This is a genomic window from Leclercia sp. GLN_9 (assembly GCF_043105735.1).
In the GTDB taxonomy this organism is placed as follows: domain Bacteria; phylum Pseudomonadota; class Gammaproteobacteria; order Enterobacterales; family Enterobacteriaceae; genus Enterobacter; species Enterobacter adecarboxylatus.
Window position 1 is genome coordinate 170,572 of the sequence record NZ_JBICLV010000043.1, and the last position, 43,546, is coordinate 214,117.

The following is a 43,546-nucleotide window of genomic DNA, read 5'->3' on the forward strand; positions in this document are numbered from 1 at the left end:
TGACCGCATCACGCTGCTTGCCCGGCCCGAGCAGTTCGCACACCGGTACGTTCAGCGCTTTGCCCAGCAGATCCAGCAGCGTCGCTTCCAGCGCCGCCACGGCATTGACCCGCAGTTCAAATGTCCAGGCCCCTTTGCCGAAGGTATCGAAATCGGCAGACTGGTTGCCCTTGTGGACGCGCTGTACCACTTTGTTCAGCCGCGCCACCTCCTGACCCACCACCTGCGGAATGGCATCCACCAGGGTCTGATAGATCACCTCGCCGCCGGGGGCCTCCCCGACGCCGGTGTTCCCGGCGCTGTCGGTAAGCACCACGATATTGCGGGTAAACCAGGCGTTATGTGCGCCGCCGATATTCAGCAGCATGCTGTCCTGACCGGCAACCGGAATCACCTTCATTTCGGTGACGATTGGGCTTGATTGCGTACTCATCATGAACGCTCCGCGACAGGTTTCAGTTCGATACGTTTGATATCGCCCACCAGCACCAGGTAGCTCAGTACCGCCACCAGAGCGTGAATTCCGACGTAGATCAGCGCTCCGTTAAACGAACCCGTCGTGCCGACGATATAACCGATAGCGATTGGCGTGACGATCCCGGAGATGTTACCGAACATATTGAACAGACCGCCGCTCAGGCCGCTGATCTCTTTCGGCGCGGTATCTGCCATCACCGCCCAGCCCAGGGCTCCGATACCTTTACCGAAGAAGGCCATCGCCATAAAGCCGATAATCATCCACTCGGCATCAACGTAGTTACAGACTACCATCGACATGGAGAGCAACATGCCCAGCACGATTGGCGTTTTACGGGCGATATTCAGTGAACCGGTACGACGCATCAGCCAGTCGGAAATTACCCCGCCCAGTACGCCGCCAACAAAGCCGCAGATTGCCGGAACCGAGGCCACAAACCCGGCCTTCAGAATTGACATGCCGCGCGCCTGTACCAGATAGACCGGGAACCAGGTGATAAAGAAGTAGGTTAAGGCGTTGATGCAGTACTGACCAAGGTAGATCCCCACCATCATGCGGGAGCCAACCAGCTGTTTGATCTGTCCCCACTTGTGGCTGAACGGCACTTTCTCTTTGCTTTTCACCTGATCCATATTGATCAGCGCGCCGCCCGCGGCGATGTAATCCAGCTCTTTCTGGTTTACGCCCGGATGCTGGTTCGGCTCGTGGATCACTTTCAGCCAGACAAAGCTGATGACAATACCCAGACCGCCCATAAAGAAGAACACGTGTGACCAGCCCACCTCGTGGGTCAGCCAGCCCATGATAGGGGCGAAGATCACGGTAGCGAAGTATTGTGCGGAGTTAAAAATGGACACCGCCGTACCCCTCTCCTGTGCCGGGAACCAGGCTGCCACTATACGGCTGTTACCCGGGAAGGATGGCGCTTCTGCCAGCCCGACGAGGAAGCGCAGGGTAAAGAGCGCGACAATAATGCCAAAGCCGTTAAAGATATCGACAAAGCCCTGTAACAGGGTAAACATGGACCAGATAAAGATGGACCAGAAGTAGACGCGTTTTGAGCCGAAGCGGTCAAGCAGCCAACCGCCAGGAATTTGGCCGATAACATAGGCCCATGAAAATGCGGAGAAAACATAACCCATTCCGACCGGATCCAGACCGATATCTTTTGCCATTTCGGAACCGGCAATCGACAGGGTGGCACGGTCGCCATAGTTAAAGGATGTGACGATAAACAGCATCACCACTATCCAATAGCGAGCGTTGGTGCGCTTTTCAGCGCTGCTCGCCGCCTGGCTTAATGAACTCATTCTTGCACTCCTGAATCATAGCTTTTATCGCTACGTTCATTCTGAACAGCACAACCGGTAGGGTAATCAGAATGACGTGTATGTGTTTTTGCAGTTTTGAACGTTGAGGTCTTATGCCTTACTGACTGCATTTTTATTAACTGGCGGAAAAAGTATAAGTAAGGATCCAGGCCCCCCTCACCGTGCAACAACACAACATTGGTACAGCCCTGTGCGGTTGTTTGTGGCAAAAGCCCAGGCTAATGGAAGAGACTTCACGGAAATGAAAACTGCTTACCGGTAAACGGCGAGCTGAAGAGAGGGATTGACGGGAGTGTGAAACAGGTCGCTTGACGCAGTGAAAATGCCTGCTAATAGCCGCACTTTACGCAGGGATTTACAGGCAATTGCCCAGGGCTTAATCGATTCAATGGCCTTAAACTGGGTGTAAGGTCGCTTTGTTAACTGGCAACGAGTTTTTGCCCTCCGCTACAGGGAGGGCAGAAACTTATTTTAACAATGTGCCCCACTGTTCAACCCAGGGGTTAGATTCGCTTTCCGGCTCGGGGTGTTCAGAGGCATCGATCATCAGCATCTCACCCACGCGTTGAGCACTTTGCTCCTGTAACAGGGCATCGAACAGCTTGCCGCCACCGCAAAAATTGGCGTAGGTGCTGTCCCCAAGTGCAATAATGCCGTAGCGCATCTCAGGCTGGTAACCCAGCTTATCTTTAATGCCCTGGAACAGCGGTACGATACTGTCCGGCAGATCGCCTTGCCCGGTTGTCGAGGTGACCACCAGCGCATACTGGCCCTGGTATTTTTCCCAGTCGGCCAGCTCGGGATCTTCATAGACCGTGGCTTTATGGCCCATTCCCGAGAGGATTGCTTCAGCTTCTTCGGCCACCAACAGCGAATTGCCGTACATCGTACCGACAAAAATTCCGACCACAGCCATGGTTTACTCCCTCAATGAATGCAATTAACGTTCATCCTGAACGTTGGCGGGATCAAACTCAACCCTTTCATTTTCGTGGAGTTGCCCGCGCCAGCCAAAGTGTGACAGCGCCTGCATCCACACTGGATCAAGCCCAGCCCGAATGGTCAGCGGCTCGCCGGTAAAAGGATGAACCAGGTCCAACTGGCTGGCGTGCAGCATCAGACGGTTACAGCCGAAGTGCTCGGCGGCGCTGCGGTTCTGGCGCAGATCGCCGTGCTTACTGTCACCGATGATGGGATGGCGCAGATGCGAAAGATGGCGTCGTAGCTGGTGCTTACGCCCGGTTTTCGGCTCCAGCTCGACCAGGCTGTAGCGCGTGGTGGGGAACTTGCTGGTGGCAACAGGCATTTCGGTGGTCGCCAGGCCGCGATAATCCGTTACCGCAGGCTGCGGCTCTTTGTCATCCCGGGCATATTTGTCGGCGATTTTATCCAGCTCTTCGATCAGCGGATAATCGAGCGTCGCGGCCTCGGTCAGCCAGCCCCGGACAATCGCATGATAACGTTTCTGGATCTGATGCTGCTCAAACTGCTGCGACAGACGTCGTCCGGCTTCGCTGGATAATCCCATCAGCAGTACGCCGGAAGTGGGCCTGTCGAGACGGTGAGCGGTAAAGACATGCTGACCAATCTGGTCGCGCACCGTCTGCATCACCACCACTTTTTCATCGCGATCCAGCCAACTGCGGTGTACCAGCCAGCCGGAGGGTTTATTGACCGCAACCAGCCACTCATCCTGATAAAGGATCTCAATCATGCTTCGTCGCCAAAGAGCGTATCCAGCGCCAGCAATGCCGCCAGCACCGCCTCACGGGAGGGATGGGCCGCATCCAGCGCCATTTCATAGTAGGGCGCGACGGCAAAGCTTTGTGGCAGCGGATGCCCGCCCTCAATCAGGGCGTGCATGCGGGGGATGAGCACCCATTGCAGCCATTCAAACGGCTCCAGGGTATCCATGCAGAAAGGTTGCGTACTCTCAAACGCCTCAGGCTGCGGCGCCGTCTCCTGCCACAGTTGATGATCGCGCAATAAAGCTTCGATAGCGTGCAGCTGCGCACGCACGTGGTCATGTTGCGTCATGAAAACCTCAAGGGAAAATCTGAACGGCGGGCAGCATAGCAAAGACCACGCAGAAATAAAAAAAGGGAGCACTGTAAAAACAGTGCTCCCGGTTCGTTTCGCAGCAATCCAGCTACTTTTAGTGCTCCCTGCTCATCCATGACAACTTTTCCTCTGACCCGAAGGTCTGGTCTTCCTTTGACCGCTGCATCCTGCGCACATCATCCTGATGTGACTGTTTCATCCTGAAACGTCCGGGTCTCCCTGACCCACCGGACATCCGTACCGGCTCTCATTCTCCTTCCTGGAGGTGTCCTTCAACGCATCCTGCGTTATCCTCTTGCTTCGTCCTGAAGCCTTCCTTGTAACGCCTTCCTGACGTGTCCTGAGTAAGAAACGCCATCATCCTAATGTTCGTTTCTCGTGTCGGCTTCCTGTCGACGGACATAGAATCCTCTATTCCGCTTCGTCTTACAAGGTACTCCGTAAAGCAAATTAAACAGATGTTTCATCTTATTTCTGGCATATAAGCAGTCAACACACTGATAAACAATGGCTTCTTTGCCAGCATAATATATTGGGTTTAGCAGTAATAACGCCGATCTCTTACAAGCTTTGTAAGAGATCTCTCACACGCGCAGTGGTATTCAGGATTACACGACGGGATGTAGTAGGTTGAGAAAATCCGTAAGAGAGTCAGAGAGGACCTGGCGTTTCTGGGTACCCAGCGTCTCTTTTACCACGTTCCCTGTCAGGTTGCAGACAGAGAGGATGTCCATTTCGCTGTCGAGCGTGGCGATAAAGAGCGTTGGCGATAACTTCAGGCGCTTCTGGGTCACGAGGTGCCCAATCAGGTTCTCCTGCACGCGCAGCAAATCATCTTCACTCCAGGTCTGCAGCAGGGTCAGCATCTCGTTATTAAAGCGAGCGTACATATCCCCGGCGAACTGTGTGGTGTAGAACGCGTGGATCGCAGGTTGTACCACAATGTCCATTGCGCGTTCAATCGCCTTTACACTCTGCTCCGCGGTAAAGGGCTGGGGTTGCCAGAGTACCGTATCCCCGGAAGAGGTGATAATACAAGGTGATGGGATGCCATACAGCGCCTCGCTTTGAGGCCATGTGCCTTTTTGTTCATGCCAGGCGTCACAGTATCGCGCCGTAAACGCGGTTAAGGCAGCAGCAGTCTCTTTATCCACCGGTTTCTCTCTTCATATAAGTCAGGATACACTCAGCGCCATAGTTTACCTTTAAAGTGACAACGAAACATGTCTTACGAAAATCATGATGCCTTATCGGGTTTAACCCTGGGCAAAAGCACCGCCTACCGCGACACCTACGATGCCAGTCTGTTACAGGGCGTGCCGCGTAGTCTCAACCGCGATCCGCTGGGCCTGAAAGCGGACGCCCTGCCCTTTCATGGCGGCGATATCTGGACGCTGTACGAGCTTTCCTGGCTTAACGCTCGCGGTTTACCGCAGGTGGCGGTGGGTCACGTTGAACTGGATTACACCAGCGTGAATCTGGTGGAGTCTAAAAGCTTCAAGTTCTATCTCAACAGCTTCAACCAGACCCGCTTTGACAGCTGGGAAGCGGTGCAACACACGCTGGAACGCGACTTAAGCGCCTGTGCGCAGGGAAAAGTGACCGTTGCCCTCTACCGCATTGACGAGCTGGAAGGTCAGCCCATCGCCCACTTCCACGGCACCTGCATTGACGAGCAGGAGATAGAAATCGACAACTATCAGTTTGATACCGCCTGGCTGGAAAATGCCGCCAGCGGCAAAGTGGTAGAGGAAACGCTGGTCAGCCACCTGCTGAAATCCAACTGCCTCATCACCCACCAGCCTGACTGGGGTTCGGTACAAATCCAGTATCGCGGCGCTAAAATCGATCGTGAAAAGCTGCTGCGCTATCTGGTCTCCTTCCGTAACCACAATGAGTTTCATGAACAGTGCGTGGAGCGCATCTTTAACGATATTCTGCAGTTCTGCCAGCCAGAGACGCTGAGCGTCTATGCCCGCTATACCCGCCGCGGTGGGCTGGATATTAATCCGTGGCGCAGCAACAGCGATTTTGTCCCGGCGATCGGTCGTTTAGTCCGCCAGTAAGAGAAATAAATTCACAATATGCGCGGTTCGTTCCGCGCTTTGGGTTGTTAAAGGTCATAAGCCAGGGCTATTGTAATCAACAGGGAAAGACGATAAACGTCCCGTAAGGAGCTCACTTGATTACACATATAAGCCCGCTTGGCTCAATGGACATGTTATCGCAGCTGGAAGTGGACATGCTCAAGAGCACGGCCAGCAGCGATCTTTATCAACTGTTTCGCAACTGTTCACTTGCCGTTCTGAACTCCGGTAGTCTCACTGACAACAGCAAAGAGTTGCTGTCCCGCTTTGAAAGCTTTGATATTAACGTCTTGCGCCGTGAACGTGGCGTGAAGCTGGAGCTGATTAACCCGCCGGAAGATGCCTTTGTTGACGGGCGCATTATTCGTGCGTTGCAGGCCAACCTGTTTGCCGTGCTGCGCGACATTCTGTTTGTGAATGGCCAGATCAGTAACGCCGGTCGTTTCCAGCATCTGAACCTGGAAAGCTCGGCCCATATTACCAACCTGGTCTTCTCCATTCTGCGTAACGCCCGCGCCCTGCACGTAGGCGAAGCCCCAAGCATGGTCGTGTGCTGGGGTGGTCACTCCATTAATGAAACCGAATATCTCTATGCCCGTCGCGTGGGTACCCAACTGGGTCTGCGCGAGCTGAACATCTGCACCGGCTGCGGTCCAGGCGCGATGGAAGCGCCGATGAAGGGCGCAGCGGTGGGTCATGCCCAACAGCGCTACAAAGATGGCCGCTTCATCGGGATGACCGAGCCGTCGATCATTGCCGCTGAGCCGCCGAACCCGCTGGTCAACGAACTGATCATTATGCCGGACATCGAGAAGCGTCTTGAGGCGTTTGTCCGTATCGCGCACGGGATTATCATCTTCCCGGGCGGCGTAGGGACGGCTGAAGAGCTGCTCTATCTGCTGGGTATACTGATGCATCCGGCCAACCAGGATCAGGTGCTACCGCTGATCCTGACCGGCCCGAAAGAGAGCGCGGACTACTTCCGCGTACTGGATGAGTTCATCGTGCATACCCTGGGCGAGGCGGCGCGCCGACACTATCGCATCATTATTGATGATGCTGCAGAAGTCGCCCGCCTGATGAAAAAGGCCATGCCGCTGGTGAAAGAGAACCGCCGCGATACCGGGGATGCCTACAGCTTTAACTGGTCGATCCGCATTTCACCGGACCTGCAGATCCCGTTTGAGCCGTCGCACGAAAACATGGCCAACCTGAAACTCTATCCCGATCAGCCTGTTGAAGTACTGGCTGCCGATCTGCGTCGCGCCTTCTCAGGCATCGTTGCGGGTAACGTGAAAGAGGTGGGTATCCAGGCCATTGAAGAGTTTGGCCCGTATAAAATTCATGGTGACCGCGACATGATGCGCCGCATGGACGATCTGCTGCAGGGCTTTGTCGCCCAGCACCGTATGAAGCTTCCAGGCTCTGCCTATATCCCCTGTTACGAGATTTCTGCGTAACCCCCTGCCAGGCACCTATGCCAGGCACCTGCTCCCGCCGGGAATGGCCCTTTGCCTCCCGGCTTTTTTATTGCCTTCAGTCACATGGCTTCGCTTGCCGTATCACCGTAACTTATCTTTTGACGATTACGCCCCTTAACGCAAACGATTACTCACTTTTCTAAAGCGCGATTTATCAGCCCTAACTGCCCTAAAGCATGAAAAAATCCTCTAAACCACCGCTTTTACAGCGTATGCCTCCTATCTTTCAACGGGATCTATCTCGTTCCATATCGTTAATGGTAGCCTTCGCGCCCAGAAATTCGTCATGACGTTTTCTTAGCAGATAAATGGTCTAAAGATACCCACTTCATAAGTAGATTATCGCATTTGAGATCGGGATCACTGATAGATCCATTACTAAAATGTATCTTTCCGCCCGCCGATAGTTACGGAGAAAAATTATATAAAAACCGTCGCTGAGCGAATTTCATATTACGATTAGCCCTTTTTGCACCAAATTTGACCAGAAACCTGACATTAGCTACTTCCTGGAGACACAGATGGAAACCACTCAAACCAGCACCGTTGCTTCGATTGAAACCCGAAGTGGATGGCGTAAAACAGATACCATGTGGATGCTTGGCCTGTACGGCACAGCAATCGGCGCTGGTGTTCTTTTCCTTCCTATTAACGCAGGTGTGGGCGGCTTAATTCCGCTGATCATCATGGCAATCATCGCCTTCCCGATGACCTACTTTGCACACCGCGGCCTGACCCGTTTTGTGCTCTCTGGTAAGAATCCGGGCGAAGACATCACCGAAGTTGTTGAAGAACATTTCGGTGTGGGTGCCGGTAAACTGATTACCCTGCTCTACTTCTTTGCTATCTACCCAATCCTGTTAGTTTATAGCGTGGCGATTACCAACACCGTTGACAGCTTCATGACTCACCAGTTGGGCATGACCCCGCCACCGCGCGCCATTCTGTCGCTGATCCTGATCGTCGGCATGATGACCATCGTGCGCTTCGGTGAGCAGATGATTGTGAAGGCGATGAGCGTGCTGGTGTTCCCGTTCGTTATCGCTCTGATGGTGCTGGCCTGCTACCTGATCCCACAGTGGAACGGCGCAGCGCTGGAAACCCTGTCCCTGAGCAGCGCATCTGCTAGCGGCAACGACCTGTGGATGACTCTGTGGCTGGCTATTCCGGTGATGGTGTTCTCCTTCAACCACTCCCCGATCATCTCCTCCTTCGCCGTGGCGAAGCGTGAAGAGTACGGTCAGGGCGCCGAGAAGAAGTGTTCCAGCATCCTGGCTCGCGCTCACGTGATGATGGTTATCACCGTAATGTTCTTCGTTTTCAGCTGCGTACTTAGCCTCTCCCCGGCGGATCTGGTAGAAGCCAAAGCACAGAACATCTCGATTCTCTCTTACCTGGCAAACCACTTTAATGCACCGGTTATTGCCTGGATGGCACCTATCATCGCCATTATCGCGATTACTAAATCCTTCCTCGGCCACTACCTGGGCGCACGTGAAGGCTTTAACGGCATGGTGATTAAATCTCTGCGCGGTAAAGGCAAGAGCATTGAAATCAACAAACTGAACAAAATCACTGCGCTGTTCATGCTGCTGACCACCTGGGCGGTTGCGACCATGAACCCGAGCATCCTCGGCATGATCGAAACCCTGGGCGGCCCGGTTATCGCGATGATCCTGTTCCTGATGCCGATGTACGCGATTCAGAAAGTGCCAGCAATGCGTAAATACAGCGGCCAGATCAGCAACGTCTTCGTTGTGGTTATGGGTCTGATTGCTATTTCCGCTATCTTCTTCTCGCTGTTCGCTTAATTCCTCCCGCGCCGTCTTCGGACGGCGCACTCTTCTCCCAATACGTAAAACAACGGACGCATCATGATTAGCGTTTTCGATATTTTCAAAATTGGTATTGGCCCTTCCAGCTCGCACACCGTCGGGCCAATGAAAGCTGGTAAACAGTTTACGGACGATCTTATTGCGCGCGGTATGCTGCACGACACGACCCGTGTGGTGGTGGATGTTTACGGCTCCCTGTCGCTGACCGGCAAAGGTCACCATACCGATATCGCCATTATTATGGGTCTGGCGGGTAACCTGCCAGATAGCGTCGATATTGACGCCATTCCTGGGTTTATCCAGGACGTTAATACCCATAGTCGGTTGATGCTGGCAAAAGGTGAACACGAAGTTGAGTTCCCGGTTGATCGCTGCATGAATTTCCATGCCGACAACCTGTCGCTGCACGAAAACGGCATGCGCATCACCGCGCTGGCAGGCGACAAGGTAATTTACAGCCAAACCTATTACTCCATCGGCGGCGGTTTCATCGTCGACGAAGATCATTTTGGACAGAGCGACGACGCGCCTGTGGCAGTGCCTTATCCGTATAAATCGGCGGCCGATCTCCAGCGCCATTGCCAGGAAAGCGGTCTGTCACTCTCCGGCCTGATGATGCAAAACGAACTGGCGTTGCACAGCAAAGAAGAGCTGGAACAGCACTTTGCCAGCGTCTGGGAGGTCATGCGCGGCGGTATTGAACGCGGTATCACCACCGAGGGCGTTCTGCCAGGCAAACTGCGCGTTCCACGTCGTGCTGCAGCCCTGCGCCGTATGCTGGTCAGCAGTGATAAAACCACCAGCGATCCGATGGCGGTCGTGGACTGGATCAACATGTTCGCGCTGGCAGTGAACGAAGAGAACGCCGCGGGTGGCCGCGTGGTCACTGCGCCGACTAACGGTGCCTGCGGTATCGTTCCGGCGGTGCTGGCCTATTACGACAAATTCATCCGTGAAGTGAATGCTAACTCACTGGCTCGCTATCTGCTGGTGACCAGCGCCATTGGCTCGCTGTACAAGATGAATGCCTCCATCTCCGGCGCGGAAGTGGGCTGCCAGGGTGAAGTGGGCGTAGCCTGCTCTATGGCGGCTGCGGGTCTTGCCGAGTTGCTGGGCGGAAGCCCGGCGCAGGTCTGCATTGCAGCAGAGATCGGGATGGAGCATAACCTCGGTCTGACCTGCGATCCGGTGGCCGGCCAGGTGCAGGTGCCGTGTATCGAGCGTAACGCGATTGCCTCTGTGAAGGCGGTCAACGCCGCGCGTATGGCGCTGCGCCGTACCAGTGAACCGCGTGTCTGCCTCGATAAAGTGATCGAAACCATGTATGAAACCGGGAAAGACATGAACGCCAAATACCGCGAAACCTCCCGCGGTGGTCTGGCGATGAAGATTGTCACCTGCGATTAAGCCTAAAAAGGAGCCTTGTTTTGCGAGGCTCCTTCCCGAATGCCCCGCCACACGTAGTTTCCCCCTGCCGACAGTGTTACCCTTATTTGACTGAACAGAAGGGAGAAAATCTGTGGCCGTTCATTTGCTTATTGTCGACGCGCTGAACCTTATCCGGCGCATCCACGCGGTTCAGGGTACGCCCTGCAAGGATACCTGCCTGCATGCGCTGGAGCAGCTTATTCGCCACAGTCAGCCCAGCCACGTGGTCGCCGTATTTGACGATGAAGCGCGTAACAGCGGCTGGCGACATCAGCGTCTGCCGGATTACAAAGCCGGACGCGCACCTATGCCGGACGATCTGCACGCCGAAATGCCCACCATCCGCGCCGCCTTTGAGCAGCGCGGGGTTCCCTGCTGGGGTGCCCAGGGCAACGAAGCCGACGATCTGGCCGCCACGCTGGCGGTAAAAGTGGCCAGCGCTGGGCATCAGGCCACCATTGTCTCGACGGACAAGGGTTACTGTCAGTTGCTTTCCCCTACCATTCGCATCCGCGATTATTTCCAGAAACGCTGGCTCGATGCCCCTTTCATTGCCGGTGAGTTTGGCGTCTCGCCGCAGCAGCTACCGGACTACTGGGGGCTGGCGGGGATCAGCAGCTCAAAGGTGCCGGGTGTGGCAGGCATTGGCCCGAAAAGTGCGGCCCAGCTACTCACCGATTTTCAGGATTTGGAAGGAATTTACGCCCACCTGAATGAGGTGCCGGAGAAGTGGCGCAAAAAGCTGGAAGTGCATAAAGAGATGGCATTTATCTGCCGGGATGTGGCGCGGTTGCAGACGGATTTACAGCTGGACGGGAATTTGCAGCAGCTCAGGTTAGATCGCGTTTGAACTCATGCCCGGTGGCGCTACGCTTACCGGGCCTAGGGTCACGATCTCCTCTCCCGGTGGGAGAGGGGTAGAGTAAGGGAACCTGTATTACCTCTCGTCGCGACGCCCACCGACGGCAGCCCACCAGCGGCGGATATGCACGGTGACTTCTTCGCGATCGTGGTACAGCTGGCGCGCCTGAATAACCACGTTAATACCGTGCTCATCCATCTGCTCCTGAATGTAGGCCAGATTCTGCGAAACTTCCTCATAGCGCTTTTTCATTGGCAGCTTGAGGTTAAAAATGGTCTCACGACACCAGCCGTTCACTAACCAGGAGGCCATCAGGGCCGCCACTTTGGCCGGTTTCTCTACCATATCGCACACCATCCACGAGATGTTGTTGCGGGTTGGACGATAGCGGAAACCATCTTCACGCAGCCAGGTGACCTGCCCGGTATCCATCAGGCTTTGCGCCATCGGGCCGTTATCGACGGAGGAAACCCACATGTTGCGTTTCACCAGTTGATAGGTCCAGCCGCCCGGACAGGCACCGAGATCGACCGCATACATACCGTTTGCCAGGCGTTCGTCCCACTCATCAGCAGGAATAAAGACGTGAAACGCCTCTTCAAGCTTCAGCGTTGAACGGCTGGGTGCATCCGCCGGGAAACGCAGACGTGGGATGCCCATAAAGAACGGTGAGTTATTGGTGGTGTACGAATAACCGGTATAACAGCAGCCAGGGGCGATAAAGAAGATATGCACCACCGGACGTTTTGGTGTCTCGTAGTTGGTCAATACGCCCGCGTCACGTAATGCCGCGCGCAGCGGCACGGTGAACTTACGACAAAACTTCATCAGCTCTTTGCTTTCGTTGGTATCTGCAACTTCAACGCGCAGATCGCCCCCCTTCTCCACCACGCCTTGTAACATGCCAACAATCGGCGTAATGCGATCTTCAGGTGGAAGGTCTTTCAGAAGCTCACCCGCGACAAACATCTGGCGGGCAAAAATCAGCGAGGTGAACGGCAAGTCGCGAACCAGTTTTTCTGCATCATCTGCCTGGTAGCATTCAAAAACGACATAGCCCGAATTCTCTTTCACACGGGCAAAACCAAACACTTCGCGCTTCGCGGCTTTATCAGTGATCTCCGCGGCACACTCTTTTTCAAAGCCCGGGCGACAATATAAGACAACTTTATTCATGAACAACGCCCTTGCGTTTCAGACGGAACGAACCGATTAACATTAAAACCCACCCGACCAGGAAGCTGACGCCGCCGACCGGGGTAACAAACGCCCACAGGCGTAAATGCGACAGCGCAAGGCAGTACAGGCTACCGCTGAAAAGCACGGTGCCCAGCGCCATAAATACGCTGCTCCAGTAAAACCAGATACTGATACGACGCTGCATCGCCACGGCTAACCCGAAGATCGCCAGAGTATGAAACGCCTGATATTCCAGACCGGTGTGGATCCAGTCCATCTCCACCACACCCAATGATTTGCGTAAGACATGTGCGCCAAAAGCGCCCAGGGCAACAAAAATAAAGCCACTCACCGCGGCAAAAATCAGCATAAAACGGCTGGTCATGTTTCTGTCCTGAAGTTATGCGCGTCCTGCGCGCAAAAGAAAGTGTTACTCGTACCGAAAGCGGAATTTTTCTTGCTCATTGGCCGCCTTTGCCAGGATCCACTGGCGAAACGCGGCTATTTTACCCAGTTCTGCCTGACTGTCATGACAAACCAGATAAAAAGCGTTCTTGCTGACCAGAACATCATTAAAGGGGCAGACCAGGCGGCCGGCCTCAATTTCGGACTGCGCCATGACGTTGTTTGCCAACGCTACGCCCTGTCCGTGAATGGCAGCCTGTAACACCATTGCACTGTGGCTAAAGATGGGGCCTTGCTGCACGTTTATATGGTTTAGACCGAGCTGGCGGGTATAAGTTTGCCAGTCGCGGCGAGAAGCATCATGTAAAAGCGTGTGCTGCGCCAGATTGGCGGGTGCTTTTAACGCTTTTTCGCCTGTTAAGAGTAGAGGCGAGCAGACCGGCAGCAAATATTCTGCGTACAATTTTTCGACACGCAGGCCTGGCCAGTTGCCGCGACCATAGAAAATCGCCACGTCGACGTCATCTGCCAACTTGTCTTCCTGACGGTCGACGGCCTGGATTCGGACGTCGATTCCCGGATAAGCTGAGTTAAAGCTTGAGAGCCTCGGCACCAGCCACTGAATGGCAAAACTGGGCAATAAACTTACTGTTAGTGCGCCTTTAGCACTGCGCGCCTGCAACTTACGGGTAGCCTCCGTCAGTTGGGAAAAGATCTCTTTAATATCCTGAAAATAGCTCTGCCCCTCTTCGGTCAAAAGCAGGGAACGATTGCGGCGGCGGAACAGCTTGAGGCCCAGAAAATCCTCAAGAGACTTGATTTGATGACTTACTGCGGCTTGCGTCACAAAAAGCTCATCGGCCGCGCGCGTGAAACTTAAATGGCGGGCGGCTGCATCAAATACACGTAATGCATTCAGTGGTGGTAATCGCTTGGACATGGTTATCTGGCTTAGATGTTAACGGCTTTTAACAAACAGGAAACAACGTTTAACCTATTAGTTTTTTTTATCTGAGCCATTATAAATTGTCCGTTGAGGAACTACCAGCAAATACCTATAGTGGCGGCACTTCCTGAGCCGGAACGAAAAGCTTTTTTTGGAATGCGTGTTCTGAAGGGCTTTTGGCTTACGGTTGTGATGTTGTGTTGTTGTGTTTGCAATTGGTCTGCGATTCAGACCTCGGTAGCTACGCTACCAATTTTTCACTTCCTGTACATTTACCCTGTCTGTCCATAGTGATTAATGTAGCACCGCCCAATTGCGGTGCTTTTTTTTGTCTGCAATTCTGTTAGTGATCCAGCTCAACCATCTCTTTCACATCACTACGGTTGATTTGCTGTTTGTTCCCGTTTGCGTCCTTATACGAGATCATGCCGGTATCATTATCGGTTTGTGGCTTACCTTCCGACACGATTGAACGGCCATCATTGGTATGCATCACGTAGTTGTTACCGGAACAGGCGCTCAGGGCAAAAGTAAGCATACAAGCAGAGGCAATTGCGATAGTCTTTTTCATCTTTATCTCCTTTAGCAATTAATGCTATTAAAAGCATGTTTCATAACAGGCTAAAACATTCTCCTGACTCTATTTCAGCATAACCTGCTTCGTCTGTTACGCCAGGATAAACAGACAAATCCGATAGAGATCAACCTTCTTGCCCTTCCACTAAATTTGCGCGACGATCTATTCACGATGAAGAGGAATTCAATGAACGCATTCAGCCCTGCCCATTTCCGCGCACAGTTCCCGGCGCTGGCCGATGCCGGTGTCTATCTTGATAGCGCTGCGACAGCCCTCAAGCCACAAGCGGTGATCGATGCCACGCACCAATTTTACAGCCTGAGCGCAGGCAATGTGCATCGCAGCCAGTTTGCCGAGGCGCAACGCTTAACCGCGCGCTATGAAGCGGCCCGCGATCAGGTCGCACAACTTCTTAATGCCGAAAGCGGTAAAAACATTGTCTGGACGCGGGGCACCACCGAAGCCATCAACATGGTAGCGCAGTGTTATGCCCGACCACGCCTGCAACCGGGCGATGAGATTATCGTCAGCGAGGCAGAACATCATGCCAATCTGGTGCCATGGTTGATGGTGGCTGAACAGACCGGTGCGCGGGTGGTGAAGTTACCCCTCGGCGCAGATTTCTTAGCCGATGTTACCCGCCTCCCCGAATTGATCACCCCGCGCAGCCGCATTCTTGCCCTGGGGCAGATGTCCAACGTCACCGGCGGCTGCCCGGATCTGGCCCGCGCCATCCAGCTTGCCCATGCCAGCGGCATGGTGGTGATGGTCGATGGCGCACAGGGCGTCGTGCACTTCCCGGCAGACGTGCAGCAGCTGGACATCGATTTCTATGCCTTCTCCGGGCATAAACTGTATGGCCCAACCGGCATCGGCGCGCTGTACGGCAAAGCGGAGTTGCTGGAGCAAATGACGCCGTGGCTAGGCGGCGGCAAGATGATCACCGAAGTGACCTTCGACGGCTTTAAAACCCAGGCGGTACCGTATCGCCTGGAAGCCGGGACGCCAAACGTCGCCGGGGTGATTGGCCTGAGCGCAGCGCTGGAGTGGCTGGCGGATATCGATCTGCAGCAGGCCGAGAGCTGGAGCCGCGGGCTGGCGACGCTGGCGGAAGAAGCGCTGAAAAAGCGCCCCGGTTTTCGCTCTTTCCGCGTCCAGGACTCGAGCCTGCTGGCATTCGATTTTGCCGGGGTGCATCACAGCGACATGGTGACCCTGCTGGCGGGTTATGGCATTGCCCTGCGTGCCGGGCAGCACTGCGCCCAGCCGCTGCTGGCGGCGCTTGGTGTCAACGGTACGCTGCGCGTCTCGTTTGCTCCCTATAACACCCAAAGCGATGTCGAGGCACTGGTTGCCGCCGTCGATCGCGCCCTTGCTTTACTGGTGGATGAATGACAAGCCCAATCCTCGCCGGACACCCGTTCGGCACCGTTATCACGGAAGAGACGTTAAAACAGACCTTCGCCCCGCTGAGCCAGTGGGAAGACAAATATCGCCAGCTGATCCTGCTGGGCAAACAGCTGCCTGCGCTGTCTGATGAGCTAAAAGCACAGGCAAAAGAGATCCCCGGCTGTGAGAACCGCGTCTGGCTTGGGGTAACGCCCGTTGGAGAGAAGCTGCACTTTTATGGCGACAGCGAAGGCCGCATAGTGCGCGGCTTACTGGCCGTGCTGCTGACGGCAATTGAGGGAAAAAGCGCTGCGCAGATCCTTGGCGAAAGCCCGCTGGCGCTGTTTGATGAACTGGGTTTACGCGGACAACTGAGCGCCTCGCGCAGCCAGGGACTGAATGCGCTGAGCGAGGCGGTGCTGGAGGCGGCGCGTCAGGCCTGACGTTCCGCCTTCGCCATCATCTTTTTCAGGGCGTGAGACACGGCGATAAAACCAAAGGTCGCGGTCACCATGGTGGCCGCGCCAAACCCGGAGGCACAATCCATTCGTTTTGGCCCTTCGGCGGTGCTCTTCATGGCACACACCGAACCGTCTGCCTGCGGATAGACCAGGGCTTCCGTTGAGAAGACGCAGTCTATGCCCAGCTTCCCTTTGCTGTTCTTCACTACCCCAAAATCGCTTTTCAGACGTTCGCGCAACTTGGCCGCCAGAGGATCCTGGATAGTTTTTGCCAGATCGGTGACCTGAATCTGCGTCGGGTCGATCTGCCCGCCCGCTCCGCCGGTAGTGACCAGCGGCACTTTATTGCGACGACACCAGGCGATAAGCGCCGCTTTCGGGCGCACGCTGTCGATGGCGTCAATGACGTAGCTGTAACCCGCCCCCATGTACTGGGCGACGTTATCGGCCGTCACAAAATCATCAATCACCGTGACGCGGCACTCCGGGTTTATCTGGCGAATGCGATCCGCCATCACCTCGGATTTTGCCAGCCCGACGCTGTCGCGAAGGGCGTGGATCTGCCGGTTGGTGTTGGTAACGCAGACATCATCCATGTCGATAAGCGTAATGGCGCCGATCCCGGTTCGTGCCAGCGCTTCCGCCGCCCATGAGCCAACGCCGCCAATCCCGACCACGCAGACGTGCGCATCGGCAAACAGTTGCAGGGCTTTTTCACCATATAAACGCGCGGTGCCACCAAAACGCTGGCGCCAGGCTTCGCTCATTACCACAGACATAAGACCTCAGATGTAAAAAGGGTGAGAGTTACCCCTCACCCCGGAAAACATGGCGTCAATATTACCACACTCAGCCGCTAAACACGTTGCCCGCGCCTGCTGCGCTTTTCAGAACCCATACGCGCCCGTAGTGGTTATACCAGCCTGCGCGGTGACCGGCATCAGGTCCAATCCCCTGATAGATGTCGAAGTGCTGGCCTTTGATGGCCCCACCCACATCCAGCGCGACCATCAGACGTAGTTCATACTGGCCGGAGAATTTACCGTTGTTATCCAGCGTCGGCACTTCTGCTAACAGCGTCGTACCCGGCGGGATAACTGTCTTGTCAGAGGCCACCGATGCACGGCCAATCAGCGGGACCGCGCTCGCCCCTTTCACCGGAGCAAAGTTTTGCGGTTTAAAGAATACAAATGAAGGGTTTTGCTCAAGCAGTTCACGCACTTCGTATTCGCTGTGCTTCTCGCCCCACTCGCGGATCGCCTGCATCGACATATCTTCGCGTTTCACTTCCCCACGATCGATCAGCACCTTGCCGATGCTGCGGTAAGCATGGCCGTTCTTGCCGGAGTAGCTGAAGAAGTTAAGCGGGCTGCCGTCGCCAAAATCAATGTAGCCGCTGCCCTGCACATCCATGATGAAGTTATCCATCAGCGAGTTGCTGTAGGCCAGGATGTAGTTGTCGCTTAACGCCCCGGAATAGATCTCGGCGCGGGACGGCAGGCGGCCACGTTTTGGCGGCATGCGGTAAATCGGGTATTTGAACTCACCCTGGGCGGTATGGCGCGCCTGCACTACCGGGGTGTAGTAGCCAGTAAACTGGACGTTACCGTAGTTGTCGGTGCCTTCCATCTGCCAGGCATCGATACCGTACTGGCGCATGGTGCGCGTATCGCCCCCGGCGCGTAGCCAGTCCTGTACGGCGTTATACACGGCATTCTGCGAACCATACAGCCGCGGCGATGCGGTACGGATTTGGCTTACCTGTTCTGCGAAGTCACCGCCGTTGATGGGCGCGCCCACGGCATCCGGCTGATTCACTAAAGAGAAAGGCTGGGTCAGTTTCCCGTCTTTATATTGCTGACCGCGGTCGGTCGGTTTGGAGGAGCAGGCAGCCAGAATGGCTACCATCGCGCCCGTCATCAGATACTTCGCCCAACGTCCTTTCATTATATCCCGTCTTTAAGTTGCCCGATTCTGCGCAATGAAGATAACAAACCGGCAGGGGTAATGAAATGCGATTACCGCCCCTTACGCAAATTTTGCATAAAAAACAGTCAAATTGTCGCCAGAGCGTACAATCAACACCTAATTTGGTGATTTTTACGAAAAAGGGTTGCAACAAAAAGTCAGCAGAGTATAGTGCGCTTCCACGGACGCGGGGTGGAGCAGCCTGGTAGCTCGTCGGGCTCATAACCCGAAGGTCGTCGGTTCAAATCCGGCCCCCGCAACCAATTAAAATTTGATGAAGTATCTTCTACGACAGTAAAAATTTTTGCGAAGTAGTTCGAAACACAGCAAGGCGGCGACGCAGTGAAGCCTTAGAAACTTACTCAAGTAAGTGACTGAGGTGAACGAGGAAAGCCAACGCAGATGTGGTTTGAAATACGAAGCGAAAAGACGGACGCGGGGTGGAGCAGCCTGGTAGCTCGTCGGGCTCATAACCCGAAGGTCGTCGGTTCAAATCCGGCCCCCGCAACCAATCAAATTCAAAGAAGTAAGATTCTACAGAGTAGAATGACGGACGCGGGGTGGAGCAGCCTGGTAGCTCGTCGGGCTCATAACCCGAAGGTCGTCGGTTCAAATCCGGCCCCCGCAACCAACACTTCTAAAAACAATAAACACCCTTCCGGGTGTTTTTTTGTATCTGAAGTTTGTCATTTTGCCGGGCGTCAACCCGGCCTGGCTGATTAGCCTCGTCTGGCGAGTGTCGCCCCATCTGAGAAATAAGCTTTAATCCCCGCCAGTATCGACTCCGCCACTTCCTGCTGGAAGGCGGCCGTCTTGAGCTTGCGCTCCTCTTCCACGTTACTGATAAAGGCGGTTTCGACCAGTATCGACGGGATATCCGGCGCTTTTAGTACCGCAAACCCGGCCTGCTCGACGCTGTTTTTGTGCAGTTTATTAACCCTACCCAGTCTACCCAGCACGGCTTTACCGAACTTCAGGCTGTCGGTGATGGTCAGCGACTGCACCATATCAAACAGCGTGTGGTCGACATAGCGATCGCCGCTCTTGCTGACGCCACCGATAAGGTCAGAGGCGTTTTGCGAATCTGCCAGCAGTTTTGCCGCCGTACTGGTTGCCCCTTTGGTTGATAGCGCAAATACCGATGACCCGCTGGGCTGGCGGCTGGTAAAAGCATCAGCATGAATAGAGATGAACAGATCCGCGCGCTGCTTTTGCGCTTTCGCCACGCGCACTTTTAGCGGAATAAAGACATCTTCGTTGCGCGTCATATAGGCGCGCATGTTGCCTTCTCTGTCGATCAACGCCTTCAGGCGACGGGCGATCTGTAGCACCACGTCTTTTTCCCGGGTGCGGTATTTGCCCACCGCGCCGGAGTCTTCCCCGCCATGACCCGGATCGAGCATGATCACAATCGGACGATCCCGTCCGGCTTTGCCCGGTTGCGGACCACTTTGCGCAGGCGGAACCTGCTTTTCAAGATCGCCTTTGTTGTAATCTTCCAACAGCGCCAGCAAAGGATCCTGAATATCCGTCGCGTTGGCAGGATAGAGATCCATTACCAGACGCTCTTTAAAACCCGCCACGGGCGCCAGGGCAAACAGCTGCGGCTTAACGTTCTGCTTCAGTTCAAAGACCATGCGCACGGTGTTCGGATCAAACTGCCCGACCCGCGCTGACTTGATGTAGGGATCGTCGCCCCGGATCTGGGCGCTCATCCCTTTGAGGACAGAATTGAGGTTCACTCCTTCGATATCCACCACCACCCTCTCCGGGTTACTCAGGGCGAATTGCTTATATTTCAATATCCGGTTGGACTCTACCGTCACGCGTGTATAGGTTGAAGACGGCCAGACACGCACCGCGACGACCTGACTGACGGCGGCAAGCCCTACCTGACTTACGCTAAGCAACCACATTGCCCCGGCCCCTTGTAGCAGGCGGCGACGACTTAATGCTTTACTGGATCCCGACATGCTTCTCCCGAGCAAAGATATCGAATAACTTCTCATAACGTCCAAATTGACCGAAAACTTTAACGAATGATGCATAAACTGTCATCCCTAAAAGGGTAAACAATCATGCGTTAACGATTACTTCACTGAGGATTTTATTTGCCTCGCAGAAAAGTTTGGCTTGCACGCAGGTGCATATTCGAATAAAAATACAAAAATTACGAATAAACATTCATTGAGGGGTTGTGCCGTGGTGAAGGAACGTAGAATCGAACTGGTCCAGGGATTCCGCCATTCTGTTCCCTATATCAACACCCACAGGGGGAAGACGTTCGTCATTATGCTGGGTGGCGAAGCCATTGAGCATGAGAACTTCTCCAGCATTGTCAATGACATCGGCCTGCTGCACAGCCTTGGAATTCGCCTTGTCGTCGTTTATGGCGCTCGCCCGCAGATCGAAGCCAATCTGGCCGCACATCACCATGAGCCGATTTACCATAAACACACCCGCGTCACCGACGCCAAAACGCTGGAACTGGTTAAGCAGGCTGCCGGCCAGCTGCAGCTGGACATTACCGCGCGGCTGTCGATGAGTCTCAACAATACCCCGCTGCAAGGGGCACACATTAACGTGGTGAGCGGCAATTTCATTATCGCTCAGCCGCTGGGGGTGGACGACGGGGTGGATTATTGCCACAGCGGTCGAATCCGTCGTATCGATGAAGAGGCGATCCACCGCCAGCTCGACGGCGGCGCGATTGTGCTGACCGGCCCGGTTGCCGTCTCGGTGACCGGCGAAAGCTTCAACCTCACCTCGGAAGAGATTGCCACTCAGCTGGCGATTAAGCTGAAAGCAGAAAAAATGATCGGCTTCTGCTCCTCGCAGGGTGTCACTAACGAGCTGGGGAATATCGTCTCCGAGCTGTTCCCGAACGAAGCCCAGGCGCGCGTCGAGGCGCTTGAGGAGCAAGGCGACTACTACTCTGGTACCGTGCGTTTCCTGCGCGGCGCCATCAAAGCCTGCCGCAGCGGCGTGCGCCGCAGCCACCTGATCAGCTATCAGGAAGATGGCGCCCTTCTGCAGGAGTTGTTCTCCCGCGACGGGATCGGAACGCAGATCGTGATGGAAAGCGCCGAACAGATCCGCCGCGCCACGATCAACGACATCGGCGGCATTCTGGAACTGATTCGCCCGCTGGAGCAGCAGGGGATCCTGGTGCGTCGCTCCCGCGAACAGCTGGAGATGGAGATCGACAAGTTCACCATTATTCAGCGCGACAACCTCACCATCGCCTGTGCGGCGCTCTACCCCTTCCCGGAAGAGAAGATTGGCGAGATGGCCTGCGTGGCGGTACACCCTGACTACCGCAGTTCGTCGCGCGGCGAAGTGTTGCTGGAGCGTATCGCACTCCAGGCGCGGCAGCTGGGGTTGAGTAAGCTGTTTGTGCTGACTACCCGCAGCATTCACTGGTTCCAGGAGCGCGGCTTCACGCCGGTGGACATTGATTCCCTGCCGGAAACCAAGAAAGAGATGTACAACTATCAGCGTCGTTCGAAGGTGTTGATGGCGGATTTGGGATAAGCGTCAGGAACCCAGGCCGGGCGAGCACAAGCGCCGCCCGGCTTTTCACAGGTTTATAAGGCTTCGAAAATCGCACTCAGGCCGCTGCGCCGCTCCGTTCGGGTGGTAACCGCCTGCACCAGCACACCGTCATCCGCATACAGTGATAGCCGCCGCCGTGCGCGGGTAATGGCGGTATAGACCAGCTCGCGGGTGACCACCGGGGACATCTGAGTAGGCAAAATCAGCGCCGCATGATCGAACTCAGAACCCTGGGATTTATGCACCGTCATCGCCCATGCGGTTTCATGCTCCGGCAGGCGGCTCGGCTGCACGGACTTCAGGCTGCCATCCGGCATCTGGAACCAGACGCGCAGCCCCTGCCCCCGATCCAGCGCAATGCCGATATCACCGTTAAACAACCCCAGCGCACTGTCGTTACGCGAGATCATCACCGGGCGCCCTTCATACCAGCGTGAATGTGGCTGACGGCTGATGCGGCGTTTTTGCACCAGCACGTGCTCCAGCCTTTCGTTGAGTCCGGCCACGCCAAAAGGTCCGTCACGTAAGGCGCACAGCAACTGGTAGCTGCCAAATGCCGCCAGAATCTCCTCTTCGGAGGCCTGGTGTTGCACCCGGTCAAGGAAATGATGATAACCCTGCAGGGCATCCTCCAGCATCACGAGATACTCTTCTCCGCTCTGGAGCTGCTTTTTCTCGATATCACTGAACGTGCCGTCAAATACTGAGCGAATAGCGTGACGATCGCCGCGGTTGACCGCGGCTGCAAGCTGCCCGATGCCGGAGTCGCTGCCGAATCGGTAGCTTTTTTGCAGCAGGCAAAGGCTGTCGCGCAGCGCACCCGCGACCGGACTGATGTTGCCTTCCATCTGGCATCCCGTCATCCCGGCCAGCTCCTGGGCACGCTGCACAGTAAACCCGGCGCTGGCCCAGGTACAGATATCGCCCAGCACCGCACCCGCTTCGACAGAGGCCAGCTGATCGCGATCGCCGAGGAAGATGACCCTGGCATGAGGCGGCAAGGCGTCAATCAGACGAGACATCATGGTCAGGTCGATCATCGAGGCCTCATCCACCACCAGCACATCCAGATGTAACGGATTCCCGGCATGGTAGCGCAGACGCTGGCTGCCCGGCTGAGCACCAAGCAAACGGTGCAGGGTACTCGCTTCGGTCGGGAAACGCTTACGCTGGAGGTCGGACAGCGGGAGCTGTTGCAGCGCACCGCCCAGAGACTCGGTGAGGCGCGCGGCGGCTTTACCGGTTGGGGCGGCCAGCCGGATACGGCACTTCTCCTCTCCCGCCATCTGGATCAGCGCCGCCAGCAGGCGGGCGACGGTGGTGGTTTTACCGGTGCCCGGTCCGCCGGAAATTACCGAGATACGCCGCGTTAACGCCACGGCCGCCGCCACCTTTTGCCAGTTAACGGCTTCGTCAGAGGTGAACAGCGCGTTCAGGGTACGCTGAACGTCAGCACTGTCATGAGGCAACGGCTGGTTGGCTTCGCTAAAGAAACTGGCCACGGCCCGCTCATAGCGCCACATGCGGTTGAGGTAGAGCCGGTCCCCTGTCAGCACCAGCGGCGTTGGCTCGTCCCCTGCGCTCACAGCCCGGGAACGCATCAGCGTTGTGGGCCAGTCCAGCGTTTCATCATGCAGGGCAAAACAGGCCTGCAGGGCGGCGGTTTTCGCCTCCGCCTGCAGGCGTGACAGTGGCAGGCAGACATGCCCCTCGCCGGTATCCCGGCTCAAGATGGCTGTCGCCAGCATCACGGAGGGTTCATCATTCCCCGCCACCATCATCGCAAACTGCACATCCAGACGACGCAACACGCGCTGTTCTACGGCCTCCAGCAATAATTCCTGCATCGTCATGACACAAGCTCCTCTCGGCTTGCAGAAAACAAGCTATCCATTTGATTTATTAACATTTCATCCGGGCGGGTGGTAAAGCAACCGGCCCCCGGCGAGCTGCCGTCCACCCCGCGTAAAAACAGGTAGATTACCCCGCCGAAATGCCGCTGATAGTCATAATCAGCGATACGGTGGCGCAGATAACGGTGTAGCGCCAGCGTGTAGAGCTGATATTGCAGATCGTAGCGGTGGGACTGCATCGCGCGCGCCATCGCCTCCGGGGTATAGGCCTCGCCATTTTCGCCCAGCCAGTTGGACTTATAGTCCAGCAGGTAGTAACGGCCATTATGGCGAAACACCAGGTCGATAAAGCCTTTCAGCATACCGCGCACCTGGCGGAAATCGAGCGGCGGGCAGTCGCGTGACAGCGGATCGTACTCGCGGATCAATGCATCCAGCGCATCGGCGGTAAGCGGCCCGGCAACCGGCAGGTAAAACTCCATCTCAACCTGTTTATCGGTGGCTGATAGCTGGCTCAGCGAGACCCCCTCCTCATTGAGCGGTGTCTGCAGAACCTGGGTGATCCACTGGGTTAACACCGGCTGCCAGCGGGCGTCATAGCCGCCTTTCTGCAACATCTCCAGTACCCACTCCGGCGAGACGGGTTGGGTAAAATCGAGCGCTTCAAACAGACTGTGTAAAAAGGTGCCCGGCGAGGCGCCGCGCGGGAACTGATGTGGCGTCAGCTCCGGCTCTTGTACGACCTCGCCAGTGCCTGCGGCATCGATGTCGAGGCGCGGCATCAAATCCTGGGCGATACTGTGCCCGCGCTGTTGCAGCCCGGAATAACTGGTCACCCGCCAGTCATCGAACAGTACGCGAGCCACCTGCCGCGCCTGCAGATCCGGCATTGTTGACTCCGGCATGTTCCAGCGGGCGGTATCGGCCACCCCGGCAATCTGCAGCGCAAGAGGGCCAGTGCACAGGGTTTCCAGACACTGACGCAGCCCGGCGGCATCTTTCGGCTCACCGCGCTGGATCAGGCGACCCAGCGCACTGAGATGGAAATCGCTGTCACCAGACTTGTCGCCACGACGACGAAACAGCGGCGCGACGCCCAGACTGCAATGCCAGACCGAGCGGGTTAATGCCACATACAGCAGGCGCAAATCTTCCGCCAGCCGCTCGGCTTCGGCCAGCTCAACGCTGTCCTCCGCCTTGCTGAGATCGAGCACGGCTTCAAAGGTTTTGCGATCGTGGTAAAAGGCCTGATCCTGCACCCGATAGTTGGCAATGAAGGGCAGCCAGACCAGCGGGTACTCCAGACCTTTCGATTTGTGAATGGTGACAATTTTTACCAGATGTTTATCGCTTTCGAGGCGCATCTGCTGGCTGGAGGCATTGCTGTTAGGTTCGGCGATATGCTGCGCCAGCCAACGCACCAGTGCGTGCTCGCTTTCCAGCTGCGTTCCCGCTTCCTGAAGCAACTCGCTGATGTGCAAAATATCAGTCAGACGGCGTTCGCCGCCGGCGGTGGCCAGCATATTTTCCGCAATATTGCGCTGCGTCATGATGTCGCGCAGCATCGCCATCACGCCCCGCTTCTGCCAGCGTTCGCGGTAGTGGGTAAACTCTTCTACCGCCTCATCCCAGAGGGTTTCACTGTTATTCAGCATGTCGATGTCGCGAGCGGTAAGCCCGAGCATGGAACTTGCCAGCGCGCTGCGCAGGATGCTTTCACGCTCGGGTGCCAGCACCGCCTGCAGCAGCCAGAGCATCTCCTGGGCTTCGAGCGTTTCAAACACGCTGTCGCGGTTGGAGAGGTAGACCGAAGGGATGGTCAGCAGCGTCAGCGCATCGCGAACCAGCGCCGCTTCCTGACGACTGCGCACCAGCACCGTGATGTCCGAGGCTCTAACCGGACGAGCCTCGTCACCCCGATGCAGGATGGCTTCACCGCGAACACCCGCACTCAGCCAGTCGCGGATTTGTGCCGCGCAGTGCTGGGCCATAAAGGCCTGATAATCTCCGACGCCACATCCCTCGCCCTCCATCAGCCAGACGTTCATCGCTGGCTGAAAATCACCCCGCAGCTCAAAGCGCAGCCCGGCATTTTTCGGGGCCGATTTGACCGGCAGGAACGGGATTTCACGGAACATGAAGGCGTCGTTCATTTGTGAAAAGAGGGTATTCACGCTTTCTACCATTCCGGGCGCTGAGCGCCAGTTGGTATCCAGCGTATAGTGCGCAGCGACTTCTCCACGCGCTTTCATATAGGTAAAGATATCTGCCCCACGGAACGCATAGATCGCCTGTTTCGGGTCACCAATCAGTAGCAGGGCAGTGTCTGGCTGCTGACGCCAGATCCGGCGGAAAATCCGGTACTGCTGGGGGTCGGTATCCTGAAATTCATCGATCATCGCCACCGGGAAACGGCCACGAATAGCCGCAGCCAGCGCATCACCATTATCACTGTTCAGGGCCTCATCGAGACGACTGAGCATATCGTCAAAGCCCAGCTCGCCACGGCGGCGCTTTTCCCGCGCCACTGCGGCGCGGATCTCTGCCAGCGCGCGGGTGATCATCAGATCGTTCAGGGTCAGCGGCTCAGCCAACAGAATGTCGATGGCGGCAAACAGAGGGTGCTGCGGCACTTCGCCGCCCGCTTTTGTCCGCTCCGCAAGAAACGTTTGCGAGAACTTTTCCAGCGCGTCAGGCAGTTGATAGCTGTGCTTCTCCTCCTGAGCCCAGGCCGTCACACGCTCGATGTATTTTGCCTGGTTGCCGCGGTTGAACTTACGCCGGTCGATACCGGAACGTTCAATAACCGCGTCGATTTCCGCCACGCTGCTGCACCACTGCTGCTTCATGGTGGCAATTAAGCCGACAATCTTCTCATGGCGGGAGGCCAGCGTTTCGTCCGCAGGCGGTGGGGATTTAATGACCGGGGCTTCGCCCTGCAGATAACGATCGATGGAGCGGAGTAACTCTTCCGGCCCTTTCCATAAACCATGAACCGCTTCGGCAATATCACGTGGCAAGGGGTAGCAGTGACGACGCCAGAAATCGGCGCACGCCTGGTAGCGCAACAGGGATTCATCTTCGATCAGTTGTTGCTCAAAGAGCATGCCGGATTCAAAGGCGTTCAGGCTGAGCATCCGCTGACAGAAGCCGTGGATGGTGAACACGGCGGCCTCGTCCATCTGGCGTTCCGCCAGTAGCAGCCACTGCGCCGCCTGCTGGGTATCTTCGATCTCGTCCAGCAGGCTGGCATATAGCGGGTTATCTGTGCTCTGTCTGAGGCAGGCAATCCGCAATTCGTGAATGTTAGCGCGGATACGGCCGCGTAGCTCTTCCGTTGCGGCTTCGGTGAAGGTCACCACCAAAAGCTCTTCTACGCTGAGCGGGCGGCTGAAGGCTGCGCTGCCGCCCAGTCCGAGCAGCAGACGCAGATAGAGTGCCGCAATGGTGAAGGTTTTTCCGGTTCCCGCTGAGGCCTCTATCAGTCGCTCCCCCTGTAACGGTAAACGTAGGGGATCAAGGGACTCGGCGGTATCGGTCATTCGTTCTTACTCCTGGGCAAAGATTGCTGCAATGCGCTCACGCTCTTCCAGACTGTCCAGCCTGCAGGCGGGGTGACGTCGGCTTTTTTACTTTGACTACCCGAGACCTGGGACAGGATCGCCATCCCCTGCGGGGCAACCACCGCCTGGTGGAAGAAGTCAGCCACTTTCTGCGGCGTGAGCTGTTTTATCTCGGCCACTACTTTATCATGCGAATCGAAGCGCATATTACCCCGATCGAAATCTTTGCTGATCTTTGATGCCTCTTCGGCCAGGGTTTGCGGCGGCTGCGTAATCTGGGCGATCACCGCCTGCTGGATCTGGGCAAACTCTTCTGGCTTCATGGCCCGCAACTTCGCTTCTGCCTGCGGGAAGAATGCCTGGAAACGCTGCCAGAGATAATCTGGCTGTTTATCACTGCTTTGCAGCAGGAAGCCCATTCCCCACTGGCGGCCCACGTTCATCGAGAAGGCAAACACGGCATAGCCCAGCTGCTCTTCGGTACGCAACTGGGTATAGAACCACGGCTGCACGATCTGTCCGAGCACGGCGCTGTAGGCCGAGCTGGCATATTCGTCATAGCCGGTCGGGACAAAGACCGCCGCCAGCGCAGAGTCTGTGCTGCTGCCGGGTTTCTCGAATATCACGTTCTGCTGTTTATCCACCAGCACATCCTGGTTGCGGCACCATTCAGTGCCCTTAGCCCCCAGCTGGGTGCGGACGTCCTGTGCCAGCGTTTTCGCCTGATCTTCGCTCATATTGCCCACCACAAGGAACTCTGGTCTGGCGTTGGTTTTCAGCGCCGCGCGGTAGGCCATCACCTCGTCCAGCGTAATTGACGGCAGCAGCGCCCGCCGATCTTCGCGCTGGAAGTAAGGCACCTGGGACAGCATTTGCACTGGCATAATGGCCTGATCGAACGCTTTGCCCTTCTCAGCGGAGTCCATCATTTGTGCATACCAGGATTTGGCCTGCGCCAGTTGCTCCTCGGTGGCGGTGTAGCTGAAATAGCCTTCCAGCAATGCCTTAAACAGCTGTGGCAGACGCTGGGTATAACCGTTGGCGTTGAGCATCAGGCCGTTGTTGGCGTTGGTCGAGAAACCGATCCCGCCCACGGCAGCCTGATTGCTGAGCTGATCCAGGGCGATACCGGCCAGATAATCATTCAGGGCAAACATTACCTGGTTTTTAGCGCTGTCCATCGCCGCAGGATTACGCAGCACCATGCTGACATTGGCTTTTGGCTCGCTGGCGAAATAGCGGCTCGGGGTATAGACCACACGCAGGTCAGACTCATCCACAATCAGCTGCGGTTTAGGATACGCTTTAGCAGGCTTGATCAGCGTGAAGTCGTCCGGGATATAGGGGTTCACCTCCGGCAACTTGAGCGCGATGGCGGCAGATTTCTTCTGCCAGTCAGCAAAAGTTTGCTCGCTGATTTTATCCACTTGGTACTCAGCATTCACAAAATAGGCCGTTTTGTTATGCGGTTCGTCCGGGCTGATATACCAGATACGGGCGTTCTGCGGTGTCATCATCGCCAGACGGGCTTTGACGGCATCCGCATCATACTTATCCGCGATATTGACGGCATCCAGCGTATGCTCAACCGGCACACGGATCATGGTGTCCGCCAGCCACTCAACGTAGTCCATATCGCGGGTGATAGAGGGATAACGGAAGTCGAGATCCAGCACGTGCGCCAGCTCATCGAAATAGCGTTTATCGACGCCTTTATCACGCAGCAGCGACAGGTAGCTGAAAATCGCGGCGACCACCTCATCACGATGGGCCAGCCCTTTATCGGTTAAGGTCGCGGAGATAGCCAGCACACCACTGTTGCCGTTAACGATGGGATCAGAATCTGCGCGAATACCTTCCACCAGCCCCTGCTTTTGCAGCCAGTCGGACAGGGTATCCGGGCTACGGTTGCCTATCAGATAGTTAACCAGTTCATCGGTTTTGCTGCGAAACTGCGCCGTGTTGTTATCAATGCGGAATTCAACGCGCAACACCTTTCGCGGCATCGCGGGAACATAGTGAATAATCAAGCCCTTCTGCGCATCGGTGACTACCGGTACGGTGGTTTCAGGGCGGGTAATGTCTTTATTCGGTACGCGGCCGTAAGTCTCGGCGGCGAGTTTCGCCAGCTCCGGCAGAGGTTTGTTGCTGTAAACCACCGCTTTCATCAGATTGGCGGAGTAGTATTTGTCGCGGAACGCGTGCAGCGCATCGAGCACCGGGCTGCCTGGCTTATCGCTCAGGGTTTCAAGGTTGCCGCCGGAGAAACGGGAGCCAGGGTGCGCGGGGTTGATGGTTTCGGCGCTGACCTGCGCCATACGCATACCGTCCCGGGTACGGGCCAGCGTCAGCTCGGCATTAACGGCGTTGCGTTCGCGATCGGCATATTTTTTATCCAGCAATGGGGCGGCAATGGCATCCGCAAGGCGATCAACCGCGCCGTCCAGCGCATCGTTTTCGACTTCCAGATAAAAGGCCGTACGGTAGGGCGCGGTGCTGGCGTTATGGCTGCCACCGTGCATTTTTAAAAATTCGGCCAGGCTGTCAGGCTGCGGGTACTTTTTTGAACCCATCAGGGTCATATGTTCAAGATAGTGCGCAAGCCCAGGATGGGATTCAGGATCTTCCAGCGAGCCAACAGGCACCACCAGCGCCGACAATGACTTGACGGCCTGGGGATCGGAAACCAGCAACACGACCATCCCGTTATCAAGGCGGATCGCCTGATATTCGCGGGTATCTTTATCGCTTTTGCGGATCGTTTCCTGAATAGGTTGCCAACCGGTATTTGCTTGACTGAGGGGTGCCCAAAGAGCGACGAACAAAACTAAGGTTTTCAACAAGGTGCTGCCTGGCATTCACTACCTCTTCATCACGGACATCATCATTAACACGCTTCGTGCCGGACAGGCCAGCATCTCTTTGTGGTGTACATCAGTCCATGACAAGATGGGCATCATAAATGAATGCCCAAACCTGCGCAATTTTTATACAAGGTCAGGACTGATTAAATTTATACAGCGGCAACAGGTAGCGACGGGCCTCGTCTGTAATGGCCTGGAAGTACTCTGGCTCAAGGGTTCGCCACAGGCGTTGATACCAGACGTCGTCCCCTTCCCCACGCACGATCATATTGCCTTCGTAGGCCTGCAAAAATTTGCTGCGCGCTTTTTGCAGGGTCGCGTCATCCGTTAACATCGCATCATTTGTGGCGTCATAACAGGTTTTAATCCACGCCCCCCCACTTTCTGGCAGCAACAGCAGCGGTGTATTCATCCCCTGCCGGTAACCTTCAACCAGCTGCGACAGATACTCCATTGCCTGTGCAGCAGGCAGCGCCGGGAAGCGCCATTCACCGTCTTTGCGCACAAACAACCGGCTCTCGCCTTCGCCACCGCTTGCACAATAGACAAGGTGTTCCAGCCAAAGTTGCAAACCTTGCGAAACGCTGAGCATCGACGGACGCCAGCGCAGCAAGCCATCTGGCTGCACATGTTGCAGCCACCCCGTCAGATTCACGCCGTTACAGTTGAGATCGATCTCCATGCTTGTACCGGGCTGGCGGCACTCTATCACCCGGTCGGCAAGGACCTGCATCTCCTCACACTGGGCATCCCAGGTGATTTCCCCGAAGGCGCCATATGGCAGCTGGCCCGCCGCGCGATAGCGGCGGAACAGCTTCTGCGCATCCTCCTGTTCCACCAGCGCGTTAAGCAACTGTTGGTTTAACTGGTAGCGGCTTAACCCGTCCAGGGTAAACGGCTCCGCATCCGGGATCTCGCTCTCTTCGGAACGGAAATGAACCTGCAACCGCAACTGGAAAAAGGCCCGCACCGGGTGCGCCCAAAAGCGCTGGAGCTGTTCAAACGCCACCGTATCCAGCGGCAACGGATCCAGCGTCTGGATAAAGTCACCATGGGCCACCCCTTCCCGCTTCGCCGCGGGCAGCCATTCCCGGGCGTAGCTCTGCTGTTCGTTGTTCTCATAGTTGACGGCATCGAACGGCATACGGCTGTGACAGCAGGTAATATGCGCCTTAACGCGCTGTTCGCTTTCATCACAATTAAGGTGCTCATCGCCCGGCAGGTAATGGCTTTGCCCGATGTAGTCCACCAGCTCCTGAACCAGCACCGACGGGAACCGTTCACTGTTGTCCTGGATGGAGCGGCCGATGTAGCTGATATAGAGCTGCTGCTGCGCGGAGATCAGCGCTTCAAGGAACAGATAGCGGTCATCGTCGCGGCGGCTACGGTCGCCACGCTGGGACTGTTGGCTCATTAAATCAAACCCCAGCGGCGCCAGCGCGCGCGGGTAGACGCCGTCGTTCATGCCCAGCAGACAGACCACCTTAAACGGAATGGAGCGCATCGGCATCAGGGTGCAGATGTTCACCGGCCCGGCGAGGAAGCGCTGGCTGATACGCTCCTGGTCGAGACGCAGTGTTAATTCATCGCGTAACAGTGACAGCGGGATAGCTTCGCCATAGTGCGAAGAGATGCCCTCATCAATAATGGCCTGCCACTGTTGCTCGATTAACGCCATCGCCGCTTCTGTTTCCTGATCCGGCAGGAAGAAATCATTGAGCATTTCCCGGCATACCGGCATCCACTCCTCGAGCGAACGTGCTTTCACCAGCTCCCGCCGCCAGCGGTTAAGCTGCATCAGCAGCGAAGCCAGATGGCCGACCAGTTCGGCGATTAAGCCACTGGATTCGTCATACGGCAGAACGGCATTCCACTCCCCCTGGCTGCTCTCCATGGCGTAGCCGAGCAGCATGCGCGTCAGGCCAAACTGCCAGGTATGCTGGCCGGTGACCGGCAGTTCAAACTCCTGCACGTTGTCATCATCCATTCCCCAGCGTACGCCCGACTCGTTGACCCACTGGCGCAGATAACGCAGCGCGTCCTCGTCGATATCAAAACGGGCCGCCAGTACCGGAACATCGAGCAAGGCCAGTACATCTTCAGGTACGAAGCGGCTGTCCGGCAGGGAAAGCAGGCTGACAAACGCCTGCAGGGCCGTGTGGGACTGGCGCGCACGGCGGTCCGATATCGCAAACGGCACATAGCGATCGCCCGTCGCGCTGCCAAACACCGCCTGAATATAGGGGCTATAGGTGTCGATATCGGCCACCATGACCACGATATCGCGCGGCGTTAGCTGTGGATCGTCCTCCAGCATCGCCAACAGTTTGTCATGCAGCACCTCGACTTCTCGCTGCGGGCTATGGCACAGGTGGATAGATACGCTGCGATCGTCGGGATCGAGCCGACGCTTGTTGGCGCTACTGGCAAACTCGGCGGCGGTGACACCGGCCACTGCGCGGTTTTCCAGATCCAGAATATCCCGCTGCACGTTATGCAGCAGGCTGTCCGGGGTGATATCCGCAAAGGCATCGACATCCCCTTCGCCGGAAGCGGTCAGCTCCGAGAGCATATAGATATAGTCGCGTCCCAGTTTTCCCCAGGAGGCCAACAGCGGATTCGGTAAGTCCTGGATACCTTGTTCATCAAAGAGCTGCGCCGCCGTCTCGCTGTCTTTAAAGAGCGGCACCGCGTGTTCGTCGAACAGGCGACGACGCTGGCGCGTAACGAGGCGGGCCAGCCAACGGGCATCCTGAATATCCCCCCAGTAATGACGACACGGGTTGGTAAACAGGATATGAATATCGATGTGTTTACCTAGCGCATTAAGCGCTTTCAGGTAAACCGGTGGTAAGGCGGAGATCCCGCAGATAAAGACCCGGGACGGCAGTCCGGCTGGCGGCACAGAGGCCGAATCCAACATCGCGATAAAACGTTCATAAAGGTTGGCACGGTGCCACTGCGGCTGGCCCAGCTTTTCAGTATGTTCTACCAGCGCTTTCCACAGCGGTGCCTGCCAGACTTGCGCCTGGTCGAGACCGTCAATCAGCTCGCCCGCTTCCCAGCGCGTTAACCATTCCGGGCGGTAGACCAGATACTGGTCATAGAGATCCGCAGTACGCGACGCCAGCTGAAACAGTTTTCGTTTGTCGGTATCGTCGTTCAGGTAGTGGCGCAGCATGGCGAATTCGTCATGCGTCAGCATCTCTGGCAGGAGCGCCATTAACTTCCAGCTCATGCTCTGTTTGTTGAACGCGCTCTGTTTTGGGATGTCCGGCAGCACGCGAACAAACATATCCCAGATAAAGCTGGCGGGCAGCGGGAAATCAATATTGGCGGCAATGCCAAACTTTTGTGACAGGGACATTTGCAGCCACTGGGCCATACCGGTGCTTTGAACCAGGATCATCTCCGGTTCAAAGGGATCGTCGAGCCGCTGCTGCTCGACGATAAATTCCATCAGTGCTTCCAGCACATCAAGACGGTTTGAGTGGTAGACCCTTAACATTGCTGCTCCCAACTACTGGCTAACCGGGCAGTGCAGGCGCGTCATTTGACCCTGCCGACCCAATGGAGAAATAAGTGAGACCGAGATGCTGACACATCCGGCCGGTGTTGTCTGCACCCTGTTTACCTGCCAGCCCGGAGGCATCTCCCCGGCGGCCAGCTGTGACTGCGACCAGACATGACGCCAGAGCTGGCGATACTGCTCAAGGGCGACAAAGCGGCTGGCTAAAACACGATGGTAACCTGCCAGCCCGGTAACGACCATGACCATCAGCATCATGGCCAGCAAGACCTCGACGATGCTGAACCCTTTCTGTTTCGCTACGGTTGCTGACATAACGCCGTCTCCTTCAGGGGACAAAAATCGCTCCAGCCCTGCGGCGAGATAGAGACTCCGTCATTCTTTACTTCGCCCAACCGCCACATCGTCACGCTGCCGCTGCTGGCAATAAGTAACGCGCGCCCTTCAAGGATGCGTAAGCAGACGCGCCACGGTTGCTGCGGATGCTGTCGGCATGTGGGCTCAGTCTGAGTTGGCCAGGAGAGCATTCTGCCCCATTCCAGCGCTGACTGGGCTATCGCCTGATGCTGTATCGCCTGATGTTCCGTACTGACGATTCGCGTCAGCGCAGCAAGCTGCTGGTTAAGCCCGGCCAGCATCAGGCTGCCGAGAATCAACAGCAGGAGCACCAGCGCCAGCGACGACATTCCCTGCTGACGGTTCACAGATTAAACCCGGTCACGGTGTGGTGCGCCTCGAACTGGCGCTGCTGCTCTCCGTCGAAAGAAGCCGCCAGCGTCAGGCTCAGCTCCGGCGCAAAGCCCGCACGTGAAATCCGCTGCACCTGAAAACGCTGAACCCTGATCCTGTCAGGGTCGGTTATTCTCTCCCAACCCTTACCGCCGCACTGCGTCGCACCTCGCAAAGTTTCCAGTGCGCCGTCGCTCAGGCGAAAACCAGTCTGCTCTGCGGCGGCTGATGGCAAGGTTTCCCAGCGGCCATTACTGTTTTCGTCCCACTGAACAATGACGCATTCGCCCCGCAGGCCAATCGTCAACGGCTGTCCCTCGCACTTGCCCGCGCAATATCCCGCCCGTTGCAGGTGTTTGCCTATGCCATTTATGCGCAGCCATAGCTCCTCTTCCAGCTCCTGCTGCTTCGTGAGCAGCACTACTGACCGCTGTAACGCGGGCAAGAATCGCGCCGCACTCATCAGCAGTACGCTGCTTATCGCCATCGCGATCAGCACTTCGGTCAGTGAAAATCCCTGCTGCTTTAGCGGCATGCGAACTCTCCCTTTCCGTTGCACATACGGATACGCCCCCACGCGGATACGAGTATTAACCACTCTCCGGCCTGGCTTTGCAGGCGTATGCGGCCAGCCCAGGCGGTATCCCGTAAACCATAAAATCCCAGCCCAGGCGTCAACTCGGTGATCTGAATGTCAGGCCACTGCGGCGTAATCACAAACGCATTGTCTGCCTGACAGACCGGAATGCCGGTTTTTAACAGACACCACCGTTTGCCGTCCTGTTTCAGGGTCACGGTATTGTCCAGGTTATTTCGCCAGGCATCATTTCGCAGCACTACCAGATAGTCGCGCACCTGGCGCGCCGTTTGCCACAGCTGCTGTTGCTGCTGCCAGCGCCGCCAGCCATAGAGACCTGCCGCACTGAGCGTCAGGATCAGTGAGAGGGCGATCAGCATTTCCATGAGGGTAAAGCCCTTTTCCTTTTTCATGGCAGCAGTGTGCCCTGAGGAAAAAAACGGTTCGAGCGGCAGAAAGGCAGATTACGAGGCGGTTTCAGCACTTTTAGCGGAATTGCAGCGCGTTGCAATTCTTACGGATGCAGCCTCGCAAAACCATCACGCGGGCATAAAAAAACCGGCGCAGAGAGCGCCGGTTATGTCACGATTGTGGCATCAGATTGCCACAGGCGCTTTGATACCCGGATGCGGGTCGTAACCTTCAATTTCGAAATCTTCGAAGCGATAGTCGAAAATGGAGTCCGGCTTACGTTTGATAATCAGCTTCGGCAGCGCACGCGGCTCACGGGTCAGCTGCAGGTGGGTCTGCTCCATATGGTTGCTGTACAGGTGGGTATCTCCACCGGTCCAGACAAAATCACCCACTTCCAGGTCACATTGCTGCGCCATCATATGCACCAGCAGTGCATAGCTGGCGATGTTGAACGGCAGTCCGAGGAACACATCGCAGGAGCGCTGGTAGAGCTGGCAGGAGAGTTTTCCATCCGCTACGTAGAACTGGAAAAACGCGTGGCACGGGGCCAGCGCCATCTTATCCAGTTCGCCCACGTTCCAGGCAGACACGATGATACGGCGCGAGTCTGGATCGTTTTTCAGCTGGTTCATCACGGTGGTGATCTGGTCGATATGGCGGCCATCCGGCGTTGGCCAGGCGCGCCACTGCTTGCCGTAGACCGGGCCAAGATCGCCGTTTTCATCCGCCCATTCGTCCCAGATGGAGACATTGTTCTCACGCAGATAGGCAATGTTGGTATCGCCCTGCAGGAACCAGAGCAGTTCATGAATGATGGAGCGTAAATGGCAGCGCTTGGTCGTGACCAGCGGAAAGCCTTCCTGCAGATTGAAGCGCATCTGGTGGCCAAAAATAGAGACCGTCCCGGTGCCGGTGCGATCGTTCTTTGGCGTGCCCTCATCGAGCACTTTTTGCATCAGTTCAAGATACTGTTTCATGATTCCTCAGGAGACCTGTTGCTGTGGACGACGGAACGCCCAGACCATCATTGCAATGCCCGCGATAATCATCGGAATGGAGAGGATCTGCCCCATGCTGATGTACTGAACCCACGTCCCGGTAAACTGCGCATCCGGCTGACGGAAGAACTCAACGATGATGCGGAACGCGCCATAACCGATCAGGAACAGGCCCGATACGGAGCCGGTCGGACGCGGCTTGCGAATAAACAGGTTCAGAATGATAAACAGCACCACACCTTCCAGCGCCATTTCATACAGCTGGGACATATGGCGCGGCAGAACACCGTAGGTATCGAAAATGGACTGCCACTCCGGGTGCGATGGCAGCAGCGCCATATCTTCGGCACGCGACTGCGGGAAGAGCATGGTAAACGACACGCTCGGATCGACGCGGCCCCACAGTTCACCGTTGATGAAGTTACCGAGACGACCCGCACCCAGACCAAACGGGATTAATGGCGCAATAAAATCAGCCACCTGGAAGAAGCTGCGTTTGGTGCGTTTAGCGAAGATGACCATCACCAGGATGACACCAATCAGGCCACCGTGGAAGGACATGCCGCCATCCCAGACGCGGAACAGGTAGAGCGGATCGGCCAGGAAGACCGGGAAGTTATAGAACAGCACATAGCCGATACGTCCACCGAGGAAAACGCCGAGGAAACCGGCATACAGCAGGTTTTCCACTTCGTCTTTGGTCCAGCCACTGCCAGGGCGTTTGGCGCGACGGCCAGCCAGCCACATGGCAAAGACGAAACCGACCAGATACATCAGGCCGTACCAGTGAAGCGCGACGGGTCCAATTGAGAAAATGACCGGATCAAACTCCGGAAAATGCAGATAGCCACTGTTCATCTGTCACCACAAGATGTTGTTATTCCGCTGAAAGTGGACAGCGGTAGAGATGCGCGCAAAGGCGTACCCTGCGCTCCAAAGGTGCGAATCATAGCACAAGCGAGCGAGGAGGTTGCGCCCGAGATGTAAAAGATGTGTATAGAGACTTCGCGTAGTTTGTGTCCCTCCCCCGGGGAGGAGGGATACCCGGCGTTTAACGTCCGCCGCGGATCAGGCCACCCATACCGCGACGCTCCATAAAGGCCGCCACCTGATGACGTACTTCCGTCGCCAGCTGCGCTTCAAGGCTGCGTTTTGCCAGCAGTTGCGCTTCTTCGAAATCGATATGCCGCAGCAGATACTTCACACGGGCGACAGAGCGTCCGTTCATGGATAAGTGACGGAAACCGAGGCCGATCAGGATCGCGACACACATCGAGTCACCGGCCATCTCGCCGCACAAACGCAGATCGATGCCCTGCTCTTGTGCCTCGCGGGCGATCATCGCCAGCGCACGGAGCATCGCCGGATGCAGGCTATCGTAAATACTCGCCACCCGGGTGTTGTTACGATCCACCGCCAGCATGTACTGGGTCAGGTCGTTAGTGCCCACCGAGATGAAATCGACGCGGCTCGCCAGCTGCGGCAGCATAAAGACCATCGAGGGGACTTCGAGCATCACCCCGATACGCGGTTTCGGAATTTCGTAGCCGATCATCTCTTCGACTTCGCGCCCGGCACGTTCGATAAGACGGCGGGCTTCGTCGATCTCGTCGATGCTGGTCACCATCGGCAACAAAATGCTGAGGTTACCGGTCGCGGCATTGGCGCGCAGCATGGCGCGCACCTGGATCAGGAAGATCTCCGGCTGATCGAGGGTAATGCGGATCCCGCGCCAGCCCAGGCAGGGGTTCTCTTCGCTGATCGGCATGTACGGCAGTTGCTTATCTGCACCGACATCCAGGGTGCGTAGCGTCACTGGTTTGTCGTTGAACATCTGCAACATGCCCTGATACTGCGCCACCTGCTCCTCTTCGGAGGGGAAGCCGCTTTGCAGCATAAACGGAATTTCTGTGCGGTAGAGGCCGATGCCATCAATACGGCTGCCGAGCTTCTCTTCATGCTCGGGGCTTAACCCGGCATTGAGCATGACTTTGATCCGCTCGCCGCTTTTCAGCGCGGCAGGCTGATTAACGTCATCTTCGGCAAGACGGCTCAGCTCGTTCTCTTCGCTGATGAGCTTTTGATATTCTTGCAACAACACCGGTTCAGGATCGACCAGCAGCTCGCCGCGATAGCCATCGACCACCAGCGTGCGACGATGCAGCGCCGATGGCTGAATATCGGCCCCCATTACGGTCGGGATCCCTAGCGCACGCACCATAATGGCGGCGTGAGAGTTGGCGGCGCCATCGCGCACCACGATCCCGGCCAGCCGGTCCTGCGGCAGCTCTGCGAGGGTGGTTGCGGAGAGCTCATCCGCCACCAGCACAAAGCGCGGCGGCCAGGTATTAGCGCCCTGAATGGTGTCATCCAGATGGAACAGCAGACGCTGGCCTAAGGTGCGCAGATCCCCGGCACGCTCTTTCAGATAGCCGTCAGTTAAGGAGGCAAACTGTTCGGCGAATTTTTCGATGATCTTTTTAACCGCCCACTCGGCGACCGCGCCGTTGTCGACCTCGTTAAACAGCTCCCGGCGCAGGCGGGCATCGGACAACAGGTGAGAGTAAAGATCGAAGATCGCCGCCGTCTCTTTCTGCGCCCCGGCGGCAAAACGCTTGCTGTAACGGCGAAACTCGTTCGCGGCCTCTTCCAGCGCGCCGGTGAGGCGTTCGCGCTCAAGAGCGGTGTCCAGCGTCGAGGCTTCGTAGACCTGCTCCATTAACGGCAGGGTGGCGTCCATCCAGCCTTCTGCAATCGCAACACCCGGTGAGGCCGGTAAGGCGCGAATGCGCGTCTGCCGATACTGACCAAACAGTGCCGTCAGCTGAGACTGGGAAAGAATGGCGGCCATTTGCGTGGCCAGCGTAACGAGGAACGACTCTTCGCTTTCATCGTACTGGCGCAGCTCACGCTGCTGGACCACCAGCACGCCAAGTAGCTGACGGCGCTGAATAATCGGCACGCCGAGGAAGGCGCGGAAGCGCTCCTCTTTGACGGAGGGGATATATTTAAAGCTGGGGTGTTTCTGCGCATCGGCAAGGTTGATGGGTTCCGCCAGACGCCCGACCAGACCTACTACGCCTTCATCAAATGCCAGCGCAACGGTACGACCACGCGGTTTTTTTAATCCGCGCGTGGCCATAAGGTAGTAACACCTGCGGTCGTGATCGGCCAGATAGACCGAACACACCTCGGTTTCCATCGCAAGGCAGATATCCGTGACCAGAATATCCAGCGCCTCGTTGAGCCGTGGGGCACTGGCCACCTTCTCGACTATTTCGCGCAGGCGGGTGAGCATAATGTGCGTAGCTTAACCTCTTTTACGTCGCCAGGCAGGTGCGCTCTGCGGCTTAGGAGGGGCCTCCTGAAGCATCATCACGGCACTTGCGAACTCTTTCATCACCCTACGGTAAACGTCGCGCTTAAAGGACACGACCTGACGAACGGGATACCAGTAGCTGACCCAGCGCCAGCCATCAAATTCGGGCGTGCTGCTGGTTTGCATATTGATATCCGCATCGCTGCTCACCAATTGCAGAAGAAACCATTTCTGTTTCTGGCCGATACATACCGGCTTTGTGTCCCAACGCACCAAACGCTTCGGTAACTTGTAACGCAACCAGTTGCGGGTCGAAGCCAGAATGCGGACATCCTTGCGGCTTAAGCCAACTTCTTCGAACAGCTCCCGATACATCGCTTGCTCTGCTGACTCTCCTGGATTAATCCCACCTTGGGGAAATTGCCAGGAGTGCTGACCATATCGCCGGGCCCACATAACCTGACCCTGGCGATTACAAATTACGATACCTACATTCGGGCGGTAGCCATCGTCATCAATCACCGGACTACCCCAAACTAAACCTTATATATAAATGATTGTTTCACACTCCAGTGAGGCGGTAAACCACTCTCTTTCTGGCCTGGAGCCGAATAACATTTGAATAACTCACAATTATCATCAGAGTTATAAACAGATGACCGGTCAGAAGGGCAATTTTATTCACTTTTTCTGTGGATAGAGTTGTGAAGAAGTGTGGAATTACCGATGGACAACCCAGATCACTCTGAATATTGCAGATAAGACTGATTTTTACAAAGGACTATATTTCATAGAGTTAAACTGTGGATTACCTGAATTACAGGCCTTAGTGTGATGCAGGTCACTTTAAAGATCGTCGTACTGATGAAAGATCGAACAACGTCGGTTTTATCCACAGATTGTGCCAATAAGTTAGGCACATTTTGTCTGATTTTTCGATTTTCATCCCACGTCAAGGCTGTAAATGGAAACAGTAGTGGGGGTTATGCCCAGTTATCCCATTTTTCTGTGGATAACTGGGTGTAAGATCCTGTTTATTGTCAGTGACCAGATTTGAACAACTGGGATATATCCCGTACCTAAACGGGTTAGCGGCTGATAAAAATTGTGATAAATCATCCACCTGGCACAGGCAAAAAGAAAAAGTTAAACTCTGTTTGTGCAGTGGAAAACTGCTGTTCACTTTTTAACCAAAAGGCAATCACCATGCTTCCCCTCGCTCCCCTGACCTCTCCCCCCGCAACGGAAGCGGCACTATTGCAACAAGCGCAGCGCCTGGCGGGATACTCGCTGGGAGAGCTTGCCGCCCTGGCCGGTCTGCCAGTTCCGCCCGATCTGAAGCGTGATAAAGGGTGGACGGGCGTTCTGCTGGAGCTGTGGCTGGGGGCCAGCGCGGGCAGCAAACCAGAACAGGATTTTGCCGCCCTGGGGGTGGAGCTGAAGACTATCCCAATCGACAGCCTCGGTCGCCCGCTGGAGACGACCTTTGTCTGCGTGGCACCCTTAACCAGCAATACCGGGATCACCTGGGAGAGCAGCCACGTGCGGCATAAGCTGAAGCGGGTGCTGTGGATCCCGGTAGAGGGGGATCGTGCGATCCCATTGGCGGCACGGCGCGTCGGCGCGCCTTTGATCTGGAGCCCGGATGAAGATGAAGATCGTCAGCTGCGGCTGGACTGGGAAGAGTTAATGGACATGATCGTGCTGGGTCAGGTCGAGCGTATCACCGCCCGTCACGGCGAAGTGCTCCAGCTGCGACCCAAAGCGGCAAACAGTAAAGCCCTTACCGAGGCCATCGGCGCGCGGGGCGAACCGATCCTGACGCTGCCCCGTGGCTTTTATTTGAAAAAGAACTTCACAGGTGCTCTGTTAGCCCGTCACTTTCTGCTGAACACGTGACTTTTTAGCCAGAATTATGTCTTTTATCACATAATTGCCCGTTTTTTCAGATTTCACCGCTTTGTTAAAACCTGAGCCCGAGTTATTACTACACTAAGATGTGATACGAGCCAGGTGGAGGTAATAAAAATGAAGAAATGGGCAGTAATAATCTCGGCTGTTGGTTTAGCGTTTGCCGTTTCAGGTTGTAGCAGCGATTACGTCATGGCGACGAAAGATGGCCGCATGATCCTGACCGACGGCAAACCCGAAGTCGACGATGATACCGGTCTGGTCAGCTACCGGGATCAGCAGGGTAATAATATGCAGATTAACCGCGACGACGTTTCACAGATTATTGAAAGATAGTCGTAAAGGTCAGCAGCTTGCTGGCCTTTTGATTTTTCTCTTCCCCTTTCGCTTCCCCTCTGCCATGTTTGTATACCCGTCATACTTCAGGTTACAGACGCGTTGGCTGCGCTTGCTCACTCCAGTCACATAGTTATCTATGCTCCTGGGGATTCGCTCTCCTGCCGCCTTCCTGCAACTCGAATTTTGTAGGGTATGTTCTTTGTCGGGAAGTTCCTTCCTGATGCGCTTAACATGTCAAATAAGGAAGCCGGCTATGCATTATCACCGTATCCCCCATAGCGCTCTTGAGATAAGCCAACTGGGGTTGGGCACGATGACATTTGGTGAACAAAATAGCGAAGCCGATGCCCATGCCCAACTCGATTACGCCGTCAGCCAGGGCATTAACCTGATTGATGTCGCAGAGATGTACCCGGTGCCACCCCGCCCGGAAACCCAGGGCTTAACCGAAACTTATGTCGGCAACTGGCTGGCAAAACGCGGCAACCGCGAAAAGCTGATTGTCGCCTCCAAAGTCAGCGGCCCGTCGCGCAATAATGACAGCGGCATTCGCCCGAATCAGATGCTCGATCGGAAAAACATCCGCGCCGCGCTGGATGCCAGCCTGACGCGTTTACAGACCGATTACCTCGACCTTTATCAGGTCCACTGGCCTCAACGCTCGACCAACTGCTTCGGCAAGCTTGGATATAGCTGGAGCGACAGCGCACCGGTCGTCACGCTGCTGGAAACGCTGGAAGCCTTAACCGAATGCCAGCGCGCGGGGAAAATCCGCTACATCGGCGTCTCTAACGAAACGGCCTTCGGCGTTATGCGCTATTTGCACCTGGCGGATAAGCACGACCTGCCGCGCATCGTGACCATTCAAAACCCGTACAGCCTGGTGAACCGCAGCTATGAAGTGGGTCTGGCGGAAGTGAGCCAGTATGAAGGCGTTGAACTGCTGGCCTACTCCTGCCTGGCCTTCGGGACGCTGACCGGTAAGTATCTCAACGGTGCCAAACCGGCGGGAGCGCGTAATACGCTGTTTAGCCGCTTTACCCGTTACAGCGGTGAGCAGACCCAGAAAGCGGTGGCGGCCTACGTCGATATCGCTAAACGTCACGGGCTGGATCCGGCGCAGATGGCACTGGCCTTCGTGCGCCGTCAGCCGTTTGTTGCCAGCACTCTGTTGGGCGCGACCACCCTGGAGCAGCTGAAAACGAACATTGAAAGCTTCCATCTGGATCTGAGCGAAGAGGTGTTAGCGGAGATTGAAGCGGTGCATCAGGTGTATACCTACCCGGCGCCGTAATAAAAGCAAAAAGGCAACCTGAGTTGTAATGCCAGTCAGTTAAGCCCGGCGGATTGTTCCGTTCACCTCATGTTCAGCAGAAGATGGCATTACACAACCCGTGAACGTGACAA

General features: G+C 56.0%; 36 protein-coding genes and 3 tRNA genes (1 of these 39 cut by a window edge). 14 read left to right on the plus strand and 25 right to left on the minus strand.

What is annotated here, in order from left to right; translation table 11 throughout:
• From ACF8PE_RS22510 to syd, 6 genes are all read right to left on the minus strand, one after another.
• Positions 1 to 433: the 5' end (the start) of an enolase C-terminal domain-like protein gene (locus ACF8PE_RS22510; protein WP_392495310.1), read on the minus strand. It extends 908 nt beyond the left edge of the window; the window shows 433 of its 1,341 coding nt (coding positions 1-433); its start codon is at positions 431 to 433; its stop codon lies off the left edge, out of view.
• Complete coding sequence (gene gudP / locus ACF8PE_RS22515) at positions 433 to 1,788, minus strand: galactarate/glucarate/glycerate transporter GudP (protein WP_144839357.1); 1,356 nt, start codon at positions 1,786 to 1,788, stop codon at positions 433 to 435. The genes ACF8PE_RS22510 and gudP overlap by 1 nt, the downstream gene beginning before the upstream one ends.
• 487 nt (positions 1,789 to 2,275) lie before the next feature.
• Positions 2,276 to 2,725, minus strand: coding sequence for a flavodoxin (locus tag ACF8PE_RS22520; RefSeq protein ID WP_077227394.1), 450 nt, complete (start codon positions 2,723 to 2,725; stop codon positions 2,276 to 2,278).
• A gap of 24 nt (positions 2,726 to 2,749) precedes the next feature.
• The gene (gene truC / locus ACF8PE_RS22525; protein ID WP_032613699.1) at positions 2,750 to 3,523 is read right to left on the minus strand and encodes a tRNA pseudouridine(65) synthase TruC; all 774 of its coding nucleotides are present in this window, start codon (positions 3,521 to 3,523) and stop codon (positions 2,750 to 2,752) included.
• Complete coding sequence (locus ACF8PE_RS22530; RefSeq protein ID WP_032613701.1) at positions 3,520 to 3,846, minus strand: YqcC family protein; 327 nt, start codon at positions 3,844 to 3,846, stop codon at positions 3,520 to 3,522. Before ACF8PE_RS22530 ends, truC begins: the two co-directional genes overlap by 4 nt.
• 632 nt (positions 3,847 to 4,478) lie before the next feature.
• The gene (syd, locus tag ACF8PE_RS22535; protein WP_059307281.1) at positions 4,479 to 5,024 is read right to left on the minus strand and encodes a SecY-interacting protein; all 546 of its coding nucleotides are present in this window, start codon (positions 5,022 to 5,024) and stop codon (positions 4,479 to 4,481) included.
• A gap of 69 nt (positions 5,025 to 5,093) precedes the next feature.
• On the opposite strand from syd, the gene queF reads away from it, so the two are divergent.
• From queF to xni, 5 genes are all read left to right on the plus strand, one after another.
• Positions 5,094 to 5,936, plus strand: coding sequence for an NADPH-dependent 7-cyano-7-deazaguanine reductase QueF (queF, locus tag ACF8PE_RS22540; protein WP_392495311.1), 843 nt, complete (start codon positions 5,094 to 5,096; stop codon positions 5,934 to 5,936).
• Positions 5,937 to 6,052: 116 nt separating this feature from the next.
• Entirely contained in the window at positions 6,053 to 7,417 is a 1,365-nt protein-coding gene (gene ppnN / locus ACF8PE_RS22545) for a nucleotide 5'-monophosphate nucleosidase PpnN (protein WP_032613708.1), read from the plus strand.
• Between the two features lie 542 nt (positions 7,418 to 7,959).
• The gene (locus ACF8PE_RS22550) at positions 7,960 to 9,249 is read left to right on the plus strand and encodes an HAAAP family serine/threonine permease (protein ID WP_392495312.1); all 1,290 of its coding nucleotides are present in this window, start codon (positions 7,960 to 7,962) and stop codon (positions 9,247 to 9,249) included.
• Between the two features lie 63 nt (positions 9,250 to 9,312).
• A complete protein-coding gene (locus ACF8PE_RS22555) occupies positions 9,313 to 10,680 on the plus strand; it encodes an L-serine ammonia-lyase (protein ID WP_032613712.1) in 1,368 nt (455 codons plus the stop codon).
• A gap of 112 nt (positions 10,681 to 10,792) precedes the next feature.
• Positions 10,793 to 11,551, plus strand: a complete 759-nt coding sequence (gene xni / locus ACF8PE_RS22560) for a flap endonuclease Xni (protein ID WP_059307279.1) — start codon at positions 10,793 to 10,795, stop codon at positions 11,549 to 11,551.
• 87 nt (positions 11,552 to 11,638) lie between these two features.
• Here xni and rlmM read toward each other — a convergent pair whose 3' ends face one another.
• The 4 genes from rlmM to ACF8PE_RS22580 form a co-directional block, all read right to left on the minus strand.
• Positions 11,639 to 12,739, minus strand: coding sequence for a 23S rRNA (cytidine(2498)-2'-O)-methyltransferase RlmM (gene rlmM / locus ACF8PE_RS22565; protein ID WP_032613716.1), 1,101 nt, complete (start codon positions 12,737 to 12,739; stop codon positions 11,639 to 11,641).
• Entirely contained in the window at positions 12,732 to 13,127 is a 396-nt protein-coding gene (locus ACF8PE_RS22570; RefSeq protein ID WP_032613718.1) for a DUF423 domain-containing protein, read from the minus strand. The genes rlmM and ACF8PE_RS22570 overlap by 8 nt, the downstream gene beginning before the upstream one ends.
• 45 nt (positions 13,128 to 13,172) lie before the next feature.
• Positions 13,173 to 14,087, minus strand: coding sequence for a glycine cleavage system transcriptional regulator GcvA (gene gcvA / locus ACF8PE_RS22575; RefSeq protein WP_032613720.1), 915 nt, complete (start codon positions 14,085 to 14,087; stop codon positions 13,173 to 13,175).
• Between the two features lie 349 nt (positions 14,088 to 14,436).
• The gene (locus ACF8PE_RS22580) at positions 14,437 to 14,664 is read right to left on the minus strand and encodes a YgdI/YgdR family lipoprotein (protein WP_032613722.1); all 228 of its coding nucleotides are present in this window, start codon (positions 14,662 to 14,664) and stop codon (positions 14,437 to 14,439) included.
• Between the two features lie 192 nt (positions 14,665 to 14,856).
• Between ACF8PE_RS22580 and csdA the strand changes: the two genes are divergently transcribed.
• Together csdA and csdE are read left to right on the plus strand one after the other, a co-directional pair.
• Positions 14,857 to 16,065, plus strand: coding sequence for a cysteine desulfurase CsdA (csdA, locus tag ACF8PE_RS22585; protein WP_059307278.1), 1,209 nt, complete (start codon positions 14,857 to 14,859; stop codon positions 16,063 to 16,065).
• Positions 16,062 to 16,502, plus strand: a complete 441-nt coding sequence (csdE, locus tag ACF8PE_RS22590) for a cysteine desulfurase sulfur acceptor subunit CsdE (protein ID WP_103792576.1) — start codon at positions 16,062 to 16,064, stop codon at positions 16,500 to 16,502. Before csdA ends, csdE begins: the two co-directional genes overlap by 4 nt.
• Here csdE and tcdA read toward each other — a convergent pair.
• Entirely contained in the window at positions 16,493 to 17,299 is an 807-nt protein-coding gene (tcdA, locus tag ACF8PE_RS22595) for a tRNA cyclic N6-threonylcarbamoyladenosine(37) synthase TcdA (RefSeq protein WP_106994438.1), read from the minus strand. The genes csdE and tcdA overlap by 10 nt on opposite strands.
• A gap of 70 nt (positions 17,300 to 17,369) precedes the next feature.
• On the minus strand, positions 17,370 to 18,467 hold the full coding sequence (gene mltA, locus ACF8PE_RS22600; protein WP_032613730.1) for a murein transglycosylase A: 1,098 nt from the start codon (positions 18,465 to 18,467) through the stop codon (positions 17,370 to 17,372).
• A gap of 207 nt (positions 18,468 to 18,674) precedes the next feature.
• Here mltA and ACF8PE_RS22605 point away from each other — a divergent pair.
• The 3 genes from ACF8PE_RS22605 (at position 18,675) to ACF8PE_RS22615 (ending at position 19,119) form a co-directional block, all read left to right on the plus strand.
• Positions 18,675 to 18,751: transfer RNA gene (locus ACF8PE_RS22605), tRNA-Met, on the plus strand.
• A 171-nt stretch (positions 18,752 to 18,922) separates the two neighbouring features.
• Positions 18,923 to 18,999: transfer RNA gene (locus ACF8PE_RS22610), tRNA-Met, on the plus strand.
• Between the two features lie 43 nt (positions 19,000 to 19,042).
• A tRNA-Met gene (locus ACF8PE_RS22615) sits at positions 19,043 to 19,119 on the plus strand.
• Between the two features lie 88 nt (positions 19,120 to 19,207).
• Here ACF8PE_RS22615 and amiC read toward each other — a convergent pair.
• Positions 19,208 to 20,461, minus strand: coding sequence for an N-acetylmuramoyl-L-alanine amidase AmiC (amiC, locus tag ACF8PE_RS22620; protein ID WP_032613732.1), 1,254 nt, complete (start codon positions 20,459 to 20,461; stop codon positions 19,208 to 19,210).
• A 229-nt stretch (positions 20,462 to 20,690) separates the two neighbouring features.
• Here amiC and argA point away from each other — a divergent pair, with 229 nt between their 5' ends.
• Positions 20,691 to 22,022, plus strand: coding sequence for an amino-acid N-acetyltransferase (gene argA / locus ACF8PE_RS22625; RefSeq protein WP_059307275.1), 1,332 nt, complete (start codon positions 20,691 to 20,693; stop codon positions 22,020 to 22,022).
• 53 nt (positions 22,023 to 22,075) lie between these two features.
• Here the strand turns inward: argA and recD are convergent, their stop codons facing one another.
• From recD to rppH, 12 genes are all read right to left on the minus strand, one after another.
• The gene (gene recD, locus ACF8PE_RS22630; protein ID WP_059307274.1) at positions 22,076 to 23,896 is read right to left on the minus strand and encodes an exodeoxyribonuclease V subunit alpha; all 1,821 of its coding nucleotides are present in this window, start codon (positions 23,894 to 23,896) and stop codon (positions 22,076 to 22,078) included.
• The gene (gene recB / locus ACF8PE_RS22635) at positions 23,893 to 27,438 is read right to left on the minus strand and encodes an exodeoxyribonuclease V subunit beta (protein ID WP_262658942.1); all 3,546 of its coding nucleotides are present in this window, start codon (positions 27,436 to 27,438) and stop codon (positions 23,893 to 23,895) included. Before recB ends, recD begins: the two co-directional genes overlap by 4 nt.
• On the minus strand, positions 27,435 to 30,317 hold the full coding sequence (gene ptrA / locus ACF8PE_RS22640) for a pitrilysin (RefSeq protein WP_150872314.1): 2,883 nt from the start codon (positions 30,315 to 30,317) through the stop codon (positions 27,435 to 27,437). Before ptrA ends, recB begins: the two co-directional genes overlap by 4 nt.
• A gap of 139 nt (positions 30,318 to 30,456) precedes the next feature.
• Positions 30,457 to 33,831, minus strand: coding sequence for an exodeoxyribonuclease V subunit gamma (gene recC / locus ACF8PE_RS22645; protein ID WP_392495313.1), 3,375 nt, complete (start codon positions 33,829 to 33,831; stop codon positions 30,457 to 30,459).
• A 12-nt stretch (positions 33,832 to 33,843) separates the two neighbouring features.
• Positions 33,844 to 34,167 carry a prepilin-type N-terminal cleavage/methylation domain-containing protein gene (locus ACF8PE_RS22650; protein ID WP_130588256.1) on the minus strand — a complete coding sequence of 108 codons (324 nt, stop codon included), beginning with the start codon at positions 34,165 to 34,167 and terminating at the stop codon, positions 33,844 to 33,846.
• Entirely contained in the window at positions 34,152 to 34,556 is a 405-nt protein-coding gene (locus ACF8PE_RS22655) for a DUF2509 family protein (RefSeq protein WP_130588255.1), read from the minus strand. Before ACF8PE_RS22655 ends, ACF8PE_RS22650 begins: the two co-directional genes overlap by 16 nt.
• Entirely contained in the window at positions 34,553 to 35,116 is a 564-nt protein-coding gene (locus ACF8PE_RS22660) for a prepilin peptidase-dependent protein (RefSeq protein WP_150872321.1), read from the minus strand. The genes ACF8PE_RS22655 and ACF8PE_RS22660 overlap by 4 nt, the downstream gene beginning before the upstream one ends.
• Positions 35,107 to 35,571 (minus strand): prepilin peptidase-dependent protein, encoded by a 465-nt coding sequence (locus tag ACF8PE_RS22665; RefSeq protein WP_150872323.1) that lies wholly within the window; start codon positions 35,569 to 35,571, stop codon positions 35,107 to 35,109. The genes ACF8PE_RS22660 and ACF8PE_RS22665 overlap by 10 nt, the downstream gene beginning before the upstream one ends.
• A 183-nt stretch (positions 35,572 to 35,754) precedes the next feature.
• Positions 35,755 to 36,549, minus strand: coding sequence for a thymidylate synthase (gene thyA / locus ACF8PE_RS22670; protein WP_059307267.1), 795 nt, complete (start codon positions 36,547 to 36,549; stop codon positions 35,755 to 35,757).
• A 6-nt stretch (positions 36,550 to 36,555) separates the two neighbouring features.
• Entirely contained in the window at positions 36,556 to 37,428 is an 873-nt protein-coding gene (lgt, locus tag ACF8PE_RS22675) for a prolipoprotein diacylglyceryl transferase (RefSeq protein WP_032613758.1), read from the minus strand.
• A 193-nt stretch (positions 37,429 to 37,621) separates the two neighbouring features.
• Positions 37,622 to 39,868 (minus strand): phosphoenolpyruvate--protein phosphotransferase, encoded by a 2,247-nt coding sequence (gene ptsP, locus ACF8PE_RS22680; RefSeq protein ID WP_032613760.1) that lies wholly within the window; start codon positions 39,866 to 39,868, stop codon positions 37,622 to 37,624.
• Positions 39,869 to 39,880: 12 nt separating this feature from the next.
• On the minus strand, positions 39,881 to 40,411 hold the full coding sequence (rppH, locus tag ACF8PE_RS22685; protein ID WP_032613763.1) for an RNA pyrophosphohydrolase: 531 nt from the start codon (positions 40,409 to 40,411) through the stop codon (positions 39,881 to 39,883).
• A 684-nt stretch (positions 40,412 to 41,095) separates the two neighbouring features.
• Between rppH and mutH the strand changes: the two genes are divergently transcribed.
• From mutH to ACF8PE_RS22700, 3 genes are all read left to right on the plus strand, one after another.
• On the plus strand, positions 41,096 to 41,788 hold the full coding sequence (gene mutH, locus ACF8PE_RS22690) for a DNA mismatch repair endonuclease MutH (RefSeq protein ID WP_032613765.1): 693 nt from the start codon (positions 41,096 to 41,098) through the stop codon (positions 41,786 to 41,788).
• A gap of 129 nt (positions 41,789 to 41,917) precedes the next feature.
• Positions 41,918 to 42,136, plus strand: coding sequence for a lipoprotein YgdR (gene ygdR / locus ACF8PE_RS22695; protein ID WP_032613767.1), 219 nt, complete (start codon positions 41,918 to 41,920; stop codon positions 42,134 to 42,136).
• A gap of 256 nt (positions 42,137 to 42,392) precedes the next feature.
• A complete protein-coding gene (locus ACF8PE_RS22700; RefSeq protein ID WP_144839562.1) occupies positions 42,393 to 43,433 on the plus strand; it encodes an NADP(H)-dependent aldo-keto reductase in 1,041 nt (346 codons plus the stop codon).
• Positions 43,434 to 43,546 lie beyond the last annotated feature (113 nt).

Coding starts and splice junctions, on each gene's coding strand:
- ACF8PE_RS22550 (WP_392495312.1), top strand. CDS start 7,960: ATGGAAACCACTCAAACCAGCACCGTTGCTTCGATTGAAACCCGAAGT.
- ptsP (WP_032613760.1), bottom strand. CDS start 39,868: ATGCTCACCCGCCTGCGCGAAATAGTCGAGAAGGTGGCCAGTGCCCCA.
- mutH (WP_032613765.1), top strand. CDS start 41,096: ATGCTTCCCCTCGCTCCCCTGACCTCTCCCCCCGCAACGGAAGCGGCA.
- ACF8PE_RS22660 (WP_150872321.1), bottom strand. CDS start 35,116: ATGCCGCTAAAGCAGCAGGGATTTTCACTGACCGAAGTGCTGATCGCG.
- rlmM (WP_032613716.1), bottom strand. CDS start 12,739: ATGAATAAAGTTGTCTTATATTGTCGCCCGGGCTTTGAAAAAGAGTGT.
- gudP (WP_144839357.1), bottom strand. CDS start 1,788: ATGAGTTCATTAAGCCAGGCGGCGAGCAGCGCTGAAAAGCGCACCAAC.
- queF (WP_392495311.1), top strand. CDS start 5,094: ATGTCTTACGAAAATCATGATGCCTTATCGGGTTTAACCCTGGGCAAA.
- recC (WP_392495313.1), bottom strand. CDS start 33,831: ATGTTAAGGGTCTACCACTCAAACCGTCTTGATGTGCTGGAAGCACTG.
- amiC (WP_032613732.1), bottom strand. CDS start 20,461: ATGTCGGGATCCAGTAAAGCATTAAGTCGTCGCCGCCTGCTACAAGGG.
- csdA (WP_059307278.1), top strand. CDS start 14,857: ATGAACGCATTCAGCCCTGCCCATTTCCGCGCACAGTTCCCGGCGCTG.
- ACF8PE_RS22650 (WP_130588256.1), bottom strand. CDS start 34,167: ATGTCAGCAACCGTAGCGAAACAGAAAGGGTTCAGCATCGTCGAGGTC.
- ACF8PE_RS22570 (WP_032613718.1), bottom strand. CDS start 13,127: ATGACCAGCCGTTTTATGCTGATTTTTGCCGCGGTGAGTGGCTTTATT.
- ygdR (WP_032613767.1), top strand. CDS start 41,918: ATGAAGAAATGGGCAGTAATAATCTCGGCTGTTGGTTTAGCGTTTGCC.
- recD (WP_059307274.1), bottom strand. CDS start 23,896: ATGACGATGCAGGAATTATTGCTGGAGGCCGTAGAACAGCGCGTGTTG.
- ACF8PE_RS22520 (WP_077227394.1), bottom strand. CDS start 2,725: ATGGCTGTGGTCGGAATTTTTGTCGGTACGATGTACGGCAATTCGCTG.
- ACF8PE_RS22700 (WP_144839562.1), top strand. CDS start 42,393: ATGCATTATCACCGTATCCCCCATAGCGCTCTTGAGATAAGCCAACTG.
- ACF8PE_RS22580 (WP_032613722.1), bottom strand. CDS start 14,664: ATGAAAAAGACTATCGCAATTGCCTCTGCTTGTATGCTTACTTTTGCC.
- gcvA (WP_032613720.1), bottom strand. CDS start 14,087: ATGTCCAAGCGATTACCACCACTGAATGCATTACGTGTATTTGATGCA.
- tcdA (WP_106994438.1), bottom strand. CDS start 17,299: ATGTCTGTGGTAATGAGCGAAGCCTGGCGCCAGCGTTTTGGTGGCACC.
- lgt (WP_032613758.1), bottom strand. CDS start 37,428: ATGAACAGTGGCTATCTGCATTTTCCGGAGTTTGATCCGGTCATTTTC.
- thyA (WP_059307267.1), bottom strand. CDS start 36,549: ATGAAACAGTATCTTGAACTGATGCAAAAAGTGCTCGATGAGGGCACG.
- ACF8PE_RS22530 (WP_032613701.1), bottom strand. CDS start 3,846: ATGACGCAACATGACCACGTGCGTGCGCAGCTGCACGCTATCGAAGCT.
- ACF8PE_RS22555 (WP_032613712.1), top strand. CDS start 9,313: ATGATTAGCGTTTTCGATATTTTCAAAATTGGTATTGGCCCTTCCAGC.
- ACF8PE_RS22665 (WP_150872323.1), bottom strand. CDS start 35,571: ATGAAAAAGGAAAAGGGCTTTACCCTCATGGAAATGCTGATCGCCCTC.
- recB (WP_262658942.1), bottom strand. CDS start 27,438: ATGACCGATACCGCCGAGTCCCTTGATCCCCTACGTTTACCGTTACAG.
- csdE (WP_103792576.1), top strand. CDS start 16,062: ATGACAAGCCCAATCCTCGCCGGACACCCGTTCGGCACCGTTATCACG.
- mltA (WP_032613730.1), bottom strand. CDS start 18,467: ATGAAAGGACGTTGGGCGAAGTATCTGATGACGGGCGCGATGGTAGCC.
- truC (WP_032613699.1), bottom strand. CDS start 3,523: ATGATTGAGATCCTTTATCAGGATGAGTGGCTGGTTGCGGTCAATAAA.
- ptrA (WP_150872314.1), bottom strand. CDS start 30,317: ATGCCAGGCAGCACCTTGTTGAAAACCTTAGTTTTGTTCGTCGCTCTT.